Source organism: Gaoshiqia sp. US2 (genome assembly GCF_059705485.1).
In genome coordinates, this window is record NZ_AP048550.1 from 3,863,554 (window position 1) to 3,921,224 (window position 57,671).

38 protein-coding genes and 1 tRNA gene (2 of these 39 only partly in view) are annotated in these 57,671 nt (G+C 44.7%); 26 read left to right on the forward strand and 13 right to left on the reverse strand.

The window, feature by feature from the left end; translation table 11 throughout:
• Both AC6H3C_RS15455 and AC6H3C_RS15460 read right to left on the reverse strand, forming a co-directional pair.
• Positions 1-174, reverse strand: partial view of a hypothetical protein gene (locus AC6H3C_RS15455; protein ID WP_497516307.1) — the 5' end (the start) only. Its footprint begins 309 nt before the window's first position; the window shows 174 of its 483 coding nt (coding positions 1-174); it begins with the start codon at positions 172-174; its stop codon lies beyond the left edge, outside the window.
• A gap of 11 nt (positions 175-185) precedes the next feature.
• A complete protein-coding gene (locus AC6H3C_RS15460; RefSeq protein ID WP_497516308.1) occupies positions 186-785 on the reverse strand; it encodes a hypothetical protein in 600 nt (199 codons plus the stop codon).
• Positions 786-1,358: 573 nt separating this feature from the next.
• Here AC6H3C_RS15460 and AC6H3C_RS15465 point away from each other — a divergent pair.
• The 8 genes from AC6H3C_RS15465 (at position 1,359) to AC6H3C_RS15500 (ending at position 12,524) form a co-directional block, all read left to right on the forward strand.
• Positions 1,359-2,279 (forward strand): ArdC family protein, encoded by a 921-nt coding sequence (locus AC6H3C_RS15465; RefSeq protein ID WP_497516309.1) that lies wholly within the window; start codon positions 1,359-1,361, stop codon positions 2,277-2,279.
• A 56-nt stretch (positions 2,280-2,335) separates the two neighbouring features.
• Entirely contained in the window at positions 2,336-3,043 is a 708-nt protein-coding gene (locus AC6H3C_RS15470) for an N-6 DNA methylase (RefSeq protein ID WP_497516310.1), read from the forward strand.
• A 120-nt stretch (positions 3,044-3,163) separates the two neighbouring features.
• Positions 3,164-4,504 (forward strand): IS4 family transposase, encoded by a 1,341-nt coding sequence (locus AC6H3C_RS15475; RefSeq protein WP_497516311.1) that lies wholly within the window; start codon positions 3,164-3,166, stop codon positions 4,502-4,504.
• A 463-nt stretch (positions 4,505-4,967) separates the two neighbouring features.
• On the forward strand, positions 4,968-5,327 hold the full coding sequence (locus tag AC6H3C_RS15480; RefSeq protein WP_497516312.1) for a hypothetical protein: 360 nt from the start codon (positions 4,968-4,970) through the stop codon (positions 5,325-5,327).
• A gap of 202 nt (positions 5,328-5,529) precedes the next feature.
• The gene (locus tag AC6H3C_RS15485) at positions 5,530-8,805 is read left to right on the forward strand and encodes a SusC/RagA family TonB-linked outer membrane protein (protein WP_497516313.1); all 3,276 of its coding nucleotides are present in this window, start codon (positions 5,530-5,532) and stop codon (positions 8,803-8,805) included.
• A 53-nt stretch (positions 8,806-8,858) separates the two neighbouring features.
• Positions 8,859-10,379, forward strand: a complete 1,521-nt coding sequence (locus AC6H3C_RS15490; protein ID WP_497516314.1) for a SusD/RagB family nutrient-binding outer membrane lipoprotein — start codon at positions 8,859-8,861, stop codon at positions 10,377-10,379.
• 169 nt (positions 10,380-10,548) lie between these two features.
• The gene (locus AC6H3C_RS15495; protein ID WP_497516315.1) at positions 10,549-11,022 is read left to right on the forward strand and encodes a hypothetical protein; all 474 of its coding nucleotides are present in this window, start codon (positions 10,549-10,551) and stop codon (positions 11,020-11,022) included.
• Positions 11,023-11,036: 14 nt separating this feature from the next.
• Positions 11,037-12,524, forward strand: a complete 1,488-nt coding sequence (locus AC6H3C_RS15500) for a calcineurin-like phosphoesterase C-terminal domain-containing protein (protein ID WP_497516317.1) — start codon at positions 11,037-11,039, stop codon at positions 12,522-12,524.
• 736 nt (positions 12,525-13,260) lie between these two features.
• Here AC6H3C_RS15500 and AC6H3C_RS15505 read toward each other — a convergent pair.
• On the reverse strand, positions 13,261-14,469 hold the full coding sequence (locus AC6H3C_RS15505; protein WP_497516318.1) for a site-specific integrase: 1,209 nt from the start codon (positions 14,467-14,469) through the stop codon (positions 13,261-13,263).
• A gap of 288 nt (positions 14,470-14,757) precedes the next feature.
• Positions 14,758-14,841, reverse strand: a tRNA-Leu gene (locus tag AC6H3C_RS15510).
• 279 nt (positions 14,842-15,120) lie between these two features.
• Between AC6H3C_RS15510 and AC6H3C_RS15515 the strand changes: the two genes are divergently transcribed.
• The 6 genes from AC6H3C_RS15515 to AC6H3C_RS15540 all read left to right on the forward strand — a co-directional run bounded on the left by AC6H3C_RS15515 (position 15,121) and on the right by AC6H3C_RS15540 (position 23,825).
• Complete coding sequence (locus AC6H3C_RS15515) at positions 15,121-15,720, forward strand: RNA polymerase sigma factor (protein WP_497516319.1); 600 nt, start codon at positions 15,121-15,123, stop codon at positions 15,718-15,720.
• A gap of 114 nt (positions 15,721-15,834) precedes the next feature.
• Positions 15,835-16,884, forward strand: a complete 1,050-nt coding sequence (locus tag AC6H3C_RS15520; RefSeq protein WP_497516320.1) for a FecR family protein — start codon at positions 15,835-15,837, stop codon at positions 16,882-16,884.
• A gap of 207 nt (positions 16,885-17,091) precedes the next feature.
• Complete coding sequence (locus tag AC6H3C_RS15525; protein WP_497516322.1) at positions 17,092-20,490, forward strand: TonB-dependent receptor; 3,399 nt, start codon at positions 17,092-17,094, stop codon at positions 20,488-20,490.
• A gap of 11 nt (positions 20,491-20,501) precedes the next feature.
• A complete protein-coding gene (locus AC6H3C_RS15530; protein ID WP_497516323.1) occupies positions 20,502-22,148 on the forward strand; it encodes a RagB/SusD family nutrient uptake outer membrane protein in 1,647 nt (548 codons plus the stop codon).
• Positions 22,149-22,219: 71 nt separating this feature from the next.
• Complete coding sequence (locus AC6H3C_RS15535; RefSeq protein ID WP_497516324.1) at positions 22,220-23,101, forward strand: hypothetical protein; 882 nt, start codon at positions 22,220-22,222, stop codon at positions 23,099-23,101.
• Positions 23,102-23,246: 145 nt separating this feature from the next.
• Positions 23,247-23,825: a DUF4369 domain-containing protein gene (locus AC6H3C_RS15540; protein ID WP_497516325.1), complete on the forward strand. Its 579-nt coding sequence runs from the start codon at positions 23,247-23,249 to the stop codon at positions 23,823-23,825.
• 31 nt (positions 23,826-23,856) lie between these two features.
• On the opposite strand, the gene AC6H3C_RS15545 is transcribed toward AC6H3C_RS15540, so the two are convergent.
• A complete protein-coding gene (locus AC6H3C_RS15545) occupies positions 23,857-24,909 on the reverse strand; it encodes a DUF2027 domain-containing protein (RefSeq protein WP_497516326.1) in 1,053 nt (350 codons plus the stop codon).
• Positions 24,910-24,979: 70 nt separating this feature from the next.
• Here AC6H3C_RS15545 and AC6H3C_RS15550 point away from each other — a divergent pair, with 70 nt between their 5' ends.
• Positions 24,980-26,215: an S-adenosylmethionine:tRNA ribosyltransferase-isomerase gene (locus tag AC6H3C_RS15550; RefSeq protein WP_497516327.1), complete on the forward strand. Its 1,236-nt coding sequence runs from the start codon at positions 24,980-24,982 to the stop codon at positions 26,213-26,215.
• Between the two features lie 21 nt (positions 26,216-26,236).
• On the opposite strand, the gene AC6H3C_RS15555 is transcribed toward AC6H3C_RS15550, so the two are convergent.
• The 7 genes from AC6H3C_RS15555 to AC6H3C_RS15585 form a co-directional block, all read right to left on the reverse strand.
• On the reverse strand, positions 26,237-26,953 hold the full coding sequence (locus tag AC6H3C_RS15555; protein WP_497516328.1) for a hypothetical protein: 717 nt from the start codon (positions 26,951-26,953) through the stop codon (positions 26,237-26,239).
• A gap of 101 nt (positions 26,954-27,054) precedes the next feature.
• The gene (locus AC6H3C_RS15560) at positions 27,055-28,659 is read right to left on the reverse strand and encodes a TonB-dependent receptor (protein ID WP_497516329.1); all 1,605 of its coding nucleotides are present in this window, start codon (positions 28,657-28,659) and stop codon (positions 27,055-27,057) included.
• Between the two features lie 77 nt (positions 28,660-28,736).
• Complete coding sequence (locus tag AC6H3C_RS15565; RefSeq protein WP_497516330.1) at positions 28,737-29,753, reverse strand: hypothetical protein; 1,017 nt, start codon at positions 29,751-29,753, stop codon at positions 28,737-28,739.
• On the reverse strand, positions 29,732-31,297 hold the full coding sequence (locus tag AC6H3C_RS15570) for a hypothetical protein (protein WP_497516331.1): 1,566 nt from the start codon (positions 31,295-31,297) through the stop codon (positions 29,732-29,734). The genes AC6H3C_RS15565 and AC6H3C_RS15570 overlap by 22 nt, the downstream gene beginning before the upstream one ends.
• Positions 31,298-31,390: 93 nt before the next feature.
• Positions 31,391-32,728 (reverse strand): NAD(P)-binding domain-containing protein, encoded by a 1,338-nt coding sequence (locus tag AC6H3C_RS15575; RefSeq protein WP_497516332.1) that lies wholly within the window; start codon positions 32,726-32,728, stop codon positions 31,391-31,393.
• A 4-nt stretch (positions 32,729-32,732) separates the two neighbouring features.
• The gene (locus AC6H3C_RS15580) at positions 32,733-33,602 is read right to left on the reverse strand and encodes a hypothetical protein (protein ID WP_497516333.1); all 870 of its coding nucleotides are present in this window, start codon (positions 33,600-33,602) and stop codon (positions 32,733-32,735) included.
• Positions 33,603-33,606: 4 nt separating this feature from the next.
• Complete coding sequence (locus AC6H3C_RS15585; RefSeq protein WP_497516334.1) at positions 33,607-35,394, reverse strand: bifunctional lysophospholipid acyltransferase family protein/GNAT family N-acetyltransferase; 1,788 nt, start codon at positions 35,392-35,394, stop codon at positions 33,607-33,609.
• Positions 35,395-35,567: 173 nt separating this feature from the next.
• Between AC6H3C_RS15585 and AC6H3C_RS15590 the strand changes: the two genes are divergently transcribed.
• Positions 35,568-37,409 (forward strand): YgiQ family radical SAM protein, encoded by a 1,842-nt coding sequence (locus AC6H3C_RS15590; protein ID WP_497516335.1) that lies wholly within the window; start codon positions 35,568-35,570, stop codon positions 37,407-37,409.
• A 2-nt stretch (positions 37,410-37,411) separates the two neighbouring features.
• Here the strand turns inward: AC6H3C_RS15590 and AC6H3C_RS15595 are convergent, their stop codons facing one another.
• Positions 37,412-40,234 carry a helix-turn-helix and ligand-binding sensor domain-containing protein gene (locus AC6H3C_RS15595; protein WP_497516337.1) on the reverse strand — a complete coding sequence of 941 codons (2,823 nt, stop codon included), beginning with the start codon at positions 40,232-40,234 and terminating at the stop codon, positions 37,412-37,414.
• A 353-nt stretch (positions 40,235-40,587) separates the two neighbouring features.
• On the opposite strand from AC6H3C_RS15595, the gene AC6H3C_RS15600 reads away from it, so the two are divergent.
• From AC6H3C_RS15600 to AC6H3C_RS15645, 10 genes are all read left to right on the forward strand, one after another.
• A complete protein-coding gene (locus AC6H3C_RS15600; protein WP_497516338.1) occupies positions 40,588-43,635 on the forward strand; it encodes a SusC/RagA family TonB-linked outer membrane protein in 3,048 nt (1,015 codons plus the stop codon).
• 12 nt (positions 43,636-43,647) lie between these two features.
• Positions 43,648-45,168, forward strand: coding sequence for a RagB/SusD family nutrient uptake outer membrane protein (locus tag AC6H3C_RS15605; protein ID WP_497516339.1), 1,521 nt, complete (start codon positions 43,648-43,650; stop codon positions 45,166-45,168).
• A gap of 21 nt (positions 45,169-45,189) precedes the next feature.
• Positions 45,190-46,944, forward strand: coding sequence for a LamG domain-containing protein (locus AC6H3C_RS15610; RefSeq protein ID WP_497516340.1), 1,755 nt, complete (start codon positions 45,190-45,192; stop codon positions 46,942-46,944).
• 109 nt (positions 46,945-47,053) lie between these two features.
• On the forward strand, positions 47,054-49,027 hold the full coding sequence (locus AC6H3C_RS15615) for a glucoamylase family protein (RefSeq protein ID WP_497516341.1): 1,974 nt from the start codon (positions 47,054-47,056) through the stop codon (positions 49,025-49,027).
• A 4-nt stretch (positions 49,028-49,031) separates the two neighbouring features.
• Positions 49,032-50,387: a glucoamylase family protein gene (locus tag AC6H3C_RS15620; RefSeq protein ID WP_497516342.1), complete on the forward strand. Its 1,356-nt coding sequence runs from the start codon at positions 49,032-49,034 to the stop codon at positions 50,385-50,387.
• A gap of 77 nt (positions 50,388-50,464) precedes the next feature.
• Positions 50,465-51,940: a Gfo/Idh/MocA family protein gene (locus AC6H3C_RS15625; protein WP_497516343.1), complete on the forward strand. Its 1,476-nt coding sequence runs from the start codon at positions 50,465-50,467 to the stop codon at positions 51,938-51,940.
• Between the two features lie 66 nt (positions 51,941-52,006).
• Positions 52,007-52,756: a 3-keto-disaccharide hydrolase gene (locus AC6H3C_RS15630; RefSeq protein WP_497516344.1), complete on the forward strand. Its 750-nt coding sequence runs from the start codon at positions 52,007-52,009 to the stop codon at positions 52,754-52,756.
• A gap of 20 nt (positions 52,757-52,776) precedes the next feature.
• The gene (locus tag AC6H3C_RS15635; protein ID WP_497516345.1) at positions 52,777-54,495 is read left to right on the forward strand and encodes a family 43 glycosylhydrolase; all 1,719 of its coding nucleotides are present in this window, start codon (positions 52,777-52,779) and stop codon (positions 54,493-54,495) included.
• Between the two features lie 10 nt (positions 54,496-54,505).
• Complete coding sequence (gene bglX / locus AC6H3C_RS15640) at positions 54,506-56,791, forward strand: beta-glucosidase BglX (RefSeq protein ID WP_497516346.1); 2,286 nt, start codon at positions 54,506-54,508, stop codon at positions 56,789-56,791.
• Positions 56,792-56,897: 106 nt separating this feature from the next.
• On the forward strand, positions 56,898-57,671 hold the beginning of the coding sequence (locus AC6H3C_RS15645) for a sulfatase family protein (protein WP_497516347.1). 855 nt of this gene lie beyond the right edge of the window; the window shows 774 of its 1,629 coding nt (coding positions 1-774); its start codon is at positions 56,898-56,900; the stop codon falls past the right edge of the window.

Here is a 57,671-nt window from a genome sequence, read left to right on the forward strand (position 1 = left end):
CACTTTTACGGTTAGTAGCATGGCATCTTCGAGCATAATGCTTTTAACATGCCCCAGGTATTGGTCGTCATCGTCAATAAGCTGACAAATTTGGTTGACTACCTGATAAATTTCTTCACCCTTTTTATAGATGGGTAAGTCGCGTGGATCAATATCTGTTTCGTCATCGAACATGTCTCAATCCACTATTGCTTATTTCTGTCCCGTTTTTCTATCAGTTCAAACAATCTCATCAAATAATCTTCAAAACTTTCATTTGCTTTAATCGGTAAAGTTTCAAGTCCAAGATGGAAGCTTTCAAGTATGGCATCATATTTTGCAAAATTGCTCTTCAGGATTTCTTCATCATTGGTTTCCCAGTATTGACCTTCATCCGAAAATTTGAAATTTGAAAAATAGCGTTTATTCAGGTGTTTAAAGATTTGGATAATTGTTGCATGGATAAACTGATTACTAAACTGTGTTTTTACTGAAATCAAATATAAAAAAGGATTTTCATCCTGATCTTTTGATTTACCATAGAATTTTAAATGAGTTGGACTACTCATTCTTCCATTTGACAAAAAGCAAAAGAAAATAGTTTCACATTCGGGAGGAGTAATACTGACGCCAAATATCTCGTCTCTATATTCATTTGTTCCGGACAGGCAATTATTGGGGAAAGAAGTTTCGTAGATGGAATTCTTCCAATCGTAAATTTTGGCAATGTCCAAAACTTCTTCAATTAGTTCTGGTAAAAGTTCAGGATTGGCTATACTGCCACTATAGTGAAAACTTAAGCCCATTGTGAGTCAATATATTCATTTAATTACAATACCAAATGCTAATATTCTGCTACACTGATGTTTTTCTGCGGTTTATTTGCTGCTTTCTGTGACTGCTTTCCCAACCGTTCCGTTATTTCCCTTCTTCTTAGCCAGTACTGATTTCAGGTAAATTTAAATTGTTTACTCGGGTTTCAAGTTACAATAAGAAAATAAATAAAACAGTATTGGAAAATAATAATAATTGAAGCTATGTGTAAAATTGCTTGGTGTTAAGTTATTCATAAGTAAGAGTATAGCTATTACACTCAAATTCCCGGCAAATTTATTTACGCTTCCCTGAACGGTAAAGGGGAACTCGCTTTTCGTGACTCGTTTCCTTCGGATGCGTTCAGTTTTTTGCTTTGTTCTTTTTTGATAACATACAGATTAAATGAGTAATAGGTTCGCAGAAAACTGACATGCACCCCGTTGACCTAATCCGGGACAGCTCAATGTCGGTACGCCAAAAATTTAAGTTTAACGGCGTGCCAGATATTCCCCGAGTAAATCGAAGGGTGCCAAAACAAGTCTGCAAGGCAGCAGCATTATCCCATGAATACTTCATTCGACATTTACGAGATGGTTACCAACCTGATTATCGAACGCCTTGAAAAAGGTGTAATTCCGTGGCAAATGCCCTGGAAGGCTGAAACAGGTTTACCCCAGAACATGGTTTACAAAAAGGTGTACAAAGGTTTTAACTTCTGGTTGCTGCTCACAGTGGCCGATAAGTTCGGTTCCCCGTTCTTTCTCACTTTTCACCAGGTTAAGGAACTGGGAGGTCATATTCTGAAAGGAGAAAAAGGTTTCCCAGTTGTATTTTGGAAGATACTCGACAAAGAAGAAAAAGACGGAAGCATTGATCACATCCCGTTTCTTCGGTATTACACTGTTTTCAACCTGAAACAGACCGAAGGGATTGATGAAAGCAAAGTTCCGCCAACAGAAGCTTACGACCATGAGTTTGACCCGATTGCTCAGGCTGAACAGTTAATCGAATTCTGGTACGACAGCCCTGAAATCAGGTTGAACCAGACCCATGCCTTTTATTCACCTTCCGAAGACTATATCGGGATGCCCAATCCACGGACTTTCTTTCGTGATGAACAGTATTATAATGTTTTATATCACGAAGCTATTCATTCTACTGGGAATATTAACCGGACCGGAAGGCATGAAAAGCTGCCCGACCACAAGTTTGGTTCACAGGATTACAGCCAGGAAGAACTGGTTGCCGAAATGGGGGCAGCTTACTTGTGTTACATGACCGGTATCCAGAATGCTACCATCGACAACAGTGCAGCCTATATCAAAAGCTGGATTGGCAAGTTTAAGGAAGATAAGAAGATACTTTTAATGGCTTCATCAATGGCTCAAAAGGCAGTGGATTATATCCTGGAGCATCAGTCGTATCCAAACCCGGCGGCCAGTGTTGCACTGACAGTCCCTATCCCAATGGCGGAGGCAGTTTAGCCTTCGCCTTTTTTATCTCAAAAATTCACAGTTAATCATGATTAAAGATTCAAAAAATGGAACAGTTAAAAAGTTTTTCACAGTATATCCTGCAAATCGGCTATAAATATGGGTTGCATTTGGTGTTTGATGATTTTTTGGAAATGGTGATTTGTTCTTTATCCCTTGGAGCAAAAGAAGACCGCTACCATGAAATTGTCCGGAACTACGAAAAGCCCGATGCCTATCTGATGGCTGAAGCATTCGGAGCACTGGTCATGGGGATGGATAACAAAGGTGAAGGTTTGAAAGACGGGTTCGGGGATTTTTACATGGAATACCTCAGTCACGGACACAACGGACAATTCTTTACCCCGGAACCGATTTGTGATATGATGGCCCGGATATTGAACCCGGCAGGTTTTGGCGAACGGGTAGCCGATTGTTGCTGTGGCTCAGGCCGGATGCTCATGGCAGCAGCAAAAATCAGGCGGGATTCCTTGTTTTTCGGGGCAGATATTGACCGCACCTGTGCGATGATGTGTGTGATTAACCTCTGTCTGAATGGACTTTGTGGTGAAATTTGCTGGATGGACACACTGTTGAACCGCTTTTATGCAGGCTGGAGAATTGAACTTCACCCCGAGCATGGAGTTCCGTACATCAGGGAGATAACAGAATCAGAAAGCTACATGGTTTTAAGGTTGCCGGAAAAGAAACAAGAACTCGTTGTCCAACAAGCACCGGTATTAAAAGTAACTCAGCAGTTGATGTTTGAATTCTAGGGGCAACGCCCATAACCGTCAACCTAAGGAACCTGGATTTGTCAAATGATCCAGGTTCCTTAATTTTCACCTAAATATAGGGAGGTATGCGAAAGTGCAATATTACCTCTTGAAAGATCATTGGAAGAAGTTTTTACTTCTGAAGAGTTGATGTCAACTGCCAAAGAAACTGGATTTCGCCGAAGGGAATCCAAGTTAAATCCTTTTGTATTCTTTGATTTAATGATGTATGATTCAAGTTCAGCAGATCCCAAAAGCCTGAACCAGCTTGCCATAGAAGCCCTTTCGGGGCATGACATTGGTATCAGCAAGCAAGGGGTGGATAAAAGATTTAACGAGCAGGCTCTTTCATTCCTTAAGCAATTGATTGAAAAACAACTTTCAGTTGAATTAGGGCAACAGATTGAAGCTGGGTGGCTCAGTCTATTCAATCGGGTTCTGATTAAAGATGCCACACGATTTGAACTGCCAGAAAAATACAAAGATCAGCTTCCTGGCTCCGGAGGTAGTGCTTCAAAAGCAGGAGCCTGTCTTCAGTTTGAATATGATTTGAAAAGCGGCAGCATTATTGATCTAAACCTAACTGCAGCAAACAGGCCTGATGTCAAGGATGCGGTACAAGTATTGGGTAATGTTGAATGCAACGATTTGATCATTAGGGATCTTGGATATTTTGCTTTTAGCTCATTTTTAAATATATCAAGCAAAGGGGGATTCTTTGTCTCCAGAGTTAAGGCCAATACGATCATCTATGAGATGAAAGGTGGAGAAATACAACAGCTTGACTTCAAAGTCCTTTACGAAAGGATGAAAAAGCAACAGTTGTCCCGGATTGAAAAAGATGTATTTATTGGCAATACTCCTAAGATCCCTGTTCGGATGATTATTGATCTTTTACCAGATGCTGTTTATGAGGAGCGTATCAGAAGAACCAATATATCTCATAAGAGGAAAGGATATAATAGTAGTGAAAAATTTAAGCTTAACTCTCGGTTTAACCTCATTATCACCAATGTACCCGAAGATGTATTACCCACTGATGTAATACCTGCCCTGTACCGAATACGTTGGCAAATTGAATTGATCTTTAAAATATGGAAATCTATAATTGGGATACATCACAATAGAAATATGAAATATACGAGATGGCTATGTATCCTTCATTTTAAACTCCTTCTGATGATTGTGAACTGGAATATAGTTATGGCCAAACGCAACCATATGTATAAGCAAAGGGGCAAGCTGCTTAGTCTCAATAAATGCTTTAAGACGTTGTTTGACAATAGCTATAAGTTAAGAGATGCACTTAAAAAGGGATTAAAAGGAATTGCCGATTTTATCAAATGGGTGGAAAAGATATTTAGAGAGAATCACTGGTTGGAGAAAAAGAAAAACAAGATAGGATTAGAGAAAATATATTATTTATACTATTGTAAATCAAATATTTATGTGTATATTTAACAAAGAAAAACGGGACGATCCGTAACGATAACATCCCGTTTAAAAAAACTAAAAAGTTCTTTGATATGAGCAAAATTACTAGAATTAACCCTGTTCTCAAAAGGAATGGGGATAAAAACAGTTATATGCTCATAATCTGATAGTTTAAAAATTAGGTTGACGGCTATGGGGCATTGCCCCTTTTTTGCTCGTTATCAATATTTTGAAAGGTAAAACCACTCCATTTAAAATTCGGGCAAAGTTATTAATCGCTTCACGGAACGGTAAAGGGGAACTCGCTTTTCGTGGCTCGTTTCCTTCGGATGCGTTCAGTTTCATGGATTGATTAATTCCTGACGGAATTGGCATGAAACTGACATGCACCCCATTGACCTTATCCGGGACAGCTCAATATCCGGTTTCGCCGAAATTTTAACCGGCGTGCCAGATGCCAAAATAATGCCACAGGGCAGTGGAAAATAATATGAACAATACAGCTAAGAAAATCGATGCTGAGAGTGTTGAACAAGCTAAAACTTCTTTGGAAGTAGTGAAGAGAGATGAAAAAACGGTTGCAGAAGTTCCATCGTTGGAAAAGCGCATCCAGAAAGTGGAAGATTTGAGCATGCTCATTGAAAAATGGCGCAAGCTGACCGATACCCGTCGAAATCTTCAGACCTTTTCTTTAGGCGCTGACGGAATGGGTGCAACCGTGTTCCTTCGGGATGCCTCAGGTAAAGAGTTTAAAACCTCCAATACCCCGGTTGTATCTGCCGTGATGGATGAAATCAAAACCACTTTGGATGAAAAGATCAGGGAAGTTGAAGATCAGATCAAATTCTGAGAATGGGGAGGCAATGCCTCCCCATTTTTTTAGTCGTTGACAATTGTAATCCATTTGACAATAGATTTTCTGTTCCAGAATTCCTGAAGATTTATTTATTATGATATTTAAGTTTGTTTTTATTAATTTCCCTTTCACAAAAATGCAATCCAATTGAAATTTCATTGGCCTTATTTCACCCTCAAATATTAACCAAAAATCTATGGAAAATTCAAGGACATTATTTCGATTTGGAAGTCTATTGTTATTCATTTCTTTAATAACGCTAACTGCGACGGGTTTCGCACAATCCTTAGTAAAAGGAAAGGTAACTGATACCAAAGGAAATCCTTTGATAGGAGCAACTATTTTGGTAAAGGGTTCGACAAACGGGACTGTTACAGATGCCCAGGGAGAGTTTTCTTTCAAACCACAGAAAGAATTAAACCAGGGGAGTGTTTTGGTGTGCAGTTATATTGGTTTTATCAGTAAGGAAGTGAAATACACCGATTCATACCTGACTATTGTTTTAGAAGAAAATACAATAGAACTGGGCGGTGTGGTAGTAACAGCTCTTGGTATAAAAAGAGAAGAGAAAGGATTAGGTTATGCTACCCAAGGAGTGAACGGCGATGAAATTTCCAACACAAATCCGAATAACTGGTCGTCGGCGCTTAGTGGTAAAGTGGCGGGCTTATCGGTTATGTCGGCGGGCGGACCGCTCTCTTCAACACGCATATCGTTGCGGGGCGACGTTTCGCTCAATATGGATGGCAATAATGCTTTGGTTATTGTTGATGGCGTCCCGATGAGCAGTCCTCAGAGCAATCCTGGCGTTGCCTATGGTGCAGGATCGTCGGCCGAGTTGTCGGTCGATTATGGTAACGGATTTTCAGATATAAATCCGAATGATATTGAGAATATCCAGGTATTGAAGGGCGCCAGTGCTACCGCCTTGTATGGTACGCGCGCTGCCAATGGGGTGATCATGGTCACAACCAAATCGGGCTCCACTGCAAAAAAAGGGATAGGCATAACTTTCAGTTCGAGCCTAAGCACCGATAATGCAATGAAATATCCTGATTATCAGTATGATTTTGGTCAGGGATTGCCAAGTTATATTGGTAAAGCCGGTACCGATTATGCTGGCAAATTATACTATTCGTACGGGGCAGCCCCCGATGGAAATGTTTCGACGAGTGGTACAAGCAGTGCGTATGGTCCACGCTTTGATACCAACCAATTGTATTATCAGTACGATCCGGTGACACAAGCCCGGGCTACCGGGGCAACTCCCTGGGTTCCTTACAAAAATAACCGTTCCGACCTGTTTCAAACCGGTTACACTATCAGCAATTCAGTAGCCATAACCGGAAAGGGCGATAAAGGTGCAATGCGCGTATCGCTGACACATACTAAAAACGAGTGGATATTGCCAAATACTGGTTTTCAGCGTTTTGTAGGAAGTGTATCGACCCAGCAGCAGATTTCGCGCAGACTGAAGGTAAGCCTGAAAACAAGCCAGACTTACCGCACAACCGATAATGTTCCGGCCCTGGGATACAACAGCAACTCGATCTCCTATTTTATGATTTTCCAGAATCCGAATGTAAATCTGGACTGGTTGCGGCCGATGTGGAAAACAGGCCAGGAAAAATCCAAACAGTTACAGCCTTACAGTACATATATTGGCAACCCGTTCGTAACACTTTACGAGAATGAAAATCCTTCAAATAAATACAGCAACGAAACTTCGCTGACGGCTAATCTTGAATTGTCCGACAAACTTGACTTTCAGCTACGTTCCGGTATTCAGCTTACCAACGACATACGCGAACAGCGTCGTACAGTGAGCGATGTCGTATATGGAACCGGATATTTCAAAAAACAAAATGTATTTGACTATGAAATGAATACCGATGCTTTACTTTCATACCATGATTCGTATAGCAACGGTCTTACACTTAATGCATCAGCCGGGGGGAACGTGATGTACAGGTACTACGATGCACTTTCGGCGGCTGTCGTAGGATTGATTACCCCCGGAGTATATAAGCTGGCCAATGGAGCTTCGAATCCGGTGGTGGCTACCGACATCAGGAAGAAAGCGATCAATAGTTTGTATTTTACAACCAATTTTTCATACCTGAATAAGATATTTTTAGATGTAACAGGCCGTAACGATTGGTCATCAACACTACCTTCCCAAAATCGTTCATTCTTCTATCCATCGGTATCAACCAGCGTGATGGTGAACGAATTAGCCGAATTGCCTTCAAGCATCAGCTTCCTGAAAATCAGGGCATCATGGGCGCAGGTAGGTAACGATACCGATCCGTACAAAACATCAGCTTATTATACAACAGGTAATTTCCCCGGTTCGGTAACGGTAGCTTCCACGTTGTACAATCAGGATTTTAAACCCGAAATATCGACAAACTATGAAACGGGACTGGATTTTCGCATGTTTAAAAACCGGATTGGCCTCGACCTGACATTTTATTATAACAAAACAAAAAACCAGATATTGGATGCGCCTATGGACCCGACAACGGGTTACAGTCGGGCTACAATCAACTCGGGAAGCGTACGTAACCGCGGTATCGAAGTTGAACTGACGGGCACACCTGTCCAATCAAAAGAGTTCAATTGGAAAACAACACTCAACTGGTCGAAAAACGAGAACAAAATCCTTTCGCTGGCCGAAGGTTCCGACGAAAATCAGTTGATCGCCTCCATCGGAAACGCATCAATTATTGGTACCGTGGGAGGAACCACCGGCGACTTGTGGGGATATAAACTTGTTCGTAATTCCGACGGCAAGGTGATAATCGGCGCCGACGGGTTACCGGTTCGTGGAAGTGTAATTGAATATGTGGGCTCTGCTTACCCTTCATGGAAAGCCGGAATGTATAATGAAATTAGCTATAAGGGATTTAAATTCAGTTTCCAGATAGACGGACAATTCGGTGGATTGGTTTATTCGCAATCGTTCCATAAAATGAGCGAGCAGGGAAAATTGGCATATACGCTGAACGGGCGCCTTCCGGGTACTGAATATTATATTGCCGGCGACGATCCTCGCGTTACCTCCAACTCTTCGTTGATACAGATAGGCGGTATTTACATGGTAGCTCCGGGAGTGGTACAAAATACCAATGGAACTTACAGTCCGAACGAAAAGTTGATTACTGTGGAGTCGTACTACAAAGAATATAACCGCATAGCCAATGTCGAAACCAACTCTTTTGATGCATCATACTTAAAAATCCGCGAAGTAAGATTTGATTATACGTTGCCTAAAAAGATTTTGGACAAAACCCCGTTTACAAATGTTTCTCTTGGAATTTACGGGCGTAATTTGCTTTGCATTACCGATTATCCGTTATTCGACCCCGAAACGGTAGCTTTGAACGGCAGTTCCATTGTGCCAGGTATCGAAACCGGGTCGTTGCCTTCAACCCGAACTTTCGGTCTCAATTTGAATGTTAGCTTTTAAAAGACATGTTATTATTCAATATCAATTCAAATCAGATAAACAATTATTTATATATGGAACATTCACCAAAACAGAAAAAAGGAAATTCAGGTATATTGATTCTTCCTGCGAAAGTCAGGGAGCTAAAATATATTGGCAAAATAATTCCATTCTTCGTTGTTATGTTGTTACTGCTGAATTCATGTGCTAACTTCGACGAAATGAATACCGACCCTACCCGGCTGACACAAGCTAATCCGGGCACGTTGCTCAATCCTGTTCTTTACGGGATGGCCGCCTATAATTGGAACAGATATGACGATTATACTTTCCCTCTGATGCAGGGAACCGTATCTACATCAAGCATAAGCGGAGTGGGTTGGTACAACATACAAGATGCTGCCGGCGACGGTTCGTGGACCACTTATTATAAATGGTTGACCAATATCCGCGAAATGGAAAAGCAAGCCATTGCGCTTAACGAACCCAATTATCGGGCCATAGCGCTTACACTTCGCGGTTGGATCTTTCAGTTGCTTGCCGATAATTTCGGCGATGTGCCCATGACCGAGGCCTGCCGTGGAGATGAAGGGATTTATACCCCAAAATTCGATACGCAGCTTGACGTTTACAAACAGATTATAGCCGATTTAGACACGGCCAACACGAAATTCAATACAGCCTCCGGATTAAAATACAATACCGATGGCGAATTACTGTACCTGACCAATGCCACGCTTACTTCGAACGTATCGACAGGTATTGTAAAGTGGAAGAAGTTTTGTAATTCGCTCAAAATGCGTGTATTATTGCGAACTCTCAATGTGTCGGGGCTGAACGCAAAGGCCGAGCTTCAAAAGATGCTTGATAATCCGACAACCTATCCGGTATTCGAATCGAATGCTGATGCAGCCTTACTTGCCATATCGGGGGTTTATCCGCAGGAAGCCCCATTGACGAGGCCTCAGGATTTTACTTCCTATACCTATTTGTCCGAATTTTTCATTGATAACCTGAAGGCATGGAACGATCCACGCCTGCCTATATTTGCAACACAAGTCACGAATAACGGCGTAAAATCTTATACCGGACTTCCAAGCGGCTATGCGGTGGTACCGTCAATTAGCGCTTCGCAACCTGTGCAAAAACTTGCCATTGCCCCGATGAAACTTACGCTAATGTCGTATGCCGAGCTTGAACTGATTAAAGCCGAGTATGCCCAAAAATACGGTACGGCTGCCGATGCCGAAAGCCATTATAAAAAAGGCGTTACGGCTGCTATAGAGCAATGGGGGGGTGTCGTTCCTTCTACTTATTTCGACAATAAAGCTGTAGCCTACAATGGAACTTTGGAGCAGTTGATGACACAAAAATATTATGCCCTGTTCTTTTGCGATTGTCAGGCCTGGTACGAATATAACCGTACAGGTTATCCCAAAGTGCCGCGTGGCGTGGGTGTTTCGGAAGGAAAATACATGCCCCAGCGGTTTAAATATCCGGTTGTGCTGCAACGCACCAACCTGAAAAACTATCAGGCGGCAAAAGCAAACATGGGAGGAGACGATTTTAATATAAAGCTTATCTGGCAAAAATAAGAATTACTCTGATATTGATCAGGGCATTCGTTTACGATGGCACGAATGCCCTGATAACCGCTATACAATTTGTATGATCAAATATTCAGTTAATATGGTTAAGTTTTTTCTGTCAATTACATTTTCTATTTTAGTAATCTTGAACACTTCGGCTCAGCAAATGGCTGATATGGCAACACATATGGATGCTGGGAAAATACCGGGAAGTAATATTGCAACAGACCGAAAAAGTGTTGCTATAAAATATACGCTGGAGTTTTATGGAAATTCTCCGGCTTCAAACCCAGTGTTTGAAGAAGAACATTTCCTGGGGGGAGAAATATCCGCCAAATGGAATTTGTTTCAGCAAAGTTACAAGCATGTCTATGAACAAAGTGTCGGCCTTTCGGGAACTACCGTGGAAATCAGGAAACCGGTTGTATTCAATGCCGTAACCAAAGTGAATAATTATTACAAAAAAGCATTAAAAAAAGAAGATGTAAATAAAGACGTTGCCTGCGGCATACTCAGCCATATACTCGATTGCGCTAATCTGCTTTGTTACGAGAACGACACCAAAAATATCGAAGCCGATATCAAAGAGGCTAAAACGGTAGAAGATATCGTAAAGGTATTTGCTTCCATCCGCATAAATTATCATTAATAATTTAAAAAAAAATGAACAAACGAACCATATCTATTATTTCAGGATTACTTATCCTGTTTAATTTGTCGCTGCTGGATTGCCAGAGTGTAAATGTACGCTCACCGCAGGACATTGTTGTTTTGAAAACCGAAGTACCGGATAAAGCAGGAATGACCGTAAAGGGCCTGGTCATCGACAATAAAAACAAACCGGTGGAAGGAGTAGTGGTGAATGATGGAAAAAACTTCACCGTAACGGATAAAAATGGCTTATATTATTTACCTGCCGATTTAACCCGCAGCAAATATGTAAGTATCTCAATACCGTCAGATTTTGACATTGAAAATGATGTTGTAAGCAATTTTTATGCAAAGCTATCTGACAAACAGGATATAAACCGCAAGGATTTCAAACTGAACAGACGCGCTGACAAATCGGATGAATTTGTTTATCTTGCCATATCCGACCCCCAGGTTAAGAACAGCGCTCATATGGAACGCTTCGACAAAGAAACGATAACCGACCTGAAAACGACAATAAAACAGGCTGAAGGTAAAGACATTTATGCCATGACGCTGGGTGATAATGTTTTTGATGAAATGGAACTGTTCATTCCCTATAAAGCCTTGTTTTCGTCGTTATATATCCCGGTTTTTTCCACCATAGGTAATCACGATTTCGACTTGAGATACAACGACCTGCATAATTCGGAAAACCCACAGGACAACTATGCCGAAGAAACTTACCAATCGTTTTTCGGACCACTTGATTATTCCTTCAACATAGGCAATATACACGTTATCACCATGAACGACATAGATTATTTTGCCGGGAAAAAATATACCGAGCGCTTTACCCCCGATCAGTTCGAGTGGCTGAAAAAAGATCTGAGTTACATAAAGCCGGGCAGTGTGATTTTTCTGAACGTACATGCCCCAACTTCAAATAAATCGAGCGAAGGTGACGGGAACACCAGGAACACTGCCGAATTATTTGAGATATTGAATGGCTACAAAGTACATATTTTTGCCGGGCATACCCATTTTTACGAAAATGAAGAACCGGTTCAGGGTATATACGAACACAATATCGGCGCGGCCTGTGGAGCCTGGTGGGCCGGAAATTACAATCGTTGTGGGGCGCCCAACGGCTACTTGGTGGTAAATGTAAAAGGAATCGATGTGAAATGGCATTATAAATCAACCGGCAAAGACATTTCGTACCAGTTCAGGGTTTACAAACCGGGCGAATTTGCTTCGCAGTCCGGTTATGTAGTAGCCAATATTTGGGACTGGGATGCGGCCTGGCAGGTAAAATGGTACGAAGATGGGACGTTGAAAGGTTCGATGGAGCAGTTCGACGATGAAGATCAGGACTTTATCACCATGAAAAACGGCAAAGGCACAGGCTATCATACTCTGCATCTTTTCAGGTCAAAACCGACTCCCGGAACCAAAAACGTAAAAATAGAAGTTACCACCCGGTTCGGTGAGGTTTATTCTCAATCAATCAATTTGTAGATCTTTAATATAAACATAGCCTTCATCTGATTAATGTATTCTGACGATCTTTTTACGTTGAGCTCGGGTTAATGTAGGAAAACCTTGAAGAACAGTTGTCCAATATCCTGAAAAAAACGGCGAGTTTTTGCCCGGAACGGAATACATTATGAAATGGAATTGTGTGGTAGATAAAAGAATGACTGTACCTTACACTAAAATCAATAATCAGGGATTACCTATTATTGAATAAAATCGGTTATTTGATCCTTGATTCTGCTTGGTGCAGACAGGTTTCCGTTTAATATGCAGTCAAACGGCCTTTTCCCAAGGTGAAATATCTTTATATATAAAGAATGAAAGCCTTTTTGTGACCAGTTTGGTGAAAATAATGTCAAAAAGATTTGGATATTACGAGATCATAATCTTTAAAAATCACAAATATTTTGATGTGTTATATATACATATATCGTAACAAATTGAATATCAGGCGAGACTATATCGAGACCTATAAAACGAAGCACTTTGTAAAGCATTGATAATCAGCTCGGAATAAGAGTAAGTTCGAATCCCCCAGCTGTCATAAACTCTCGACCTAAAAAGCATCAAAATACATCAAATCAATTTAAATACCCTTTCTTCTTAATATCTGTGACAACCAAATCATTCATGTATTATTAAATTGAAAGGGATTATTTCGAGACCAAAATGATTGGCAACCAAAATTCTAACTACAAAACTGGCTAATCAATTCCTATTATGCATTGCATAGTTTGGCTTCCAATACTTCCATATCTTCTAATATTTTTTGGTCTAATACCTTGGCATATATCTGTGTTGTTTTCAAAGAGGTATGTCCAAGTAATTTAGACACAGTTTCAATTGGAACTCCATTGCTAAGAGTCACCGTTGTGGCGAAAGTATGCCGGGCGATGTGCATTGAGATGTTCTTTTTGATATTACAGATGTCTCCCAATTCTTTCAAATAGCTATTCATTTTCTGGTTGGTCAATACGGGGAGTAAAAGGCTCTTCCCATTAATTTTGGGATAGTCCTCATACCGTTTCAATATTTCTTTTGCTTTGGGCAGAATAGGGATACGGCATCTATTATTCGTTTTTGACCGGTCTATTATTATCCATTCTTTGCCATCTGATTTTTGTTGAAGATGAGTACTGCTAAGTTTTGAAATATCTGCGAAGGAGAGTCCTGTGTAACACGCAAAAACAAAAATATCACGAACAACAGACAAGCGTTCAATTTCAATTTGCTTTTCTTCAATTCGTTTTAACTCTTCCATGGAAAGAATTTCCCTGTGCGTTTCATCTAACCCGACTTTAAATTTTGAATATGGATTTTTATCAATGTAATCCAGTGAAATGGCCAGGTTCAGAACTCGTCTGAGATGTTTGTGGTAATTCCATGCTGTATTCTGGACGTTGTTGAAATCCTTTTTAATAAAAACATCAAATGCGTCCAGAAATTTGTAGTCGATACACTGAACTGAAATGTCAGATCTTTTTAGACTGGAGTTGATAAATTCAGCCAAGCGTTTCCGGGAAGATTTATAATGCTTATAGGTTTCCATTGAATAGCCTTTGTTTAGTTTGGCAAGGATGCTATCCAGGTAATAATCGAATACGGCAAGGATTCCTTTTGATTCCTGGATATTTAAAAGTTTTCGTTTAATCGTATTCACATCAAAATCTTCATTGGTTGAGCGAAGTTGGTTAAACGTATCCTGAATTTCGGTTTTGATACGATCAATACGTTCATTGTCCACTCTGGCACCGCTGACTTTATCTTTAATTCGTTGCCGGGTGGTATCCCAATGATCCGTTGATGAATAAATTCCTGTTGCAAGTTCAGTGCGGTTACCGAGGTAGGTAATCCTTACACAAACGGATGATTTACCATCATCGGCTTTTCTGCTTTTTCTCAATAAAAAATTAATCACAATTTTCATGGTACGACAATTAACAAAATCAAAAATCTGGTCTCGCAGACGATCTAAAATACCCCGATTTGCATGAAAAAAAAAGTGCAAAAATGAGTTAAAAAGAGTCAAATAAAATGTTTTGAATCAATTCGTTGCATGATTTGCCGCGACCAGAAAAAGTGAATTTGAGTTTGGTCTCGATTTTGTCGCGTTTTCTTTGATTTTCAGGAGCTTTTTTTGAAAAATCCCCCAAAAGAAAAAGCGCTTAAATCATTGAATTTAAGCGCTTTTGATACATTTTGATACTTCTATCAGTGCCCAGAACAAGACTCGAACTTGCACACCGTAACCGGCACCAGCCCCTCAAGCTGGCGTGTCTACCAATTTCACCATCTGGGCTCATTTTATTTAGAACATCATGCCATCCGGCATCTGATTCCGATAATTTTCAGGATAACATCCCGGTCGAAAATCGTGAGTGCAAAGCTATAAAAAATCTTAAAAAAGCAACAGCTATTCACTAAAAATATTCCCAAAGAACAAACTTCTTTCCCGCACCGGCTAATTGCTTATTCACATCCATCGTCCCCTGTTTTTTGGCATTTACCCATCGTCAGAAAAAGAAAACAAAAAAATCGGTTATTTAGCATATCATGCTTTTTGCAAATTTAACCGGAAATGCCTAATTATGAATTTCGGGAACAGCATAATATGAATCAAACCATTATCGATCAGATCCGTGATTTTAAAAAAGGTGATGCAAAGGCTTTCGAACGACTTTTTGAGATCTACCATAAGCGTCTCTATGGATTTATTTTAAAACTAACCCGGTCGAAAGCCGACAGTGAAGAGATTGTCCAGGACGCTTTTATGAAAGTTTGGATAAACAGGGCCAATTTTAATGAAAGTTACCCGTTTGACGCTTACTTATTCAAAATTGCCAAGAACAGTTTTATCAGTCACACGCGCAGGCAAATCAACAAACGGATTTTCGAAGACCACCTGTCTCTTTTTACCGAACAGGCAAACGAAAGCGCCGACGAACAAATCATTTTTAAAGAAACCGCCCTGATTGTAGATTCCCTGATTAATTCAATGCCTCCAAAACGAAAAGAAATTTTTTATCTGCAAAAAAAAGAAGGCCTATCCCGAAAAGAAATCAGTGAGCGACTAAATGTATCGCTGGTGACAATCGACAGCCACCTGATGAAAGCCAATAAACAGTTTGCAGAAGGTTTAAAAAAATACGGACTGTTAACAATCATTCTATTTTTCTGATAATCTGCCTATTGCAGCTACACTTTAATTTTGTTTGAAAAAAAATTGACTTTTCCCCTCATCCGGCTCATAGTTTTTCCCGGCTGAAGCGTATTGCTTTCAGATAAACCGGATATGAAACAGAATAACGACCATTTGACCCGACTTCAGGACCTGCATCAGGGAAAAGAACTTGAAACGGGGGAACTTAAAACACTTTTTGAACTGTACAACAGCGACGAAGGAAATGCCCTGGTGAACGACTTGCTGGATAAAAAATGGGGTGAATACACTGATGATCAACCTATTGAAATTGATTCACAAAAAATATTCAGTAAAATTAAGCATTCCCTGGGCCTGAAACAGTCAAGTCGCCGGGCCAGTACAAACAGGTTACTCCCGTGGTTCTCAGGAGCGGCGGCTGCTATTGTGATAAGCATCCTTGTATCCGCAGGATTCTTTTTCGACATCCGCTTTAAAAATGCCAATATTGTTTATCTGCATGAAATTACAGCGCCCGAAGGAAAAATTAAGCGGGTTGAACTTCCCGATGGAACGTTGGTTTGGCTGAATCCGGGATCTTCCGTTATCTTTTCCGAAAAACTGACCAAAGAAAAAATCCGCGACGTCAGGTTATGGGGACAAGCTTATTTTGACGTTGCACCGGACGACAAACATCCTTTTGTATTACAACTGGGGGATATTGGACTGAAAGTGATCGGAACCAGCTTTAATGCATCCAATTACAAAGACGACCAGCAAATTGAAATCGCCTTAAAAGAAGGATCTGTAAGTCTTTTTGAAGGGCAATATGACGATGTAAGCAACTTTCTCCGGTTGAAACCCGGACAGGTTGCAAAATATAACAAAGGGGGAACAGGCTTTCAGATTACCGACAGCGATATCCGCAAGTATACTTCCTGGATGGACGGAATCCTGATCTTTCGCGATGACCTGATGGCTGATGTTTTCAGACGTCTTGAACGGTGGTACGATGTCAAAATCATCGTAGACGATCCCCAAATCAATCATTATTTGTACACAGCCACAATTAAAAATGAAAATCTCACGCAAATACTTAATTTGCTGGAATTTACTTCCGACCTGACTTACGAGATCATTACCAACAACAGCTCCCGGGCTTATAAACCAACAATTTTAATTAAATCTAAAAACACTAAATGAAATTGCCAATGGAATAAAACCTCTTTTTTAAAAGAAAAAGGAGATGCGTCAACACCTCCTTTTGAATCAAGAGCCTGAAAATTACCCATTAAAAGGCTCCATTTAACTTGAACGTTACATTCAAATCATTACGAAATTATGAAAAAAAACTATTCACGGACAGTTTTCATATTAAATAAAATATGGAAATTTAAACTATTGAGGATTATGAGGATAGCAGTAGCTCTTTGTCTGTTATGGGTGACTCAGCTTTATGCTGTCAACACCTACTCACAAAACACCCGCTTAACATTAAACCACGCGAATACAACCATTCGTAAAGTTCTGCAGGATATTGAAGACAAATCCGAGTACTTTTTTATGTATAACGGGAAGGTTGTTAACGTTGAGAAAATTGTCAGCATTAATGCCACTGACAAAGTAATCACAGAGGTACTGAACAACCTGTTTGAAGGAACGGGGATCGATTACAAGATCGACGACCGTCAGATTGCCCTGACGGCAAAAGCTTCCGTGGTACAAACACAACAACTGCGAAACATTCAGGGTAAAGTTACCTCGCCATCGGGAGAACCGATTCCGGGGGCAACGATTGCCGTCAAAGGAACCACTGTCGGAACAATCACCAACTTCGACGGAAGCTATATGCTGAATAATGTGGCGGGAGATGCCGTGCTCGTGGTTTCATTTGTTGGCATGAAAACCGCTGAAGTGGAAGTTGCCAATCAAACAGTTATCAATGTCGTTTTGGATGAAGAGACCATCGGCCTGGAAGAAGTTGTAGCCATTGGTTACGGCGTACAAAAGAAAAAACTGGCGACGGGCGCCAATATGAATGTAAAAGGTGAGGACATTCAGGCGCTGAACACCACCACAGCAATGGATGCATTAAAAGGAATCACACCGGGAGTAAACATTACCCAAAACAACGGCCAACCCGGAGCATCCAACAAGATTAACATACGCGGTATCGGTACAACCGGTAACTCCAGCCCTCTTTACATCGTCGACGGAGTAATTCAAGGGAATATCGACTACCTGAGCCCAAATGACATTGAAAGTATCGATGTGTTTAAAGATGCGGCTTCGTCTGCCATCTATGGTTCACGTGGGGCCAACGGGGTTATTTTGGTAACCACTAAGAGGGGACAAAAAAACACGCGCCCAACCATTACTTATGACGGTTATTATGGGGTACAAAATGTTTACAAGATGCCCGATCTTCTGAATGCACGGGAATATGCCAACATTTTGGACGAAGCCCTGGTAAACTCAGGAAACGCCCCGCACAACTACCAGGCCTTAGTGCCCGATTGGAATAAAATTCAAAGTGGTGAATGGAAAGGAACCAACTGGGTTAAAGAAATCATGGTTGACGATGCACCTGTACAAAGTCATGCCATTGGTATCCAAGGAGGATCAAAACAGTCAGTCTATTCATTCGGAGTTTCGTATCTCGACCAGGAAGGAATCGTCGGCAAGCAATCCAATTCGTTTTACCAACGTCTCAACCTGCGTTTAAACACGGAACATATTCTGATATCAAACTCCCAATTCGATGTGTTAACCTTTGGCGAAAACCTGACTTACACAAACAGTCAAAGCAATGCGATCCGTCAGGGAAACATTTACTGGAACGATGTACACAATGCACTTGTAGCCAGCCCGTTCTTACCGGTTTACGACGAAAACGGTAATTATCACAAAACCATCGAATGGAACTCTTCTGATCCAAATCCGGCGGCTATGATGGAATACCAAACCAAGTACGGCGAAAACGATAATAATCAGTTGGTCGGCTCATTTTACCTGGTCATTCAACCCGTTAAAAACCTGAAACTTCGTTCAAGCTTCGGTTTTAACACTTATTGGGGCAACAGCCGTCGCTGGGTTCCGAATTACAATCTGGGACCCCGTTACACCACAGACGCAGACCGGGTTTCGCAAAATTTGTGGACTGGAAGAAATATCATCCAGGATAATACATTGAGTTATTCTTATACGTTGGACGCTGACCACAATTTCGAAGCGTTGATTGGTAACAGTATTGAAAAGTCCGTTCAGGAGGTCAACCTCAGCATCACCAACAGAAACAGTCTCTTTCAGGATTTTGAGCACGCATACATCGACAACACGCCAGGTGCGTCCAGCATCACCTCAATCGGTGGTTCTGATCGTTACGGCTGGTCCATGATGTCTTATTTCGGACGTGTTTCCTACAACTACAAAGAAACCATCCTGTTCTCAGCCATGCTCCGTGGAGATGGGTCATCTCGTTTCCCGAAAGACAATCGTTGGGGCTATTTTCCCTCCGTTTCTGCCGGTTATGTACTGACCAATGCCCCCTTCATGACTCGCACTGACAGTTTTCTGAATTTCATGAAAGTTCGCGCCAGTTGGGGACAAGTTGGTAACGAACGGGTGAGTAGCTTCCTGTATTCATCAACCATGGCCTATCTGAATGATGGCAATGCTTTTTATAACTGGTCATATGGTTTTGGCGATGATAAAACAACCCGGGAAATCGGGTCGAAACCTGCACGAATTCCAAACCCGGAAATCGGATGGGAAACTTCGGAACAGTTAAACCTTGGGTTTGATGCCAATTTCTTCAACTCCCGCTTAAGTGTCAACTTCGACTGGTATAAAAAAGACACCAAGGACTGGCTTGTTTGGACAGACATACCCGTACACAATGGCTTAAGCGGCGTTACCATCAACGGAGGACAAGTTACGAACAAAGGAATTGAACTGGCTCTTAGCTGGAACGACAAAGCGGGTGATTTCAGGTATGGAGCAACCCTTTCTTTGGCCCACAACAAAAACGAAATTACGTCAATTAATAATTCAGAAGGAATTATTCACGGTCCGAGCAACGTTTTAAGCCAGGGAACCGGTGAAATATTCCGCGCCCAGGTCGGATTCCCGATCGGCTATTTCTGGGGCTATAAAACAGACGGCGTCATTCAAAATGAACAAGAGGCAAATGCTTGGGTTGGACCAGACGGTTCGAAATATTTTGATGATCAGCAACCGGGAGACTTGCGTTGGGTAGACCAAAACAAAGACGGAAAAATCAACGAATTGGATAAGGTGATGATTGGTAATCCAAATCCGGACTACATTCTGGGGATTCAACTGAATGCCGAATACAAAGGTTTCTTTCTTTATGCAACAGCAAATGGCGCATTCGGTCAACAAATTGCCAAATCGTACCGTTCGTTTGCCGACAGCTATAAAAACAATTATACAACCGATGTATTCCAGCGCTGGCATGGCGAGGGAACTTCAAATAAATACCCCCGTTTGTTATCAACGCCTCACCGCAATACACAAAACCTGTCTGATCTTTACATCCAGGATGGAGACTATCTGCGAATCAGCAACATTACTTTTGGCTACGACCTGAAAAACGTAATTAAGAACTTGTTTTTAAGCGAAGCCCGTCTTTACATAACGGCTAAAAACCTCTATACATTCACAGGTTATGACGGAATGGATCCTGAAATTGGATATGGCCATGACCACAGTTGGGCATCAGGGATTGATTTGGGTTTATACCCGTCTGCCAGAACCTATTTGATTGGATTGAGCCTTAAATTTTAACGAATATGAAAATGAAAAATATATTATCAATAGCATTAGTAGCTATCCTTACGATACTTACAGGTTGCGGCGATAATTTCCTGGATCAGAAAAACCTGTTTGAAAAAGATTCTGAAAATTATTACAGAAATCCAACCGATGTAAATGAGGCCCTGATCGGAGCTTATTCGTGTCTGGCTTTGGACGGAGGATCAAATCATCCGGTTCTGATGGCCAACCTGCTCAGCGACGATTGTTTCAGCGGAGGTGGAACCAATGACATCGAAGTTGGCGGAACCGATAAGTTCGAAAAACCGCTTGAAGATTTGTACCTTGGAATATACAGCCGCTGCTACGAAGGCATTTTAATCCTGAACAGTTTAATTGAACGTTTTGATCAGGCTGTTTACAACGATGTTGAAGCCCGTAAACAAAACCGGGGTGAAGCACATTTTCTCAGGGGAATGTTGTATTTCCGCCTGGCCCAGTTCTTTGGCGAAGTTCCCCTGGATCTTTCCCCTACCATGGAGTACCTGCCAAAAGCCTCGGCTGATGAATTATATGCCCAGATCGCTAACGATTTGAAGTTGGCCATTGACAGCATGAGTAACAAAACATATCTGAATTTTGAATCGGGACGTGCTACCAAATGGGCAGCCGAAGCATTAATGGCGCGAGTTTATCTGTTCTATACCGGCTTTTATAACAAAACAGAGCTACCGGTTATTGAAGGTACAGCCATCACTCAATCACAGGTAGTTAATTGGCTCGAAGACTGTATCGACCACAGTGGTCATTTTTTGATTCCTGATTATGCAAGTATCTGGCCTTTCTCTTATCTGAATGACGACGGTTATGACGATGGCTACGCCTATGCCGAAGACGTTACCTGGGCCGGAGACGGGTGTGCCGAAACAGTATTTGCGGTAAAATATACCAACCAGGGCGATTGGGGAAATACCGGACGATTGGCATTCTCCAATCAACATGTACTTTTCACGAGTCCCCGGGCAACCGATTATCCCCCGTTCGGCTTTGGTTGGGGTATTGCATCGGTGAATCCGCAATTACGCGATAGTTTCGAGGCAAATGATCCGCGCAGAACCTCAACAATTATTGACAATACCGACGAGAATGAACCGACCTATGGCGACAACTACCAATGGGGAGGATGGAACTGCCGCGATGAAACCGGTTTGTGGAATAAAAAATATTCCGCCGTCATTCGTGATGTTGACGGCAATGGTACTTACACCGGAATGTACTATGATTTATTTGGCGGAACAAATAATATGCAACTTTGGAATATGCAGGATGACATTCTGATCCGCTTTGCTGATGTACTTTTGATGGCTGCCGAACTGGGTAGTAATTCGCAAGATTATCTTGATCAGGTTCGGGATCGGGTGGGCTTAACTCCGGTTCCCTATTCGCTGGCAGCTCTGAAAGCAGAACGCCGCCACGAGTTTGCGCTTGAGGGTATTCGCTGGTTCGACCTGCTGCGCTGGGGAGACGCTGCTACCGCAATTAATGCAGGAAACGGTGTCCCGGTGAAAACTGACAACGTGGATACAACCTACAAAATTACTTTTAACGCGAACCGCGTGTTCCTTCCGCTGCCGGAGTCGCAAATACGCGTGTCCCGAGGGAGTCTGGTTCAAAATCCGGGATGGGAATAATCAATTCAGTCCATGTATGGAAAAATTGATTCCACCAAACCTGTATGTTAAAACTTAAAATTACATCAACAATGAAAAAAAGAATAGGATATCTGATGGTTGCCACTATGTTACTCTTCGTAGCATGTGATCCCATCGAAGAAAGGCATGACGCCGGTGGTGTCTTAACAGAATCAGAACTGTTAAGCTATATGAATGTCACCGTCAACGGAAATGTTGCTACCTGTACCAATACCGCACCTGAAGTAATTTCATTTTGGAAGAATAATTTTGGACAACAATCCAACAAAAGCTCGGCTGAGTTTTATATCCCTTTGCAAAATACCTACACGGTTACACTAACGGCATATTGTGCCGGTGGACCGGTAACTGTCAGTAAAGAATTCATAATCGAACAAAACGATCCGGAATATTTCAGCGATCCGTTCTGGAATCTGCTGACCAATGATGTAGATGGCAAATCATGGGTTTGGGCTACCGATATTCCCGGCGGAAAGATCTGGGGAAACGGCGGTTACCTGGCAAGTCTGAAACCGGAGTGGTGGACCTTGTCGGTAGCAGACATTCCCGGGCAAGGCGGAACCGCTACCGATGAAATCATTTTCGACCTGAACGGCGGATTGAATTTTCAAGTAATCAATTCTGTAGGGACTGGCGGAAATACTACAGTTCCGGGTAACGGAACCGGCATGTTCAACATGTCACTGGGTGTAGAAAATCATTTAATGAACTCCGATGGTTCTGCTGTTTGGTCGTATGGTAAGATAAAATTTACCAACCACACCATTCCTTTGGGATTCGAACCCAATAGTGCAGGAAAACCTTTACACTACGAGTTTGACATCCTGAAGTTAACAAATAATGAACTGCATCTGGCATTCGGCGAACCGGGCGTCGGAGCATGGGGAACGGCATGGTTCTATATGTTTAAGCGCAAAGGGTATTCATACTAACGGTCACTGGATTTCCTTTTAAGAGGCTGTCTGAAAAGTCATATCTCAGACAGCCTCTTTTTCTGATTAAACCGGATTAAAAAGATCACGATCAGTCCCGATTTTTTTATTACAAAGCAGATTACACCTCAGAAACTTAACAAGCATGCGTCATTTATTTTTTCGTTTATTTTTGATCCTCATGGTCGTTGCTTGCCATCCCAAAGCCGAATCCATCATTTATGGACAAATGCCCGACAGCAGTTTCAACGGAGAACAGATCTATCTCGTTCCACTTTTTAATGCCACTGCCAACCGGGTTGATTCCTGCACCATTCAGCAAGGACAATTTAAACTAAAAGGAATAGCTGACCCGCAGGAAGTTTATATTATCCGCCCAAAACCTTTGCTCCGGTTGAAAGTTCAGGAGCTATTGGTCGTAAAAGAACCAGGTGAGATTTATGTCGAAATGGGGCTAAGCAGCTTCGTTTCGGGAACGTCAACAAACGATTCACTCCAAGCCTGGAAAGAACAAAAAGAAGCTCTTGATCAACAAGTTTACGATCTTCAGGTGAAAAAATATAATCTTCCTGACAGTCTCCAAACTACAATTGTTAATCAACTGGATTCTTTAATTTCTGCCCGGAAAAGTTATCATGATCTTACCGCTGAACAGAATAAGAATAATGCACTTGGAAAAATGCTACGCCGGATGCTCAATCAAACAGAACATTTACCAAACTAACAACTACGCTTCTGTCATTTGTTTTATCAGCCTACTTCTGCCGCAAAACCACCAGGGTGGCGCCGTAGCCGTATTCCTGGAAACTGGCGTCCTGAAATGGGTATTTTTTGTATTTGGCCGACAGTTCGCGACGTAACTCCTGCTTCAGTGTTCCGTTCCCCAACCCGTGGATAAATACAATCCGTTTTACCGACTGGTCGGCCATGGCCGTTTCCATCTGTTCGCGAAATTTATTCATCTGCACATCAAGCATATCTTTATTCGACAAACCTGCGGTACTGTCGAGTAACTCATGAATATGCAAATCCACCTCCATCAATTCCGGATTGGCTACTTTGGGTTGCAATCCGGCAGGGCGGGCGGGTTCTTTCTCGCGAACAATTTTTTTCACCTCTTTCTCCGTCAGTTCCTCCAGGGCTTTGTCCATCGCGGTTTCATTCAGCTTAAACAACATCACTTTTTCCCGGAAGAAGTCTGATTTGGAAAAACTGCCCGATTTATAAAACTTCACCGGGTTGACACTGATCTTCCGGATGACGGGCTTTTCCAAACGCGGAGCCTTTTCTTTGAAGTAGATCAGTTGAAAAGCGAACTCCGGTAAATTGGCAATTTCGGCCTGTGAAATGGCGCCCAAGGCCAGTTTGGTATTCGGTTCAAGCTTGCCCGCTTCCTGTGTTTCGTATTCATTTCCCTTAAAATGGCTGTAATGGTAGAGCACAAAGAAATTGCTGTCGTTGATCAAATAAATGCGGGTTTGTCCTTCCAGCGGATTATGGCTGTTTTCGGGCAAAAAGGCCAGGTAAAACTTCGGCTCATCATTCCCGGCAATAAACACGGGCGGTTCTTCAACCACTTCCTCCCGAACGGGAATTTCGGCCACACCTTGCTTTACAAATTGTTCTACACTCGGTTTTTTATCGGTTTTGTGAGTTTGTTCCGCATCCAAAATAATTTCATGCGTGAGGACCGGAATTTCGAAACCGTCTTCGTTTTCCACATGAACCAGGTTGTTGCTGACTATCTTAGTGATCACACCGCCGCCAACATCATTCAGAAATTTAACCCGATCGCCTAACTTGTACATATTCCTTAATTTTTACACAAAAGTAAGAACAATTTTTAGGGAGAATAATTATTCCGTAATTTTGCCGCCCATGAAAGGGAAAAAATCAGAACAAACTGTCTTTAACTTAAGTACGCAGGCATTGGATTATCCGCTGCCCGACGAACGTATTGCCCGATATCCGCTGCCTCAGCGCGACCAATCGAAGCTGTTGGTGTGGGAGAACGGGACGATTATGGATTCCGGCTTCAACTCAGTGGCCGATTTTCTTCCTGAAAACAGTTTGCTGATCTTTAATAATACAAAAGTGATCCGGGCCCGTTTGCATTTTCAAAAAGACACCGGCTCGCATATCGAAATTTTTTGCCTCGACCCGGTGGAACCGGCAGACTATCAACTGGCGTTTCAACAAACCGGGCATTGTACCTGGAATTGTCTGGTAGGCAACCTGAAAAAGTGGAAACAGGGGATTTTGGTCAAAGAGCTTGTCCTTGGCGGTAAAATCATTCCGTTTAAAGCTGAAAAAATGGATCAGGAGAACGGCTCGGTAAAAGTTCGTTTTAGCTGGGATGATCCGGCATACGACTTCGCCACATTGATCGAAACCGCCGGAACGCTGCCCATTCCGCCTTACCTGAACCGCGAAACGGAAGACTCGGACCTGGAACGTTATCAAACGATTTATTCAAAAATAAAAGGATCGGTGGCCGCGCCAACTGCCGGGCTGCATTTTACCGAGGCTGTCTTCAAAAACCTGGAAGAAAAGAACATAAATTGTGAAGAAATAACCCTGCACGTCGGAGCCGGGACGTTTAAACAGGTAAAGTCGGAAACCATTGGCGGGCACGAAATGCACGCGGAACAAATTTTTGTTCGCCGTTCGCTGATCGAAAAAATACTGAGCCACACCGGGAAACTGATCGCGGTGGGCACCACCTCGATTCGCACCCTGGAAAGCCTGTACTGGCTCGGGGCAACACTCGCCGATCAACCCGACGCCGAAGCCGGGAAGCTGGAGGTCGGACAATGGCAACCTTACCGGAACCAACCGATGCTTAATAAAACCGAAGCGCTGGAGGCTATTTTACATTTCATGCAAAAGAACGGGCTCCTGACAATTTGCGCCGCAACCAAAATCATCATCGTTCCGGGTTACCGGTTCAGGATGATTGATGGGATGATCACCAACTTCCACCAACCGCAAAGTACCTTGTTACTTTTGATTTCGGCCTTTACAGGCGACGACTGGAAACGCATCTACCAACACGCGCTGGCAAACGACTACCGTTTCCTCAGTTACGGCGACAGCAACCTGTACCTGAAATAAACGTCGTTAGTTTGGTCACTGCTATTTTTTCAGGGCAGCTTCTTCCACGATCAGCTCGTAAAAATAACCCGCCCCAAAGTCTTTGTTCAAAGCAACCGTCCCTTCCAGAGTAACCAGCTCGTTCAAGGCAATATTCTCCTGGCTGGTAAAGGTCAGGTCGAACTTCCCGTTATCGTTTGATCCGTCCTGCAGGTGAATCCAGTTACGTTCCATAATACCGTTATTTACCTTCACCACTTTGCCTCTCACCACCACTTTTTTGCCATGATAATCGGCCCGGTTTTTATACAAGTCAGCAATGGTGATACCACCTGCCACCGGCTCGATACGGATATCCGACTGAAAATCGTTCGATTTGCGCTGCCCGTGGGCTGACATCTGATGGTGCATACTCATCGTTTTATCCGGCAGCGCCCGCAGGTCTTCAACAAACAAAACCCGGTCGAATACGCGGTTCAGCTCTTTACTTTCAAAATCAATCATTTCCAGAGCATTGTCGTAATAAAACACATCTCCGGCATTGGCGTCCATTTTAGTGACAGCAATCCAGACTTCCTGTCCGTTTTCATTTGCACGCAGGTATGTATAGGATGTTGTTTGAATCACTTCTTCCACCTTAAGCTGGCGGGTAGTTGTTGTTAACGTAGCGGTGTCAATCGGCTGCACCGGCTCTTTCGGCTTCACCACGCAGGAAAACATCAGGATGCTTCCCGTAATCCATACAAAAATCAATCTCATCGTTCTGTCTTTTATCGTTTCTTTAAAATGTAACCGAGGTAAAGTATAAAACAACTTTACGGGCTGAAAGTTAATCATTACCCGGAAAATCACAAGCCTGTTCAAAAACGTTTTGTCAGGTTGATGTAAATCCGGTGATAACGGGCTGATTCTTCAAAAGTAGCTTCGTAATTTGCCGACAAGGACAATTTTTTGCCCAGTTGCCAGGTCAGGTCCAGCTCGCCGATATGTTGCATCCATGCTGAAACGGAGTTTAAAAAATTATAATCGACATAGCGATACCCCGTACTGGCGTATATCTTTCCGCTCAACAAGTCCTGGTATAACCGGGCGCTATAAATTTTTCCCTCCAGAAAAGCCGTTTGAACCAGGTTGCCTGAAAAAGTCATTGACGCCCCGGTCCACGGAGATTCTGAAAAGGAGACAAACCCATAAAGCGTTTTGGTCGGGTCGGGGTCATTTTTACGAACACGGTAGGAAGCATTCAAGCCTGAACTGATCCGACCTGCAGGACGATAGTTCACCCGAAAATGGACCCCCTGGCGCATCGCTTCTTCCAGAAGCCGGTCTGCCAGGTTTTTAAATGTTTCGTAATAGATGACATTTTTTCGCGCGTCGTAAGAGGCAAACAAGGTAAGCTGCCGCGAAATCCGGTACCTGACCGACGCATAAAAACCGGTCAGCGAAAGTGTACTTTTCGCCTCATCATTTTCAAGCTTGTACAGGTCCAGCTCGCCTGAGAGGAACCAAAACAGGTTTTTCATCAGCGCGTTGCTGTGTTGAAAATAAACAAAGCGGCGATCGGTATTCCCGTTGTTCTTCTGCTCAAAAAAAGCGACGGAGCTCCGGCCTGTGCCGTTTTCATTAGAATGGACGAATGCCAGGTAAGCGCCGAACTCAAACAAGTTGGTATTCACACTGTAATCCAGGTAGTCGGGACGAAACCCAACTGCCGCGCCTACGCGAACGGTTTTGTTTCCTGTTTCATACTGGATACCGTCAATGGCGCCCACATTAGACAAATTCGGGTTGATTTTCCTGCCCAACCAGACCGAAGACATTTCGCCGGGCTGATAGCTGAGCGCCAGGCTGTAAATTTTAAGGGCGCTGAACAGGTTGTCCTGAACAGCCGACCAATCATTGGCCTGGTGGGTAAATGTCAGGTAAGTATCTGTCGAAAACCGGCTGTCGTCAATATGCGAGGCTTGCATGGAAAAGGTGTAACGCATCCGGTGGCTGTTGCTTTCGGTGGCCCCCGAAAAACCTGAATACGACGACGCTGACACCCTGCCCCTTATTTTCTCGCGAAAACCGGAAAGCTCCTTTTCTTCCGGTTCAGGACGGACTTCCTGCCTTTCCTCCGGTTTTTCATCCATTCCGGCCATTTCGCGTCGTTTATTGTTTTCCTCCGCTGCGTATCGTTTGGCAAATATTTCATCGCCAATCGTCACCTGAATAGACGACAACGGCTTGCCCATAACGGAGAGTGATGATTTCGATTCGATGATGAGTAAGGGTTTTACAATGCCGTCCCGCTCAATAAACACCGTATCACCCTCCTGAATGTTATTTGTGCCGTCAAAACGCACATAGATATTTTGTGCCGTCAGGTAAGATATTTTCCCAATGAACTTAAACTGATCGGGCTGGGCATTTGAACCAACGAAGGTAAAAATTGCAAGCAAAGACATCAATACATGTTTCATCCAATACTATTTTTATTCCTTATGACCGCAGTTTGTAATCAATTTGGAACCGGTATCCCTCACGCTCTGCCAACGCGTTATTTCCTTCCTAGTGGATGGCATGAATAACATGCGCTGCTTTCATAGCTGTAACCGGTCCTGCCCTTGTGTTTATCATCCATGCTGGTTTGGTTATGCTCGTGGCAATTCAGGCAATTAAATTCCGCATAACTGTTCTGATTGGCATGACAGTCGGTACAACGGTTCCATTTGTCTTTGTGTTTGCCCGAAAAGATCGGAAAAAATCCGGTGTCGTGCTGTGTGAATTTAGCAGGTTGCCAACCGGGATTCAGCGTGTGACACTCAGCACAACTTACCGAAAATCCCGACTGCAAATGGTTCGGGTTTGTAGTAGTATTATAATCGGTCTGGTGGCACGAAACACATTCAGTCGGGATTTTTTCAAATATGCCCGACACATGGCATTCCAAGCAACTGATCGTATGGCCTCCCGCCAGCGGGAAAAAGTTATGCACAAAATTTGCCGACGACCAACCAATCGCCTTGGCGCTGTGGCAGTCGGCGCATTCCACAGAATACCCCGATCCCTGGTGATTAGGCTGCGTTGTAGCCAGATAATCGCTTCGGTGACAATCAAAGCAGGCAATGCCAAGCGGCTCAAACTGTAAGTTACCGGCCGATACATGGCACTGAAAACAATCGGCTGTTGTGTGCGATCCCAACAGTGGAAAACGACTTTGGCGGTGCATTTCGGCGCTGTTGACCACAATCCAGGATTGCGGGTTGTGGCAACGGTCGCAATCAGTCCCTACCGTATTGTTGTGCATGTCGGTATGGCAGGATATACATTCACTGCTGGCTTCGAAAAATTTCAGGGACACGTGGCAACTTTTACAATCGACGGATTGATGTTGCCCGGTTAGTTTGAAGCGGGTTTGTTGATGATCAAAAGTCATTTCCTTTTGAAGCAATTCCCAACTCTCCGGAGAATGACAAACCGCACAATCCATCTTAAAATTATCTCCGTGCCGCGACTGGGCAAATGAAAAGGAAGCAACACCCAGCAGTAAAACTAGAAATGACAGTTTGCGCATTTGATTTCATTAAAAAGTTTATACCTGACGTAATCGCCGGTTGGATCAGTTACCGGCGGATGACATTTACTGCAATCGGCTTTGGCATGCGCCCCCTCCAACTTGAAACGGGTTTGACCGTGATCAAAACGATCAGCGCGCCAACTTTCAAAACCATGACAACGCTCGCACAGCGCTTGCCCGTTTTCACGAAATTGATCATGATGAGCATCCATGTGGCAGGATTCGCACTGTGAGAACAGATTCGCAAAACGCTGAGTAAAACCATTGTTGTTATTCTCAACAAAATGACAGGCACGGCAGCTTATTTCGGCATGTTTCCCAACCAGTTCAAATGAGGTTTGGCGGTGATCAAAATTCACGTTTCCCCAATTCGCAACGGTATGACACCTGTCGCATTGCCGGTCGGGCATATATTTATCGGTTATCAATCCCTGGTGTATATTGGAGTGACAATCGACACACTTCTGCCCGACTTTTCGGAACTCCCAGCGGTTGTTTTTATGATGACACGAGAAACAGGGTGTTGCCAGGTGTGCTTCTTCCAGTTTAAAGCTGCCCTGGTTATGCCTTTCGATGGTAAACAAGGAAGGTACAAAACCATTAACCGTATGACAATCGGCACAATCGGATGATTTTCCATTTTGGGTGAATTGCCCTTTGTGATAATCGTTGTGGCAATTGTTGCACCTGTTATGCGCAATTGTTGCTGTGAATGATTGTTTATGGCAGGAACGACAATCAACCGCCTGGTGCTTTCCGGTCAACGGGAATCCGGTTTTATTGTGGTTGAAATCTGTTAATCCGCCCACCTGGCGAAACGACTGTTCGGTATGGCATTTTGAACAATCCTGCCCGAATTTATTATCGTGCACATCATGATGACAGGAAGTGCAACCGGCAAAGGCGACATTGGTAAACTGCTGAAACTTTTTGCCGTTCCGTTCTGCTTCCCGGTGACATTTGGCGCAGTCGACCTGTTGATGTTTGCCACGCAACGGAAATGCTGTTTTTTGGTGGTCGAACCCGGGCGCCGGTCTGAATGATTCGAAACCATGACAGGAAGCACAATCGGACGACAAGCTTTGCTGATGGAAATCTTCATGGCAGGTTAAGCAGCTTGTTTGTAATCCTAAAAAAGTTCCGGCTGACTTTTTCTGTGTGATTTTCTCCCGGACAAATTCGGATTTATGACAATCTTTACAGTTAATTTTGGCATGTCTGCCTTCGAGCACATAGCCGGTCAGTTTGTGGTCAAAATTTTCCTGGTCGAACCGGGTAATCTGAAAGTTTTTCCCGTGATGTTCGTTGTGGCATACAAAGCAATCTTTTCCTTTAACTTCGGCCGATGCATGATACCCCCGTTTTAAGCCGACCAGGTTACTGATTTCCTTATGACAATCCAGGCACTTCTCATTTGTCACCTTTTTGCCCAAAACGTGACATTGCGTGCAATTTGTCAAACCTTCCAGGCGCTCATGAGCCCTGGTTAAGTCGCCGGGTGAAAGTTGAGCCGGTAACTTACCCGATAAAAACAGAGCCAAAAAGACAACTATTAACTTTTTCAGACTATTCTCCACGGTACATCGTTTCTAAAAACCGCTCACACAGAGGTATCAGGCGCAAACAGCAGCCTGTTATTGATCATGCTTCAAAATAGCATCGCCAAACTTACGGGTGATTTTAATTCCCGCTTTTTCAAGAAATTGCACAGGCAACTCCCCGCCGGCAAAAATATAGACCAGATCGTTTTCCAAAATCAAAAGCTCATTTTGCTGACCGACAGATAACGTAACCGAACGCTCATCTATTTTATGAACATTTGAATTATAATGAATTTTAACTTTTCCGCTTGAACCGGCTTCACCAATCAACAGCTTATTGCGCGGTTTTATCCGACTGAATGTCTCGTTCCGGTACGACAGGTTCACTTCGTTTTGAGCCGAAAGTTGCAACGCGGCCTCAACAGCCGAATCGCCGCCTCCGACAACGACTATTTTTTTGCCGCGAATACGTTCCGGTTCCAATAAGCGATAAGCTACTTTTAGGCTGTCTTCTCCCGGAACATTTAGTTTTCGCGGACTGCCTCTCCGGCCAATGCTCAGCAACACTTTACGCGCTGTAAATTGCTCGCCTGTTTTTGTTTCCACCAAAAAACGACCATGCTCCGGTTTAATTACTTCCACTTTCATCAGTTCTTTAATGAGGATGTTATTTTTTGAGATGACCTCATTCCACAAACTGAGCAATTCGGCCTTACTGGTCTCATACCGTTTAACTTTCCCGTGAAGAGGAAGTTCCATCGGGGCAGTCATGACAATTTTAGCACGCGGAAAGGTATAAACTGTTCCGCCCAGAGAATCCTGTTCAAGAGTCAAACAGGAAAGTTGACGTTTTTTTGCCTCCAACGAAGCCGAAATACCGGCCGGCCCGGCGCCAACCACCAATAAATCAAACTCGGCCTCAATTTTCCGGTCGATCGTCTTTGCCAGGTTCCCGACCGCCTGCCGGCCTTGCTCCACCGCATTTCTGATCAATCCCATCCCTCCGATTTCACCGGCGATATAGATACCGGGCACATTGGTTTCAAACGATTGGTCGACATGCGGCAGATCAACTCCACGCTTCCCGGTTCCGATGCAAAGGGTTATTGCCCGGGTCGGGCAGGCATGAAAGCAAGCCCCATGCCCGATACAGCGGGACGCATTGATGGTGGTAGCCCGCCCGTTCCGGATACCTAAAATGTCTTTTTCAGGACAAGCGGTGATACATGCCCCGCTTTTTATACACGAATTGGGATCGACAACCGGGTGCAACGAAACAGGCTCAAACAATCCCTCGGTCCGGGCCATTTCAATTTTTTCCTCAACCAGGCGCGATTGCTTATTCATCTTATAAAGATAGAACCAGAATATGGCGACAAAAAGGCCTCCGACAAGCGAATAAATGATGATATTTTCGATTAAAGGTTCCATTTTTTCAGAAGATCCACCGATAGCCAAAAGCTAAAGTTACTCCTACATGAATAATCATAATGATCAGCATGACCAAAGCAAAAGGTAAGTGTGCAACATGCCAGTAACGAAATAAATTCTGCATACTGACCAACCGGTCTATTTTCCGGTTTAACCGGATCTCATACCGGATTAAACGAATCAGTTCGCGATAGGTATTTTTTGTTGGAAATTGTTTTTTTAGCTGAGTTTTTATATCGCGTTGTACCTTTCTTTCAAACTTCAATTTTTCTGCAAACCGCACAAAAATATTTTTTCCCAAGCATTCGGGGCGTGCTTTAACAGCATCTAAGAGGCTTCGCAATGCCTCGCCATCCAACTGATATGTTTGTTGCAACTGATCGTTGATCGCGTCTTTTTTCCGGTCCAGTTCATTCAGGCTAAGCTCCCTCCCTTCGATGGTTCGCGGAATTTGCAGGTAGATATACCGGCCGATTACTCCGCTGATTACCACAGCCACCATACTCCAAAAACTCACCGATACGATCCCGCCAAACTTAAATGCCGTATGAAACAAAACAAGCGCCGGACCAAGCGTACACATAAAAATGTGAAATTCGAGCCAATATTTCAGAATTCCAAGCCGGGAAAACCGCCGAACCCGTTTTCTGATCATATACAAAAAAACGCCTGTAACGATAAGCAGTGAACCTGCAATCCCAAGTCCGTGTCCTAAAGTTCCGCTGGGTTTTAACCATTGATGCTGATCGCTGAAAAAACGCTCTTCAGGATTCAGCCTGTAATAAGAATATCCCTCTGCCGACAAGCAGACCAGCACAAAGAGTACAACAACCACCATCAGCGCCAGGTAAACTTTATGCAGTGTACGCCTCATCGTTTTATTCCCTGTTCGTGTAAAAGCGTTGCAGGATTGAACCGTCATTCACTTCCTTCGAAAGCGATTCGATGGTGCTTTTGGGAACATCGTACACATCAAGCAGGATCAATCCGTCGAGGCAGTTATTAAATTTCGGGTCAACATTAAACCCGACAATTTTAGCGCCGAGCTTAATATACTTTTTCAACAGCACCGGTAAACCGGTGTTCAGTTCATCCACATCGCCGATAAAACGGTCGAGTTTATTGATATCGTCCAGGTTTTCCATAATCACGTTGATATTCGGGTCCTGGCTTTTAAACTTAAACGCCCGGCGCGGCGAAACCAGTGGCGCCAGGTTCCAATCGAAATGACGGAACATGATAAACTTAATAATCAGTTCCTTCGATATCTTCGAGTAATTGTTGCTGATGCTAACCGGCCCGAGCAGGTAGCGGTACTCCGGATTTTTCAGCAGGAAATACAAAATACCCTTCCACAGCAGAAACAAGGGCATGGGTTGCCGCTGGTAATCCTTAACAACAAACGAGCGGCCAAGTTCCAGCGCCTGTTTCAGGATGGGTTCGAAACCTTCTTTCATGCGAAACAGGCTTTGCAGGTAGAACCCGCGCGGCCCAAATTCGTGTAAAATATCATCTCCTTTCCCAATCCGGTAGGCTCCAACAATCCGTTGTTCATCTTCATCCCAGATAAACAACTGATGGTAATACAAGTCAAATTCATCCAGATCGATGCCGCGGTTTGTGCCTTCGCCTACCTCGCGGAAGGTGATTTCGCGCAAACGCCCTATTTCGGTTAAAATATTCGGAATTTTTCGCGACGGAGAACAGTAAACGGCAAAATTCTTCAGCCGGAACAAAAGCGTATCGCCTCCCTCCTTAATCTCGCCGGCAATTTTTTCCTGATCTACCGACGGCACAATGGGTTCAGGTTTCGGATGCGGTTTTAATGAATAATTAAAGAAACGTTTTACCTCTATATTCCCGCATAAACTATACGTTTTTGCCCTCAGGTAACGTCCAAACTGATAGATTTCGCCAAAATTGGCCTGATCGGCTAAGGTAATTGGCGAACCGATACGAACCTTAACCGGTTTTTTCTTTTTATTTAATAATTCGGAAGGCAACTTAACCGTCCTTAAATTGGGATGAATCAGACCAATCAGGTGAAACAGGCGGCTGTTTTTGCCGGTAAAATAAACCGGCACCACCGGCACCTTTGCTTTTTTTATGAATTTCAGCACCGGGTATTGCCACTGGCGATCCGAAATTTTGTTTGTACCGTCGAAACTGGAAACCTCGCCGGCCGGAAAAATGCACATTCCCCCTCCCCGATGCAAATGCTCAATCGCGCTTTTTAAGCCGCTAAAACTTGATTTGGCATTTTTCCTGTCTTCAAACGGATTAACGGCCAGAAAAAAATCGCTCATCGGCTCAATTCGTTTCAACAGAAAATTAGCCAAAACCTTAATATCCGGCCTGACTTGTGAAAGGATCTTGATTAATAAAATACCGTCCAACCCGCCAAAGGGGTGGTTCGACACCACGATAAAAGGCCCGGATTTGGGAATTCTTTTTAACTCAGCCGCGTCAAACTCGTAGCTGATCTCCAGAACTTTTATTAACTCATCAATAAATTCGACTCCCTGTTTATCAGCAATTTGTCCGTATATTTTATTCAACTTATTAAAACGGAGAACATACATGATGAACTTTGCCAGGTTTTCGCCTCCAAGGTAAGCCAGGTAGGGGTTGGCTTTCAGAATATCTTTCGGGTTGACAATTTCCATTACTTCGAATTAAGTACGTGCTAAAAATATAAATGTATGCTTAATTTTGATAGGTTCCTTTCATTTTTTCTCAAAAATAAAAGAAGCCGGATTTCATCAAAAAAAGACACAAAAGTCTTTAGAAATGAACAAAACCATAATACCTTTGTCCTTTTTAAAAGAAAGGGCATCTCATGAATATACTATATCAACGATATCAGACAACAAACTGGCTTCCCACCACTAAAAAAGAAGTTGACGAGCGGGGCTGGGACGAGTTGGACGTCATCCTGTTTACAGGAGATGCTTATGTGGATCATCCTTCGTTCGGGGCAGCCGTGATTGGCCGGATCCTGGAAGCCGAAGGGCTGCGCGTAGCCATTGTTCCCCAACCAAACTGGCAGGACGATTTGCGTGATTTTAAAAAGCTGGGCGTTCCCCGCCTGTTTTTTGCGGTGACTTCGGGCAATATGGACTCGATGGTGAACCACTACACCGCCAACAAACGCAAACGCTCGAACGATGCCTACACGCCGGGCGGACAATCGGACAAACGACCTGATTACGCGACCGTTGTTTACTCCAATATTCTGAAAAATCTGTATCCCGATGTTCCGCTGATTATCGGCGGAATTGAAGCTTCGCTGCGCCGGGTCACCCATTACGACTACTGGCAGGACAGGCTAAAACCATCGATTTTGGTCGATTCGAAAGCCGATTTGCTGTTTTACGGGATGGGTGAAAAATCGATTATTGATTACGCCCGCCTGGTGCAGAAAGGCGTCGATCCGAAAAGCCTGACCAACATTCCTCAAACGGCTTTTCTTGTAGACAAAGACGAGCATTACGCATTGCAAAAGAAGTGGAACAGCCTGGAGTTGTATTCGTACGAAGAATGCCTGGCCGACAAAAAAAAGTTTGCCAAAAACTTTATGCACATCGAAGAGGAGTCGAATAAAGCCGAGGCCAATGTGATTATTCAGCACACCGGCAATAAAAAGGTCGTGGTCAATCCGCCCTGGCCGCCGCTCGAAGAAAAAGAAATCGACCGGTTCTACGATTTGCCGTTTACCCGGCTGCCGCATCCAAAATATAAATCAAAGGAGGCTATTCCGGCTTACGAAATGATCCGGCACTCCATCAATATTCATCGGGGCTGTTTTGGCGGTTGCACCTTTTGCACCATTTCGGCGCACCAGGGAAAATTTATTGCCAGCCGTTCTCAGCAATCGGTGATGAAAGAGCTGGAACAGGTGACGCTGATGCCCGATTTTAAAGGATACATTTCGGACCTGGGCGGCCCTTCGGCCAACATGTATCAAATGAAAGGCATCCACGAAGAGATTTGCCGCAAATGCAAGCGTCCGTCCTGTATTTTCCCGGATGTATGCAAAAACCTGAATATCGACCACCAGCCCATGCTCGATTTGTACCGCGAGGTGCGGAAACATCCAAAAGTTAAAAAAGCCTTTATCGGGAGTGGTATCCGCTACGACATGATCCTGCATCAGACCAAAGACGAGCAGGTGAATAAAAACAACATGAACTACCTGCGCGAGGTGGTCAAACACCATGTTTCGGGCCGTTTGAAGGTGGCGCCCGAACATACCTCCGACAATGTTTTGCGAATCATGCGCAAACCTTCATTCAGCTTATTTTATAAACTGAACAAGGTATTTAATGAAATCAATAAACAGGAAGGGCTGAAACAACAACTCGTACCTTATTTTATTTCCAGTCATCCCGGCTGTAAAAACGAGGACATGGCCAACCTGGCTGCCGAAACCAAACAGCTTGATTTTAAACTGGAACAGGTGCAGGATTTTACGCCAACACCCATGACCCTGGCCACGGTGATTTTTTATACCGGCTTTCATCCTTACACCATGGAAGAAGTTTTCACGGCCAAAACAAAAACGGAAAAACTCGCACAGCGAAAATTCTTCTTTTGGTACAAACGCGAATACCAGCAACAAATCAGGCAGGAATTATTGAAACTGAACCGTAAAGATTTGCTGAAGAAGATTTTGGATTAGCCTTAATATTTCAAAATCAAATCAATCAGGTTATCATCGTGCTCGAGCCCCATTTTTTGCCGGAGCCGGTAACGGTGATTCTCCACGCCCCTCACCGAAATTCCGAGCAAGGGAGCTATTTCTTTCGACGAAAGGTTTAACCGTAAATAGGCGCATAAGCGAAGGTCCTTTGGCGTAAGATCGGGAAATTCATCTTTTATTTTTTTCAGAAACTGCTCATGGGCCCGCTCAAAGTTCGTTTCAAACAGTTTCCAGTCGTCCTGACTTGAAATATTTTTATCGATTTTCGTGATCAGGTGCTGGTAATATTTGTCGGGGTATCTTGATCCCAGTTGTTCTTTTTGCTCGGCCACAACTTCCTTCAACTCAAGCAAAAATTCATTCTTTTTGATCATCGACATGATGGAATTGGCCAGTTCCTTACTCTTGTGAGAAACCTCGGCATTTAGCTTTTCGTTACGAAGCCGAATCAATTCCTGTTCGCGTTTTTCACGTTCGGCCTGCTCTTTTCTGCGGATTTTTCTGATCCCGAACATGCGGAACAAAAGCAGCAGCCCGCCTAAAACACCCGCGTAAGTCACGCGGGCAAGCGTAGATTGGTACCAGGGAGGCGTAATTTCGAGGGTCAGCGAATTGACCTGGCTCTCGTTGTTCCAGAGGTCGATTGCTTTCACCTTCAGTTCGTATACACCTGCAGGTAAACGGTCGAACCGAAAAACAGGGGTTTGTGTTTTCGCCGACCAACCCGGATCTATCCCCTCCAAAAAGTATTGGTAATACAACGGCTCATCGGTATAATGCGGAAACGAATACCGGACCTGCACATTATTATGACTGTTGCTTACTTTAATGTACTTGTTTTTGGGAGGGCTGATGACGCCTTCGTTCCTCCTGTTAATCGTTTGCAATTCTCTCAACTCCGGAAAGAGATACCGGATGGTCCGTCCCGGGTCTCCGAAAGAAGCATCGAGCCATGCCATGCCGTTTTCGAGACATAAGATGGCTTCGGTTTCCGAAACCGGCAAAATATTTTCGAAACCTTCAATCACCTGGTTATTTTCAAAAATTGTAGCTGGATAGGCTTTTACAAGCTCCACCCGGTCGCCGTAAATATAAAAAAGCGCCATGCTTTCGGTGGTAATAAACCAGTAATGATGATTGGGGGCCTCAATTACGCGGTGCGAACGGGCATATTCGCCTAAACGGTCGTTCAGATAGGTATAGGGAAGAATCAAATTATTCAGGTCATCATAAGTATAAAGCAGGTTCTTGGTGGTAAAAACAATCCGGTTTTCAATTTTAAACACATGCAACGAATGATCTTTACTAAAAACCGACCCGGCGCCGAAATACTCCTGCTTTAACACCTTTTCCCGCCGGTCATCCGGGGTGAGCTTATAAATGCCCCGGTGCATATGGCTTGCCCAGATATTTCCCAGGTGATCGATTTCGATGTACCGGATCAGATCGCTAAAGTCGTCAATAACATGACTGAACACATATTGTCCGCCGGATTTTTTAAACGAAAGAAGATTATTGTAGGTCGACACCATCAGCTGATCGGGATGAACCGGGTCTTTCCTGATCGAAAAAACTCCCCCGGCCCGGTGAATGAAACCGGCAAATCCGTCCCTGATCAGAAAAGTGCCTCCGTTGTGCCCGACAAAAAGCTGGTTGTCGATCACCTGGCAGGTCCAAATTTGTCCCTGAGTTCCCGGAATCAGGCGGTAGGCGTTATTCGGATCCTGCAAATTCTTGGCAAACAAGCCCTGGTTGGTTCCCAGGTAAATCTTGTTCTGGAAAATCGCTGCTGCGTAAACAGCCCCGATATCCGGAATATTTTCAACGCGAATGCCTTTCACCGGCGATGCCGATATAAAATCAATCCCACTGTCGAGCGCCAGCCAGATGTTATCAAACTGATCGGTCGAAATCCCCAGCACCGTGTTATTCTGGAGCCCGGTTCCCACATTCAGCTTATAGACCAGATTCGCGTCTTCGTCACAAACCAGCATCCCGTCGAGGATTGTTCCGAGGATAATTTCCCCGTTTTTCCCAACAAGTCCACGGTTCAGCTCATTTTTCATGAAATAATCGGTCCATCCGGGAGCCCATTCCCGAAGTTGTACCCCGTCCCAAATAACAATTCCATGCGAGGCAGTCCCGATCATCAGTTGATCTTTTTTATAGGGGAGCAAAAACCGGATGATTTTATTGGAAAAGAACGGATCGATCAGGTAAGGAACGGCTTTGCCATTTTCTACCCTGAAGATACCCTGGTTACTCACTGCGATCAAAATCTGGTCCCTGACCTTCTGCATGGTATTCGTAAAACCCGGCAGGCTTACCGGAACGGCGGTGTCATTTTTATAAACAATCAGCTTGTTAAAAGAATGAAAATAAGTTTCATCGTTCCGGGAAGCAATATTCCAGAACTCTTCATTTTTCGTAAAAAACTGTTCAACCAGACCATTCAATGAGAAATAGTTCAGTTGCCCCAAAGGGCTCCGTTTCCAATAACCCAATTCCCGGTAACCACTGGTATAGATGATGCTGTCGTTGGCAGCAAATACGGTCCGGGTAATGGTTTCGTTCGGAAGTTTATGCAGTTTCCAATTGGTCCCGTCAAACTCAAGCAAGCCATTGTGGTTGGCAAAATACATGAAACCATTGGTCCCCGAACAGGCCGCCCAGTTCTGACTGGCCGCCTGGTAATCTGTTTTGCTAAAATTTTTGATACCCAGTCGTCCTGCTGCCCACCCCGGCGCCGGGATCAGGGATAACAGGCCGCAGAACAAAATGATCTGACCAATTTTTTGTTGCATGCCGTTCATTTTAACGTGCCTCAATAAAAAGTTAAGTCTCTAAGGCCCCCTTGTTGGGGTACGGAATACAAAGAAAGAATAATTTTCAGTGCCTGAACAGAAGCTTTCAGGCTATTTTTTTCACAACATGTTTTATATCATATCGCTGTTTTCTTACAAAATATCACATTTTATAAAACCTAACAAATTCAACGACTGTATATTATAATAACACAGACAAGAAGTGATGAGGAAAAGATGAGGCAAAGGAATGACTTCACCTGCCAGCGAGAATTCATGGTGTACCCTTTTATTTCCTTTCCGGGATACATCAGTCATAATTTTGTGTACACACTGATTCTAAAAATTGAACTATGAAAAAATTAATGATTCTTTTTTTATTTATTCTATCAGTTACAGCAATTTATGCGCAACAAATTTCTGTTTCGGGTAAGGTAACTGAAGCGTCGAATGGTGAACCCATCCCGGGGGCCAGTGTCGTTGTGAAAGGCACCACCGTGGGTACCATCACCGATTTTGACGGTAATTACACGATTAATACCTCCCCCAATGCTGTACTGGTTATTAGCTTTGTGGGTTTGCAAAGCCAGGAAGTTACCGTGAATAACCGGTCTGTCATCAATATTTCGATGGAAAGCTCCACCGAGCTGGTCGACGAAGTGGTGGTGGTAGGTTATGGACAGTTGAAGGTGAAAGACCTGACCTCGTCCATTACCACTCTCAAATCGGAGGAACTGGTAAAAACCCCTGCCGGACAAACCATGCAGGCTTTACAGGGAAAGGTTGCCGGTGTGCAAATTGTTAGCGCCGGAGCGCCTGGCGGCGAGCCAACTGTTCGAATCAGGGGGATTGGCTCATTTCCTGGTAGCAGTAACTCAAGCCCTCTTTATGTTGTTGATGGGATGTATTTTGATAACATCGACTTTCTTAACCCTTCTGACATCGAAACGCTATCGGTTCTTAAGGATGCATCAGCCGCGGCAATTTATGGGGTAAGGGCTGCTAACGGGGTTGTACTGATTACAACCAAAAAAGGATCGCTTAATAGCAAAACAAGCATTACTTATGACGGTTATTATGGCGTTCAGGTTCCGCAAAATGTCATGAAAATGGCCAATGCCGAACAGTTTGTGAACTACGTGAACCAAACAGGAGCCCCTGCTGATATTAGTTTTGTTGCAAATGCGATGCAGCGTTACGGCCGAAGCCGGATTAATCCGAACGTACCGGATGTAAATACCGACTGGTACGCTGAAATTATGAAATCGCATGCCGCCCAGCAAAATCATTCCCTATCCATTCTGGGAGGCAATGATAAAACATCGTATTCAATGGGCATGAGTTATTTTGATCAGGAAGGTCTGTTGGAAGCCAAAAACTCATACAAAAGAATGACTATCAGAACTTCTATCGACCACCAGGCAAACAATTGGCTGAAAGCAGGGGTTAATTTTAATGTCAGCAACGGAACGCGATACATTGCTGACGATGCTGCCTGGTTTAACGCTTATCATGCCGTTCCGATTCTACCGGTATATGATCAGGAGAATTACGAATACCTTTTAGTTCAAGGGCAGACAAATGCAAGTAATTATGCAAGTGCTCAGCTTTTGGATTATCGTGGTGCTCAAAACCCATTTTTCCCTCTTGCATACAGAGATAACAGGCAAGATATCCGAAAAGTACTCAGCGGTATTTATGCAGAGCTTGAATTAATTCAGAATAAACTGACATTTAAAACGAATTACAACCTCTCCATGATGTTTTTGAAAGGCAGAAATGTTGGATTACCTTATTACGTAACAAATTCGACCAACAGGCTCCTTTCTACCATTAGTTCATCAAGAACAACAGATGTAAACCAGTTCTGGGACAACACGTTGAACTACAACGACAGTTTTGGTGACCATAGTCTTACAGCGATGATTGGTACATCATACCGGGATGAATGGTACGATTACCTGGTTGCTTCGGCCGAGGATATCCCGATCAATGAAAACGCCTGGTATATTGGTCAAACGCGATCCGAAACATCCAAAGATGCTGATGATAATGCAGAGCGTCTTCATGGAATTTCCTACTTTGGACGGGTTTCATACAACTATAAAAGCAGGTACATTGCTTATGCAACAGTGCGTGTGGAAGGAACTCAGAAGTACCAGGAAACCTGGGGAACATTTCCTGCCTTTGGCCTTGGCTGGGTTGTAACGGAAGAAGACTTCTTTCCGGAAGGAAATCTTCTCGATTACCTTAAAATAAGAGGTGGCTGGGGAAAATTAGGTAACGATAAAATTGCGCGCCAGGATGGTGCAAACACAACAAATCCCATTTTCTTAGCGATTGATGATACCCAGGTGGACGGAACCAAAACAACCAGTACGTTTGGATATCTAGGCTGGGAAACCGTAACCGGAACGAATATCGGATTAAATGCTGAAATGTTCAACAATCGCCTGAGTATTGAGGCTGATTATTATGTCCGCGATACGGAAGATGCAGCCATCCCGGTTAGCCTCAAATTGCAGTCGGGCAGTGTGCTTCGAAATGTTGGTACTATCAGAAACTCCGGGTTCGAAATGGTTGCCTCCTGGAAAGGTGAAATCAGCAACAATCTGAAGTATACGATTGGGGGTAACCTGTCAACACTTAAAAATGAAGTACGCGACCTGTACGGGCAAGCCTATATAGATGGTGGTCAGGCCGAATTCCGGCAACGGTCACAGGTTGGTGAGCCATTACTTTCTTTTTATGGCTATGAAGTAGCAGGTGTTTATCAAAATACCGCAGAAATTGCTGCTGATCCGGTCGCTGTGGCCAATAACCTGGTTCCCGGTGATTTCAAATTCAAAGACCAACAAAAGCAAGGAGAAGAAGGTTATGGTGTAATCGACGATAAGGATAAAGTTTTTCTGGGTTCATACATTCCGACGCTCACTTATGGTGGTTTTGTAGGACTTTCTTACAAAAATTTTGAATTCTCCATGAATATCATGGGGCAATCCGGTAATAAAATCCTTAACCGGAAACGAGGCGAAATTATCTGGACAAACGATACAAATTTTGATGCGGAATTGGCCACAAATTTATGGAACGGAGACGGAACATCCAATAAATATCCTTCGGCTGCAGGCTTAAGAAAAGGTTGGAACCAGAATTTTAGTAATTACTTCCTTGAAGATGGCGCTTACTTCCGGATTCAGAACATTCAGCTCGCCTATAATATTATTGGAGAACAACTGATTGGCCCGGGAATGCCTGATGCCAGAATTTATGTCACGGCCGAAAAACCCTTAACCCGATTTAAATATAACGGTTTTTCTCCGGAAGTCCCGGACGGTATCGATCGTCAGTTTTACCCGGTTCCTGCCGTATACACAATTGGTATAAGTCTTAAATTCTAAAAACTTAAAGACATGAAAATAAAACATCTAACAACATATTTCGCACCGATATTTTTCAGTGGGGTGCTTCTTATCTCGGTCATTGGATGTACCGATAAGCTGGATTTGCCTTTTGAGGATGTAGCCTTTACCAGCGATGTTGATTACACAAAAGGTGAGAATATAATCTTACCTCTTTTAGGCGCCTACGAAGGATTATATACTCGTGGTTGGGAGGATCCGGTAACACTGGGGATCCGTGGCGACGATGTAAATGCCGCCGGTGACCAGGCCCCCATGCAGGAACAGGATGCATTCAATTACCTGCCAAGCCACTGGAATCTCAATGCTATATGGCAAAATCATTACAACGATATCATCAACGCTTTTACAGCAATGGATGAAATCGAGAAATATCGTGCTGCCGCGGGCAATGATGCTTTGACCAATCAGTACATTGCAGAATGCCGTACCATAAGGGCATACCTGTATTTAAACCTGGCAAAAGCATTCGGAAAAATTATCGTCATCGATCACCTCGATAATATCCAGAACCTGCCAGCCAGCAATAAAGCAGAAGTCATGCAGTATATTGTCGATGAAATGGATGAAGTGATCCCTCTTTTACCGAATATGCATCCAAACAAGCGAAGTGATGTCCGCGGAGGAATTACCCGCTACACGGCTTATGCTCTACAGGCTTTGGCATACCAGGAAATGGAAGATTACCAGGGGGCCGCAGCCGCAGCCGCAGCGATCATTAGTTCCGGTGAATATCAATTATCGAATGATTATTACCACCTGTTCAAAAAAGCCGGGAAACTGGATAACGAGATCATTCTCGAATTCCAGTACTCTGATTTTAACTCCGGAACCGGGGATCAGTTTCGTCACCTGTTTCATCCGTTTGGACTCCAATGGACACCGGTCAGGACCGGCGCCGATGGCGGTTGGAATTTTTATGAGCCAACCAAGAAGTATATCAAGTTCATGCTGGACAGGGGTGAAACTGTCAGACTTGAAACATCTGTTCATTGGACACCCGCAGGAATGACGGAGATTCAAAATGAATGGGGGACATTACCGGCGTGGATAACCAACACGAACAGGGAAGGGGATGTTTTCGTCAACAATGCCCGGAAAAAGTGGGGAGCCGGCAAATGGATTCAACCATCAACAGAACTGGTTGAAGGAAGAACAGCGCCCGGAAGTAACAAAAATATGATCGTTATTCGTTATGCCGAAATCCTTCTCGTATATGCAGAAGCCTTAACGAGGGGAGCAAGCAGCAATATTTCGATGACTGCTGACCAGGCGGTGAACCTGGTGAGGGCAAGAGCCGGAATGAGTCCTCTCAGTGGCGTAACCACACAAGTTGTGCTGAATGAAAAGCTCGCAGAGCTTGGCACGGAATGGGATATCAGGTTTCATGACATGGTGCGAACAGGAAACACCGCTGAGCTAAGTCACGAAGGAAAAACCTTTACTATGAACAAGGCATATTTTGTAATACCGGCGCCCCAGGTTGCTGAATTACCACAATTGGCTGACTGAATCAACTAAAACTGACTGAAAATGAAAACATATAATAATCTATTCGCTTTTTTACTGAGCCTGTTTGTTCTCAGTGCTTGTGATCAAAACTACATTGATGGTATATCCAGGGTCGATCCGGGTACCGACAAGTCAGCACCCGTGGTGAACATCATTTCACCCGCTGAAGGCTACGAAATTAAAGTGCCCGACCTGGTTTCTCCCATAACCATCGAGATTGAAGTGACCGATGATATTGAGCTGGGTACCATCTCCGTAAAATTCGACGGTACCGAAATTAAAAGTTACAGTGGCGCTGATTTTCCGGACTATCGCCGGGCCCTCAAGAAATACGTTTATGAAAATGTAGCGCTTGGTGATCATGTAATCACTGTAACAGCAACCGACCTGGAAGGTAGGTCAACATCGAAATCGGTGAATTTCTCAAAGGTTTCCCCCTACACGAAAAAATATGCCGATGAAATTTTCTACATGCCTTTCGAAGGCGATTTCATGGAGATGATTTCCTTCCAAAATGCCGGTGTTGTTGGAACCCCGGGCTTTGCCGCTGGCGGGTTACAGGAAACCAGCGCTTACAAAGGGGCAACAAATTCGTACCTGACGTTCCCATTTGAAAACCTGAAAAACGACGAATTCACCATTAGTCTTTGGGTGAAATTGAATGCTTCACCCGACCGCGCCGGTATTCTTACCGTTGGGGCTTCGGACGACAGCCGCAACCAAGGCTTCCGTCTTTTCAGGGAAGGTAGCGCCAGTTCGCAACGGATTAAACTTAACGTGGGGACAGGAACCGGCGAGGTGTGGAACGATGGCGATGTAGTCGATCCGCGTACCGGTGACTGGGTGCATGTGGCATTCACGGTTACTTCAACGGCAAATACCATTTACCTGAATGGTCAACCCGTGCGAAGCGCACCTATGGCCAACGGAATCGACTGGACTGGCTGCAATGAGCTGGTGATTGGCGCAGGCGGGCCAACCTTCTCGTACTGGGACCACAAATCGGATTTGAGCAATTACGACGATCTTCGGATTTTTAGCCGGGCGCTTTCGGCTGACGAAATCCAGGCCGTTATCAACGACGACGCGCCCTACGTTCCCAAATACGATGGTGAAATCTTTTATATGCCTTTTGAAGAAAGCGTAAAGGACCGTGTTTCAAACATCAATGCAACGGTTATCGGTACGCCCGCTTATGCCGATGGAAAGACTGGAAAGGCTTATGCCGGTGCTACCGACAGCTACCTGACTTTCCCGACCGATGGGTTGAAGAGCAATTCATTCAGCGCTGCTTTCTGGATGAAGATCAATGCTTCGCCCGACCGGGCCGGTATCCTGGTGATGGGCCCTGAGGATACGGGAAATGCTGGTTACCCAGACGTGCAGAACAACCGGACAAGCGGCTTCAGGTTCTTCCGCGAAGGATCGTCAACAGCCCAAATTTTCAAGTTGAATGCCGGAAACGGTACGGCTGATTCGTGGTTTGATGGCGGTGCAGCAGCCACTGTTGATCCAACAACTGCCGACTGGACCCACTTCGCGTTTACCATTTCGGGTACCCAATGCGTGGTATATATTAATGGTGAAATTGCCAAGGAAGGCGCGTTTGACGGAATTGACTGGACTGGCTGCAATTTGCTGTCGATTATGTCTGGAGCCCCGCGTTTTAATGAATGGGGCCATAAATCGGACTTGAGCTTGCTGGATGAGTTGCGCTTGTTCAATAAAGCCCTTTCGGCCCAGGAAGTTGCCCAATTGATGCAGGACGGTTTGTAAACTGAAACCTCGAAATAGGAATGCTATAACCCCTCCGCTCCGGCGGAGGGGCAATTCTCAGCTCTTTTATGCTGAGCCTGCTTTATTTTTCAACCTTAATCTGCGAACAATGCGCCAGTTTTGTTTTATACCACTTTTGTCTTTGCTTCTTTTGGCGTCGTGCGGGAAGGATGACCCGGAACCGGACAAAACGCCGGAGAAGCTCGGCATCACATACGTTTATGTTGGCTCGACTGCATTATCGGCAAATGGCACGGGCGAAAATGTGGCGCTGGATAAACCGGTTGAAATCAAGTTCGACAAAGCGCTGAATACCGCTTCTGCCCAACAAAACATGAAGTTGTTTGATGCAAATAACCAGGAAGTTGAGCTTTCATTTACCTTTTTTAGTCAGAATCAGCTGGTTAAAATGGCTCACGAACCGTTGGCAGAGGTAGCCGCATACTCGCTGAAAATTTTAAGCGCATTGAAAGGTGAGAACAATGAAACCTTCGACGGGTTGGTTTTCAATTTCACAACCCTAACGGCGCCTTTGCTTTTGGAATCGGTTACCATTGACGGAACAAGCGTTAATCCGCTAAGCCGGATTCAAAATATTGGCCGCGATCCGCAAATACAGCTGCATTTCAGTTCGCCGGTATCCAAAGATGACGTCTCTGTTTACTCAACCTTCAGTAACGGCGGAACCCCGGTACCCTTCAGTTTAACACAGGTTGACGGGCAAACCATAGCGGTTGCCCTTCATAATCCTCTGGCAGGATTAACGAAATACCGTTTCTCCATTGCTTCGGGCCTGGGAAACCGGATTGGAAAGCCTTTTGCCGGTTTGGATTTGAATTTTTACACCGAAGTCGATCCGACTCCAAAGTTTCCTCTGATCAGCGATGAGGAGCTTTTGACAAAAGTTCAGCGGCAAACGTTCAGGTATTTCTGGGACTTTGGTCATCCGGTCAGCGGATTGGCCCGCGAACGGAATACTTCGGGCGAAACGGTAACCACCGGTGGTTCAGGTTTTGGGGTGATGGCCATTTTAGTGGGAATTGAACGCGGATTTATCACCCGGACCGAAGGTATTGAGCGTTTGGCTAAAATAGTTGATTTTCTGGGAAAAGCCGACCGTTTTCACGGAGCCTGGTCGCATTGGCTCAATGGCAGCACCGGAAAAGTGATCCCATTCAGCCAGAAAGACAATGGCGGCGACCTGGTTGAAACCTCTTTCATGGCTGCGGGTTTACTGGCTGCCCGCCAGTATTTGAATCCTTCCTCCCCGGCAGAGAATGTGTTAATTGGTCAAATCAATGAACTTTGGAAATCCATTGAGTGGAATTGGTATACTCAGGGCGGACAAAAAGTTCTCTACTGGCATTGGTCGCCCAATTACACCTGGGATATGAATATGAAAATTCAGGGCTACCACGAAGCGCTGATTACCTACATCATGGCGGCTTCATCTGAAACTCATCCGATTACGGCTGATGTGTATCACCAGGGTTGGGCGCGTAGCGGCAGCATTGTCAATGGAAAAAACTTCTATGGAATCAGGTTGCCGGTTGGTTACGACTATGGCGGCCCGCTCTTTTTTAGCCATTATTCATTCTTAGGGATTGACCCCCGCAACCTGTATGACCAATATGCCGCTTACTGGGAGCAAAACCGCAATCACAGCCTGATCAACCGGGCTTATTGTATCGAAAATGTGAAGCAATATGTGGGCTATAGCGCCTATTGCTGGGGACTGACAGCCTCTGACGGAGACAAAGGTTATTCTGCACATTCGCCAACCAATGACCGCGGCGTGATTACGCCAACCGCCGCTTTATCCTCCATGCCGTTTACCCCCGAAGAATCAATGGATGCCCTGCGATTTTTCTATTATCAATTGGGCGACCGGCTTTGGGGAGACTATGGTTTTTACGATGCCTTTAATCTGACCGGGAGTTGGACTGCCAGCTCCTTCCTGGCCATCGATCAGGGCCCCATTGTGGTTATGATCGAAAATTACCGTAGCGGCCTAATCTGGAACTTATTGATGTCGGTCCCGGAAGTGAAAGCAGGTTTAACCAAACTCGGATTTACTTATTAACACCATGAAGAAATTTAAAAAATATCTACTCGTCTTATTTGCTGTATCAATCTTCGGATTTGTACAGTGTTGCAGGACCGGTAATAAAAATTCGGGAACAACCCCGGATGCAAAAGAGGGCTTTACGAAAGACTCCCTGTTGAACCTGGTTCAGTACCAAACCTTTCAGTATTTTTGGGAAGGCGCCGAACCCACTTCGGGTATGGCCCGCGAACGGATCCACCTGGATGGCGTGTACCCGCAAAACGATCAGAACGTGATCACGCTGGGCGGTTCCGGTTTTGGAGTAATGGCCATCCTGACGGGCATTGAACGGGGTTTTATCACGCGTGAAGAAGGACTGGCCCGCTTTCAAAAAATAGTCGGCTACCTGGCAAAAGCCGACCGCTTTTATGGCGCCTGGCCCCACTGGCTCGACGGCCCCACCGGTAAAACAAAACCCTTCAGCAAAAAAGACGACGGCGGCGACCTGGTCGAAACCGCCTTCATGATCCAGGGACTGCTCACCGTTGCCGAATATTTTAAAAACGGAAACGAAGCCGAACAACAGTTGGTGGCCGACATCAACAAACTTTGGCATGAGGTGGAATGGGACTGGTACACCAAAGGCGAAGACGTGCTGTACTGGCACTGGTCGCCCAACTACGGCTGGGACATGAACTTCCCGGTAGGTGGCTACAACGAATGTCTGATCATGTATATCCTGGCAGCAGCCTCACCAACCCATCCCGTCAAACCGGAAGTTTATCATAAAGGTTGGGCTCGCGGCGGAGCCATTGCCAATGGCACCGAATATTACGGACTAAATACCGTGCTGAACTTTTACGAACACGACGATTCCCCCACCGGACCGTTGTTTTGGGCCCATTATTCGTACCTGGGCTTAGATCCCCGGGGGCTTACCGATACCTATGCCGACTATTGGGAACTGAACCGGAACCACGCGCTGATTCATTACCGGTATGCCCTGGATAATCCCAAAGGTTATGAAGAATACGGTGAAAAACAATGGGGATTAACTTCCAGTTACTCGATGAACGGTTATGCCGGACATCGTCCGGGCCACGATTTTGGGGTTATTTCGCCAACGGCTGCACTCTCGTCATTCCCTTACACACCGGAGGAATCGATGCAATTTTTAAACTATCTGTACCTCGAAGCCGACTCACTCGTCGGAAAATACGGCCCGTATGATGCCTACAGCCATTCAAATAACTGGTACCTGCCCCGTTATCTGGCCATCGACCAGGGCCCCATCCCGGTGATGATCGAAAATTACCGGACAGGTTTGTTATGGAATTTATTCATGAAAAATGATGACGTTCAGAATGGATTGAACAAACTGGGGTTTAGCTTTTAAATAGAGCTTGAAGGGCACCGGAATCTGTCAAAAAACGGGACAGATCAATTCAACCGACTAACTAAAAAATGAAAAACATGGCACAAAAAAGGAATTTAAACCGACGAAAATTTATTTCTCAGACCACTGCAGCAGGTTTGGGGATGAGCATTGTTCCTGCCCATGTACTGGGCGGCCGGCAAGGGGTTGCTCCCAGCGATAAAATCCAGGTTGCCTTAATCGGCTCCGGAACACAGGCTTTAAAGCAACTACCGGATTGGCTGAAACGTGACGAGTTGCAGTTTATCTCGGTTTGCGATCCCAATCGCGAAAGTTACGATTACCCCCTGTGGGGAAGACCAATGGGCGAAAAAACAGGAGCTCCCGGCGGACGCGAGGTCGGAAAAAAACACATCGACGATTACTATGCACAACAGCATGGAAGTCATTCCTATAAAGCCTGTACCGTTTATGCCGACTTCCGGGAGCAACTGGAAAAAGAAAACGGCCTCGACGCCGTCTTTATCATGACACCCGATCACCTGCATGCCACCATTGCGCTGGCTGCCATGAAGAAAAAATTAAACGTTGCCACCCATAAACCAATCGGCAACTTTATGGACGAAACCCGCTTAACATGCAATCAGGCAAAAGAAAACGGGCTGGCTACGCAATGCTTTGCATTTCTGGATCCGGCCGAACTTTACACGCTGAAAGCATGGATTGAGAGCGGTGTGATTGGCGAAGTAAAAGCGCTCCACCGCTGGACAAACCGCCCGATGTGGCCGCAGGGCTCGCCCTACCTCCCCAAAGAAAAACCAATTCCCGAAGGATTTGACTGGCAGCTTTGGCTGGGCCCCTCAACCGACAGGCCCTATTCGCCCGATTATACGCATACGGCTTTTCGCGGCTGGTACGAATTCGGCGCCGGCTGCCTGGCCGACATGGGGTACTACGGCTTTTGGAAAGACTGGCGGATTTTGAACCTGGGAATGCCTGTGACTGCCGAAGGCGCTTCAAGTTTCACCTGTGAAATACGGGATTTCAAAAGCGGCTGGGTAAAAAATGAGCTGAGTTATCCGCATGCTGCAACGCTTTTCTGGGAAGTGCCGGTCAAGGGTACAAACAAACTGATCGATGTATTTTGGTACGAAGGCGGAATAAAACCGCGAACGCCAAAATCGCTCATCAAAAAAGGACTGAAAATGCCACAGGATGGCGTCATGTTCATCGGCGAACACGGGACCATCCTGGCAAATTATGGTTATGAGAATCCTGTTTTGCTGGATGTGAGAGATAATAACGCTGTCTCTTCAATTAAAATCCCTGAGTTTGAATTGATTGACCAGACCACAGAAATGATCCGTGCCTTTAAAGGCGGAAAACCATCGAGAGGGAATTTTGAACAGGTACAAACCGTAGCCGAGGCCATCTGCCTGGGAAACCTGGCCATTCGCATGGACGACCGGCTGGAATGGGATAACAGCCTGATGCAGGTAACCAATCTGCCCGAAGCCAACCAATACCTGTCCCGGGTATGTCGTAAAGGATGGGAACTTAACATTTATGAGTGATGAGTGATGAGTGATGAGTGACGATTGATGAATGATGAAAACCGTAATCCATTAAATAAAAAAATCATGAGACGAATTTGCATTTTAACCATAGTGAGTCTGTTTCTTTTTTTTACCGTTGCTTTGGCACAGGTGAAAACACAGTTTGAGGCTGAGGGCTACACCAAATTGTTCAATGGGAAAGATTTGACTGGTTGGATCATCCCGAAAGGTGATAACGGCCATTGGTCGGTCATTGACGGTGTCATCGACTACGATGCCCAATCGGAAGCAAAAGAAGATAAGAACCTTTGGACAGAAAAAGAATACCGGAACTTTAAACTACATATTGAATGGCGCTTTAAAGGTTATGGCGACCACCTTTTCCCGCTTCCGACCATTTTACCAAACGGTGAATATTTGCGCGATGAAAACGGAAAAATTATTGAACCGTTGGGGCCAAATTCTGACTCGGGAATCTTGTTGAAAGATGTTGGCCAGGCAAACCTCTGGTGTTGGTCCGTCGGATCAGGAGAACTATGGTCTGTCAGAAACAACCAGTCGCTCCCGGCCGAAGTAAGGGCAGCTGCAGTGCCAACCGAAAATGCCGATAAACCGGTTGGACAATGGAATGCTTTCGACATTACAGTTATTGGAGACCGGATTACGGTCGTCAACAATGGCATCACCGTCATCAACCAGGCCTTATACCCGGGATTGGATAAAGCAGGCCGTATTGGCTTGCAGCATCATGGCGGCATCAATAAAAACACAGGAAAACTGCAGGGTGCATCCAGCCTGGTACAATTCCGTAACATCTGGATTAAAGAATTATGAAGGTAATCAGAACGATAAAAATGACGAAGAAATTATTCACCTGCATCGGGATAATCCTGTTGGGATACCAGTTTGTTACAGCTCAGAAACAGACATACTGCAACCCGATCAATATTGACTATACCTACATGATTTACAATGCCCATAAAGATCTCTCCTACCGATCAGGCGCTGATCCGGCAGTTGTTGAATTCAGGGGCGAATATTATATGTTTGTTACCCGCTCCATGGGCTATTGGCATTCCACCGATTTATTAAACTGGAATTTCATTGAACCCGAAAAGTGGTATTTTCAGGGAAGTAATGCTCCGGCTGCCTTCAATTATAAAGATTCTGTTCTATACGTGGCCGGCGATCCCTCCGGATCAATGAGTGTTTTGTACACCGACGACCCCAAAAGGGGAAACTGGAAAGCCACACCCGGCATTTTGAACCAACTTCAGGACCCTGCGCTTTTCATTGATGACGATGGAAAAGGATATGTATTTTGGGGTTCATCAAACAAATTTCCGATCAGGGCCCGGACATTGGAAAAAAACCTTCGTTTCCGTCCGTCGGAAGAAGTTTATGAACTCTTTAACCTCAATCCTGAGAAACACGGCTGGGAGCGTTTCGGCGAAAACCATTCCGACACCGTTCTGGGCGGTTACATCGAAGGTCCCTGGATGACCAAATACAACAGCAAGTATTACCTGCAGTACGCCGCTCCCGGCACCGAATTCAACGTGTACGGCGATGGCGCCTACATCGCCGATTCGCCGCTGGGACCTTATTCATACATGCCCAATAACCCCTTCAGTTATAAACCGGGTGGATATATGAACGGAGCTGGACACGGAAGTACCGTTGACGGCCCTGATGGCCTGTTCTGGCATTTTTCGAGCATGGCGCTGGCCGTTACAATTGGTTGGGAAAGGCGTATCTGCATGTTCCCGACCTATTTCGACCGGGACGGATTAATGTACAGCAACACCGCTTTTGGCGATTATCCGTATTTTGCGCCGGTCGTTACCGGAAAAGCCGGAACATTTACCGGCTGGATGCTGCTCTCGTACAATAAACCGGTTAAAGCCTCGTCGCAATCGGGTGAGTACGGCCCTGAACATGTTGTGGATGAAAATTCAAAATCGTTCTGGCTTGCCGGTCAAAACAACGACCAGCAGTGGATTGAAATTGATCTGTCCAATCCGGCGACCGTTTATGCCATACAGATTAATTACGCCGATTACCGGTCGGACATGTATGGCCGGATTCCCGGACTGTTTCACCGCTATGTCATTGAAGGATCGGCAGATGGCAAGCATTGGGAAACCTTAATTGACAAAGGTAAAAGCTACAAAGATACGCCCAACGATTACGTGGAACTGGGCATTCCAAAAACAGTCAGGTACATTCGCTATAACAACATTCACGTGCCCACTCCCCATCTGGCCATTTCCGGATTACGGGTATTTGGTCTGGGTGAAGGGAAAGCACCCAAAGCAGTTAAAAACCTGACTGTGAAACGTTACGACGACCGCCGGGATGCGCTGATTAGCTGGGACAAACAGGATAACTGCCAGGGATATAACATTTTGTGGGGAATTTCTCCCGACAAGTTATACAACTCCTGGATGGTTTACGATCATCATTCGTTGGAATTAAAATGTTTGACCACCGACCAGGAATACTATTTCGCAATTGAAGCCTTTAACGAAAACGGCATATCGGGAAGATCAAAGACTTTAAAAGTTGAATAAATTAATGAATATGAAGCAATTAGTAACTTTTTTTGTAGCCATTTGTATATTATCCGGCTGTCAGATTAAGGAAAAAACACCGGCAGATGCAGAAATGGAGACCTTCATCAGCAAACTGATGAACCAAATGACCCTGGATGAAAAAATCGGCCAGTTAAACCTGATCACTCCCGGAGGTGGGATCCCGACAGGCGCAGCAGTGAGTACTGATGTAGAAGCTAAAATTAAAGCCGGCCAGGTAGGGGGCGTGTTTGGAGTGATTGGCCCCGAAAAAGTAAGAATGACGCAGGAAATGGCCGTCAACGAAAGCCGGATGAAGATTCCGCTCTTGTTCGGTTCGGATGTGATCCACGGGTTTAAAACCACCTTTCCGGTCCCGTTGGGCTTATCGTGCAGTTGGGATATGGAACTGATTGAAAAAACAGCCCGGGTAGCAGCTACCGAGGCAACCGCCGACGGCCTCAACTGGAACTTCTCCCCGATGGTAGATATCTCGCGCGACCCGCGCTGGGGACGGGTTGCCGAAGGAGGGGGTGAAGACCCTTACCTGGGCTCAAAAATTGCCGTCGCCATGGTGAAAGGGTACCAGGGCGACGACCTGACGAAGCCAAACACCATGATGTCCACCGTGAAACATTTTGCCCTTTACGGCGCTTCAGAAGCCGGCCGCGATTACAACACGGTGGACATGAGCCGCCTGCGCATGTACAACGACTATCTCCCACCCTACAAAGCGGCCATTGATGCCGGCGCAGGCTGCGTGATGTCGTCGTTTAACGATGTCGACGGCGTGCCGGCAAGCGGCAACAAATGGCTGCTGACCGATCTGCTGCGTACTGCCTGGGGATTTAACGGATTTGTGGTCTCAGACTACACCTCGGTCAACGAAATGATTGCCCACGGCATGGGCGACCTTCAGGCAGTTTCGGCCCTGGCGCTAAAAGCCGGTTTGGATATGGACATGGTTGGCGAAGGTTTCCTGACCACCCTCGGAAAATCGCTGGAAGAAGGTCTCGTTTCTGAACAGGAGATCAACCAGGCCTGTCGCCGCATTCTCGAAGCAAAATATAAACTGGGCTTATTTGACGATCCGTACCGTTATGTTGACGAATCGCGCCCCGAAAAAGAAATTCTGACTGCCGAAACCCGGAAAGTTGCACGCGACGCTGCTGCCCGTTCGTTTGTGTTATTAAAAAATGAAAATAAAACCCTGCCCCTGAAAAAATCGGGGACCATCGCCCTGATCGGACCTTTGGCCGATAACAAAAACAACATGCTGGGCACCTGGGCAGTTTCGGGTAATCCGCAAAATTCCGTTCCTGTTTTAGCCGGAATAAAACAGGTGGCAGGCGACAAGGTAAATGTCCTGTACGCCAAAGGAGCCAATATTGCCGACGATCCGGAGTTTGCAAAAAAAATCAACGTGTTTGGTCCCCGGATCGAAATTGACGAACGCGGCCCTGAAATCATGCTCAAAGAGGCGCTTTCGGTATCGGCGAAAGCCGATGTGATTGTAGCCGTTATTGGCGAAGCAAGCGAGATGAGCGGCGAATCGAGCAGCCGGACAGACATCACCCTGCCCGAAAGTCAGAAAAAACTGCTCCGTGCGCTTGCCAAAACCGGGAAACCCCTGGTGGCGGTACTTATGAGCGGTCGTCCCTTGGCGATGGAAGAAGAAAACGAACTGGCTGACGCCATCCTGCTGACCTGGCATCCGGGGATAGAGGCAGGACATGCTGTCGCCGATGTCCTGTTTGGCGACTACAATCCCTCGGGAAAACTGACCATGACTTTCCCGCGCAACGTCGGGCAGATTCCGATCTACTATAACCTCAGGAACACCGGCAGACCCGGAGCAACCGAGGAATTCAAAAAATTCGAATCATATTACCTCGACGTTCCAAACTCGCCTTTATATCCTTTTGGATACGGATTGAGTTATACCTCCTTCGAATACAAAAACCTTCGGTTAAGCAGGAATGAATTAACCGGCGGAGAAGAACTGGACGTTTCGGTCGAAGTAAGTAATACCGGTGATTATGATGGCGAAGAAGTAGTCCAGTTATACCTGCGCGATCTGGTAGCCTCGGTCACCCGGCCCCTGAAAGAATTGAAAGGCTTTGAAAAAGTAGCTGTTGCGAAAGGCGAAACCAAAAAAGTACACTTCAAACTAACAACCGACGATTTGGGCTTTTATCATCAGGATATGAGTTTTGTAACCGAGCCGGGAGACTTCGAAGTTTTTGTTGGCGCCGGTTCACAAACCACCATGAAGGAAAAATTTACACTGAAATAATGCGATTAACCCGCAAACAAATTAACTTTAGAAGAATCTTGCCCGGCAATACCATTCCTTTACGGGCAGGGTTCTTTCCCATGTTTAACCCCGTAAAACGAATCTGATGGAAAAACAAACAATAAAAGGAAAAGCTGTTGCCGCATTTGGGCTGGGAGCCTTAAGCCTTTTCGCATGTACAAGCCGGGATGCTGAACCGCAACGTCCGAACATTGTGTTTATCATGAGCGACGATCATGCCTACCAGGCGATCAGCGCTTACAATAACAAACTGATCGAAACTCCCCATATCGACCGTCTGGCCCGGGAAGGCATGCTGTTTACAAATGCCTGCGTCACCAATTCCATTTGTGCGCCCTCACGGGCCACCATCCTCACCGGGAAACATACCCACCTGCATGGAAAGGTAGATAATGTTTTTCCGTTCGACACCACCAATGTAACCTTCCCTCAACTCCTCCAACAGGCCGGTTATCAAACCGCCATGTTTGGCAAGTTACATTTTGGCAACAACCCGAAAGGATTTGATGAATTTATGATTTTACCCGACCAGGGAGATTATTATAACCCCGACTTCATCACCAAGAAAGGCGATACGGTGATTACCGGATACGTGACCGATATCATTACCGACCTCACCCTCGACTGGTTAAAAACACGACGAAAAAAAGACCAGCCTTTCCTGCTCATGTACCTGCATAAGGCTCCGCATCGCGAATGGATACCGGCTGAAAGGCATTACAAAGAATTTACAAAAAAGACCTTCCCCGAACCGGAAACGCTGTTCGACAATTACGAGGGTCGCGGAACTGCCGCCAAAACGGCCGAAATGAACCTGCTGCATCACATGACGATCTCGGCCGATAACAAAATCTATCCT

Coding starts and splice junctions, on each gene's coding strand:
- AC6H3C_RS15465 (WP_497516309.1), top strand. CDS start 1,359: ATGAATACTTCATTCGACATTTACGAGATGGTTACCAACCTGATTATC.
- AC6H3C_RS15490 (WP_497516314.1), top strand. CDS start 8,859: ATGGAACATTCACCAAAACAGAAAAAAGGAAATTCAGGTATATTGATT.
- AC6H3C_RS15580 (WP_497516333.1), bottom strand. CDS start 33,602: ATGAGGCGTACACTGCATAAAGTTTACCTGGCGCTGATGGTGGTTGTT.
- AC6H3C_RS15515 (WP_497516319.1), top strand. CDS start 15,121: ATGCCTAATTATGAATTTCGGGAACAGCATAATATGAATCAAACCATT.
- AC6H3C_RS15525 (WP_497516322.1), top strand. CDS start 17,092: ATGAGGATAGCAGTAGCTCTTTGTCTGTTATGGGTGACTCAGCTTTAT.
- AC6H3C_RS15595 (WP_497516337.1), bottom strand. CDS start 40,234: ATGCAACAAAAAATTGGTCAGATCATTTTGTTCTGCGGCCTGTTATCC.
- AC6H3C_RS15540 (WP_497516325.1), top strand. CDS start 23,247: ATGCGTCATTTATTTTTTCGTTTATTTTTGATCCTCATGGTCGTTGCT.
- AC6H3C_RS15620 (WP_497516342.1), top strand. CDS start 49,032: ATGAAGAAATTTAAAAAATATCTACTCGTCTTATTTGCTGTATCAATC.
- AC6H3C_RS15605 (WP_497516339.1), top strand. CDS start 43,648: ATGAAAATAAAACATCTAACAACATATTTCGCACCGATATTTTTCAGT.
- AC6H3C_RS15585 (WP_497516334.1), bottom strand. CDS start 35,394: ATGGAAATTGTCAACCCGAAAGATATTCTGAAAGCCAACCCCTACCTG.
- AC6H3C_RS15560 (WP_497516329.1), bottom strand. CDS start 28,659: ATGAAACATGTATTGATGTCTTTGCTTGCAATTTTTACCTTCGTTGGT.
- AC6H3C_RS15535 (WP_497516324.1), top strand. CDS start 22,220: ATGAAAAAAAGAATAGGATATCTGATGGTTGCCACTATGTTACTCTTC.
- AC6H3C_RS15495 (WP_497516315.1), top strand. CDS start 10,549: ATGGCAACACATATGGATGCTGGGAAAATACCGGGAAGTAATATTGCA.
- AC6H3C_RS15610 (WP_497516340.1), top strand. CDS start 45,190: ATGAAAACATATAATAATCTATTCGCTTTTTTACTGAGCCTGTTTGTT.
- AC6H3C_RS15600 (WP_497516338.1), top strand. CDS start 40,588: ATGAAAAAATTAATGATTCTTTTTTTATTTATTCTATCAGTTACAGCA.
- bglX (WP_497516346.1), top strand. CDS start 54,506: ATGAAGCAATTAGTAACTTTTTTTGTAGCCATTTGTATATTATCCGGC.
- AC6H3C_RS15460 (WP_497516308.1), bottom strand. CDS start 785: ATGGGCTTAAGTTTTCACTATAGTGGCAGTATAGCCAATCCTGAACTT.
- AC6H3C_RS15545 (WP_497516326.1), bottom strand. CDS start 24,909: ATGTACAAGTTAGGCGATCGGGTTAAATTTCTGAATGATGTTGGCGGC.
- AC6H3C_RS15630 (WP_497516344.1), top strand. CDS start 52,007: ATGAGACGAATTTGCATTTTAACCATAGTGAGTCTGTTTCTTTTTTTT.
- AC6H3C_RS15500 (WP_497516317.1), top strand. CDS start 11,037: ATGAACAAACGAACCATATCTATTATTTCAGGATTACTTATCCTGTTT.
- AC6H3C_RS15555 (WP_497516328.1), bottom strand. CDS start 26,953: ATGAGATTGATTTTTGTATGGATTACGGGAAGCATCCTGATGTTTTCC.
- AC6H3C_RS15635 (WP_497516345.1), top strand. CDS start 52,777: ATGACGAAGAAATTATTCACCTGCATCGGGATAATCCTGTTGGGATAC.
- AC6H3C_RS15565 (WP_497516330.1), bottom strand. CDS start 29,753: ATGCGCAAACTGTCATTTCTAGTTTTACTGCTGGGTGTTGCTTCCTTT.
- AC6H3C_RS15615 (WP_497516341.1), top strand. CDS start 47,054: ATGCGCCAGTTTTGTTTTATACCACTTTTGTCTTTGCTTCTTTTGGCG.
- AC6H3C_RS15625 (WP_497516343.1), top strand. CDS start 50,465: ATGGCACAAAAAAGGAATTTAAACCGACGAAAATTTATTTCTCAGACC.
- AC6H3C_RS15480 (WP_497516312.1), top strand. CDS start 4,968: ATGAACAATACAGCTAAGAAAATCGATGCTGAGAGTGTTGAACAAGCT.
- AC6H3C_RS15530 (WP_497516323.1), top strand. CDS start 20,502: ATGAAAAATATATTATCAATAGCATTAGTAGCTATCCTTACGATACTT.
- AC6H3C_RS15470 (WP_497516310.1), top strand. CDS start 2,336: ATGGAACAGTTAAAAAGTTTTTCACAGTATATCCTGCAAATCGGCTAT.
- AC6H3C_RS15590 (WP_497516335.1), top strand. CDS start 35,568: ATGAATATACTATATCAACGATATCAGACAACAAACTGGCTTCCCACC.
- AC6H3C_RS15550 (WP_497516327.1), top strand. CDS start 24,980: ATGAAAGGGAAAAAATCAGAACAAACTGTCTTTAACTTAAGTACGCAG.
- AC6H3C_RS15505 (WP_497516318.1), bottom strand. CDS start 14,469: ATGAAAATTGTGATTAATTTTTTATTGAGAAAAAGCAGAAAAGCCGAT.
- AC6H3C_RS15520 (WP_497516320.1), top strand. CDS start 15,835: ATGAAACAGAATAACGACCATTTGACCCGACTTCAGGACCTGCATCAG.
- AC6H3C_RS15575 (WP_497516332.1), bottom strand. CDS start 32,728: ATGGAACCTTTAATCGAAAATATCATCATTTATTCGCTTGTCGGAGGC.
- AC6H3C_RS15485 (WP_497516313.1), top strand. CDS start 5,530: ATGGAAAATTCAAGGACATTATTTCGATTTGGAAGTCTATTGTTATTC.